The organism is Seonamhaeicola sp. S2-3, assembly GCF_001971785.1.
Lineage (GTDB): Bacteria > Bacteroidota > Bacteroidia > Flavobacteriales > Flavobacteriaceae > Seonamhaeicola.
In genome coordinates this window covers 250344-308014 of record NZ_CP019389.1, presented here as the reverse complement: position 1 = coordinate 308014, position 57671 = coordinate 250344, and the positions used below count along the sequence as shown (strand labels likewise).

Sequence of the window (57671 nt, the reverse complement as noted above, 5' to 3'; positions counted from 1 at the left end):
CATCCTGTAACCACAGAATATACAAAGGCCAAAGAAAATGTATTGTCAACTTTACGGGTGGTTCATAAATTGGGCATACCTGCATTTTGGTTTTGGCCTAATGTTGATGCAGGTGCCGATGGTACATCAAATGGTATTAGGCTATACAGAGAAATTTATAAGCCAGAGAATATTCGTTTTTTTAAAAATATGATTCCTGAAGATTTTCTTAGATTACTAATAAATAGTCAATGTTTAGTAGGAAACTCTAGTGTAGGCATTAGAGAGTGTGCTTATTTAGGGGTGCCTGTTGTTAATATAGGAACGCGCCAACAAGGAAGAACACGTGGTGTTAATGTTTTAGATGTGTCTTATAATGAAGGTGATATTGAATTAGCTATTAAAAATAGAATGGCGCAAAAATCTCTAATACCAAGTGACTCAATTTATGGTAATGGCAATTCAGGAGAAAAAATAGCCAACATTTTAGCAGATGTAGCATTACGTTTTCATAAAACCATATCGTATTAATGAAGATATTAGGACTTATACCAGCACGTGGCGGTTCCAAATCTATTCCAGGAAAGAATATTAAAAAGCTAAAAGGCAAGCCCTTGTTGCAATATACCGTTGAAGCTGCTAAAAACTCTAAAAAATTAGCTCATTTAATTTTAAGTTCTGATGATGATGACATTATTCATGTAGCTAAAGAGTTAAGCTTGGAGGTGCCTTTTGTAAGGCCAAAACACTTAGCGGAAGATGCATCACCAACTTTGGGGTTATTCAGCATGCTTTACAATTTTATAAAGCACAAAACATATTTTTTGATGCTGTTTGCCTACTGCAAGTAACCAGTCCGTTTAAAACAGGAGCTTTTATAGATGAAGCTATTGATACATTTGAGAAGTCTGATTGTGATGCCTTAGTATCGGTTCAAAGCGTGCCAGATGCATACAATCCGCATTGGACTTTTAAAGAAAATAATGAAGGTTACTTAGAATTAGCAACAGGTGATAAAACAATAATTTCTAGACGTCAGGACTTGCCCAAAGTTTATCATAGAGATGGGCTTATTTACATTACAAAAACCGAGGTGTTATTAGAACAACATTCACTTTATGGTACTAAGTTGGCTTATATAAAATCACCTTTAGACTATACTATAAATATTGATACTCTAGATGATTGGAAACAAGCGGAGCTGTTTTTAAATTCTAAAAATACATAGCATGTGTGGTATTGTTGGAGTTATAGGAGAAGATTATTATCAATATCGAATAGATGATATGCTGAGGTCTCAGCATCACCGAGGTCCGGATTTTACAGGTACTTATTTTGACAGTGGATTTGCTGCATTAGGACATAATAGATTGTCTATTATAGATTTAACATCTAATGCTAATCAGCCATTTCAAGATGCATCAGGAAGGTTTACCATTGTTTTTAATGGCGAAATTTATAATTATTTAGAGCTTAAAGATAGGTTAAAAGATGATTATAACTTTCAAACATCATCAGATACCGAAGTATTATTGGCTGTTTTTATCAAACACGGAAAAGCATGTTTAAACATGTTAAATGGTATGTTCTCGTTTGCTATTTGGGATTGTTTAAAAAAAGAGCTTTTTGCAGCAAGAGACCGTTTTGGTATTAAACCATTTTATTATACTAAGCATAATAAAATCTTAGTTTTTTCTAGTGAAATTAAAGCCATACATAAAGCAGGTATTAAAAAAAATCCAAATGAACAGGTATGGTCTGGTTATTTTGTTAATGGTAGTTATGGCTTGCCTAATGAAACTTTTTGGGAATGTATCCATCAATTACCTGCGGGACATTTTTTAGAATATGCTCATGGTATTTTAAAAATTGAACAATGGTATGATTTTGTAAAAGCAGTACACCATCAACCCAAAATAAAAGATTACCAAGAGGCGAAAGCTGTTTATTTAAAGCTGTTAATTGATAGTGTAAACCTTAGGTTTAGAGCCGATGTGCCTATTGGTTTTAATGTTAGCGGCGGGTTAGATAGTTCTGCACTTTTAGCCTTGGCCAATATTTCTCAAAGTGATATTTCTAAAATACAAGCGTTTACGTTTTATACCAATAATAAAAATTATGATGAATTACCATGGGTAGAACAAATTATAGCCGCTTATAAAAATCCTTTAAATAAAGTTTTGTTACAGCCTCATGAAGTAATGACATTATCAGAAGAAATTTCAGATATTCAAGATGAACCTTTTGGCGGCTTACCTACATTGGCCTATTCTAAATTATTTGCTTCGGCATCAAATAAAGGTGTTAAGGTGTTGTTAGATGGTCAGGGAATGGATGAGCAGTTAGCTGGTTATGATTATTATAGAAACGTTTCAAATGCTACCATACAAGGGGTTTCAAAAAGTCCGTTTAGAGCCAATATGCTACATAAATCATTTGTAGAACTTTCTAAAGGCAATACATATCCTAAACCTTTTAATTCATTAGAAAAAAACCTTCAATATAGAGATTTGTTTTACACAAAAATACCTAGAGCTTTACGTTTTAATGATAGAGTTTCTATGGCTTATTCAACCGAGTTAAGGGTTCCTTTTTTAGATTATAGATTGGTAGAATTTGCTTTTTCGTTACCTAAAGAATTCAAACTTAAAAACAATCAAGGAAAACAGCTTTTAAGAGATGTTATTTCAAAATATATAGATAGTAACGTTACTTATACTCCTAAGCGACCTTTACAAACACCACAACGTGAATGGTTGGGTGATGATTTAAAGGAGTTTGTTCAAGAGCGTATTAATAGTATTAAATCTTCAGAATACAAACACTGGTTTAATGAAAAAGCATTAGATTTAGAGTGGCATAGGTATTTAGCAGGTGATAATCAATCTAGTTTTCATATTTGGCAGTTGGTTAACTTCTCATTGTTAATAGTTTCATAGGCCATTTTTGTTTCTAAAAATGGTATCTTTAGCCTTTTAAATTCAATTAAAATTTGAAGAAAAAAAAATCGAAACTAGGATTAGTAATTACTGACGGGGTTGGCTTTAGAAACTTCATTTTAAGTGATTTTTTAGATTATGCAAACCAAACTTTTGATGAGGTGGTTATTTTATCGTGTTTGCCAAAATCAATTTATAAAACACATACTAATTTAAGGGTTATAGAGTTACATGTATTTGAGGAAACTTTTAAAACCTGGTTTTTTAGAAAAGCCAAAGAGATTGCCCACCTTAAATTGAATAAGGAAGGTAACTTTGGGATTTTAGATAATTTAAAAGCCAACCATTCAAAATTAAAAACAACACGAGGGTACGCCACCCGATTTATTTATAAGCTTACCACTTTATTTCATTCAGAAGTTACTATTCAGCAGTTTCAAAAGCTACAAGATTTTACATTTAGGCATCATAGCATAACCAAAGCCTATTCATCAATTTTAGAAAACGAGCAATTTAGCCTATTGTTTTTTACACACCAACGTCCGCCATATATAGCCCCTTTGGTGTACGCCGCCAAAAAGAAACACATAAAAACCGCGGCGTTTATTTTTAGTTGGGATAATTTAGCCTCAAAAGGGCGCATGGCATCAAACTTTGATTATTATTTGGTTTGGAGTGATTTAATGAAACAAGATTTGTTGAGGTTTTATAAATCTGTTAAGGAAGCTACCATTAAAGTAGTAGGAACGCCTCAATTTGTACCTTATGTAATGGATGTGTACAAGATGCAAGCCTCTGAATTTTTTAAGGATTTTGATTTGAATCCGAAATTAAAAACCATTTGTTTTAGTTGCGGCGATATTTCTACCAGTAAAAATGATGCATTGTATATAGAAACCATTGCTAATGCTATTAAAGCAGGAGCTATAGAACCTGTTAATTTAATAGTTAGAACTTCGCCAGCAGAAGACCCTATTCGTTTTAAGGCTATAGTTGAAAAATTTCCATTTATAACATGGCATTTCCCTAAATGGACACAAGTAAGGCCTAATCATCAAGAAGCATGGTCTCAACGTATTCCAACCGTAGATGATGTTAAGCAATTAAGAGCTTTATTAGAATATTCTGATTTAAACATTAACATGCTTTCAACCATGAGTTTAGATTTTATGATGTTTGATAAACCCGTTATTAATCCTGTATTTGGAAATAAAGATAATGGGTTGTATGATGATCAGCGCTTTTTAGGTTATGAGCATATTCAGCATTTAGTTAATAGTAAAGCTACTAGGGTTGTAAAAAATGAAGCGGCATTAATAAAAGCTATTTCAGAGTGTTTATCGGGTAATGGGGGTACAGAAAACCGAAAAGCATTTATTAATCAGCAGGTAGGTATGCCTTTAAAAGCAACTAATAAACAATTGGTTAATAGTTTATTTTCATGGGTTTAAAAACAAAGAAAGTTGCCATAATATGTAATTATAAATTACTGCCCAATAGAGTAGGGGGTATGGATTATTTTTTCTGGGCCTTTGATAAAACCTGTAAAGAGCATAATGTTGAGGTTGATTGGTTTTTTCCTAATACTTCTAAACATGGCGATTATTCAAATTTTAAGATTATTTCTCCAGAGCATGAAACCTCTTTAGAACCCTTTGTGTTACATACCATTGAAGGTTCATATGATGTGATATTTACCCATTTTGTAGAGCTTTGTACCTCATTTTATTGTCAGCTTAAAAAGAAAACAAAAGCTAAAATTATAGCCGTAGATCATAACCCGAGACCACTGCATGGGTATCCTTTAAAAAAACGCATCAAGAAACGTTTAAAAGGGTGGTTGTATTCACGGTGTATAGACCAGTTTATTGGGGTTTCTAAATACACTACCAATGAGATATTTAGAGATTTTGGCAGCCATTTAAAAACGAAAACTTCGGTTATTTATAATGGAATTATTGTTAAAGATATTAAGCCCAATTTAAACCGAAATGTTACATGCCCAAAGTTTATAGTAGCTTCTCATTTAAGAGTTTCTAAAGGTATTCAAGATCTTATAAAAGCAGTTAGCTTATTACCAGAGTCTATAAAAACAAATCTTAAAATTGATGTTTATGGATCGGGACCTTATGAAGCAGCACTTAAAAAGCAAGTAGATGATTTATTGTTAAATGCGGTATTTAGTTTTAAAGGCAGTGTTGCTAATCTTAATGCGGTATATTGTGATTATGACTATATGTTACAGCCCACTCATATGGAGTGTTTTAGTTTATCTATTTTAGAAAGTTTAGCGGCCAATGTACCTGTAATTACAACACCTGCTGGTGGTAATTTAGAAGTGGTTACGCATGGTGTGAATGGTTATATTTTTAAAGCTGAAGCTATTTTAGATTTAAAGGATATTATTGAGGCTGTTTATTTAGGTAAAGAACAGATAGCAATAAATACTAGAACATTAATAGAAACGTCATTTTCTATAGATAATATGGTGACACAATATTTTAAACTTATTTCATGAAAATAGCTTTTTTAACCCCAGAATTTCCGCACCCTAAAACCGGTAAATCTGGAGGGATAGGGACTAGTATTTTTAATTTATCTAAGGCGCTTGTAAGTTTAGGACATCAGGTTTGTGTTGTTGTGTACGGTCAAGACGCGGATGCTTATTTTCAAGATAACAACATTCATTTTTATAAAGTTAAGAATATAAAAGTTAAAGGGGTATCGCTTTTACTTACTCAAAATAAGGTAGCACGTTTATTAAATTCGTTATATGAAAGTGGTAAGATTGATATTGTTGAGGCCCCAGACTGGACAGGGTTTACATCTTTTGTCATGACCAAATGCCCACTAGTTGTTAAACTTCATGGTAGCGATACTTATTTTTGTCATTTAGATAAGCGTCCCGTAAAATTCAAAAATAAGTTTTTAGAAAAACGCGCTTTAAAAAAAGCCGATGGTATTATAAGTGTTAGTGCCTTTACAGGCCATTTAACCAATGAATTATTTGGACTTAACAGGGCGTTTACAGTGATACCTAACAGTATAGATGCCCATGCTTTTACGCCAGAACAACCCAAAAGCAAAACCTTGCGAATTCTTTATTTTGGAACTTTGATAAGAAAAAAAGGGCTTTTTGAGCTTCCAGAAATTTTTAATTTAGTAAATGAAAAGCAAAAAGAAGTTGAATTGGTATTAGTAGGAAAAGATAGTGGCGATGTTAAAACCGGAGCACCTTCTACTTGGGAACTTATAAAACCCCTGTTTAGTAAAGCGGCTATAAAGCAAGTACAATATATGGGGGCTGTTAGCTATTCTGAAATTGAAGCCTTAATAAAAGAAGCCACCGTATGTGTGTTTCCTACGTTTGCTGAAGCTTTACCAGTATCTTGGTTAGAGGCTATGGCTATGGAAAAAGCTATTGTAGCTTCTAATATTGGGTGGGCAAAAGAAATGATAGCGCATGGTAAAGAGGGCTTTTTGGTACACCCTACCAATCATAAAGATTATGCGGCATGTATTTTAGAGTTGTTGGAAAATTTAGAAAAACGGCATCAGTTTGGTGTTGCTGCAAGAGAAAAAGTAAAAGCAAAATTTAGTCACGATTTTGTTGCTAAACAATCGGTGGCATTTTATAAGTCTATAATCGATTGTGTTTAATATAAAATGTTTATTGTGAAAATGGTTGTTTATGATTGTAATGTTTGGGGGCTTCGATGCACTTCGATAGGGCTTCGACAAGCTCAGCCTGACAGGACTTCGATAGGACTTCGATAGGACTTCGACACACTTCGACACACTTCGACACACTTCGACAGGCTCAGTGTGACAAAGCTCAGTGTGACAATGCTCAGTGTGACAAAGGTTGGTGTGAGGGGGCTTCGACAAGCTCAGCCTGACAGGACTTCGATAGGACTTCGATAGGACTTCGACACACTTCGACACACTTCGACAGGCTCAGTGTGACAGTTGGATTTGACGGGGCTTCGATGGGGCTTCGACACACTTCGACAGGACTTCGACAAGCTCAGTCTGACAAAGGTTGGTGTGATGGTGGGAATTTTGTAGGGCAATAAGCATAACATATTAAAAAAAATAATAACATTTGTACGTATTACAATTTTGATGAATTTAAAAGAATATATCACACCTAGCGGTCATGTTTTATTATACCAAGGGCAACCTGATTTAACGTTGCTTAATGAATTGGCCTTAGGCGAAGGTGATGTGTGGCATAGTGCCTTAGACCAAGGGTACAAAAATGCTTTTCCAGAGATTATTTATCAAACGGTGGTGTATTTTTGGTATGCTAATGATTTTGATAATCTAGATAAATGTGTTAGTTGGCGTATTAATCCGCATGCTTTTGCTATACGGAAGCATGTTTGGGATGCATTTGGAGGTTTTGATTTTGATTATGAGACTATTGAAATGTCTGCTCTAGATTTCGGATTTAACACTTTAAGGTATCAAGGGGTTATTCCTTTGTATGTAAAAGGTTTGTTTCCTTCTTCAAATGAAACAGTTCGTTTATCCACAAAAGATATTTATACGTTTTACAAGAAAAACTTTAAAAAAGCACATAGTATTTATATGCTTTTTAGACGTGGTTTTTTGAAACCCAAAGACCTACATGGTTATTTGTTTGCTAATAAACATTATACGTTTAAACATAAAACTTTACAATTAGCACCTAGGGCACTTCAGCCTATAAAGGGAAGTCCAAAAGTAAGTTATATTATTCCCACTATGTTACGTCAGGAGTTTACGCTAAACCTTCTGAACGATTTAGAACATCAAACCTATAAACCTTATGAAGTTATTGTAGTTGATGCTACTCCAAAAGATAAACGTAACGTCTCTTTGTATAATCCTGAAAAGTATTCTTTTAAAGTGGTTTTTAAATGGCAAACCACCAAGGGTAGTTGTAGAGCAAGAAATGAAGCCATAGCTTTATGTACGGGTGATTATATAGTTTTTGGCGATGATGATATTAGAGTGCCGCCAGAATTTATTGAAAACCATATTAAATTATTACAGACTTATAATGCGGAAGCTTGTAACGGACTGGATATTAGAGCCGATCATCAACAGCAAGATTTAAACGATTTAGACGTTAAATTGAAAGCCTTGGGCGCACAACGTTGGAAGGTAGGGGCGAGCCAAAGTTTTAGTAATGCTAATTCATGCGTATCTAAACGGGTTGTAGATATTTTGGTAGGCAACGATATAAATTATGATGGTGGCTATGGCGAAGATGCCGATTTTGGCTTAGAAATAACCAAACTAGGGGTTACCGTTTTACACAATCCTTTTTCGGTAAACCTTCATTTAAAACCACCTGAAGGCGGGTATAGGTTTTGGGGTAAGCAATCTAGTATTAAGGGGAAGCAACGAAAAAAGCAACTTTGGGAGTTAGATACCCCTGTAAAGCGTATTGTGCCCAAACCAAGTCCTACCATTATGTATCAACTATTTAAGCATAATACGCAGCGGCAACGTAAAGAGTATAAAATTAAGTATTTTGTATTCTATTTTACTAAAGCACCCAAAGCCACATTATTATTTAGGTTATTTAGGTTGCCTTTAAGTCTTATTCAGTTCAATAAATCTGTATTTTATGCCAAGAAATTAATGGCTTTAGGTAAGCGCACTCAATGATATGAAATTTTCACTGGTTATTTGTACATATTTGAGACCGCAATCGCTTTTAGAATTACTACATTCTATAAAGGCTCAAACCTTATACCCTAATGAGATTATTATTGTTGATGGCTCTACCAATGATGATACAGGGATTCTTTTAAAAGAACATAGGTTTAAACATCTTAAATACTTTAAAGTTGATGCGGAACACATAGGTTTAACCAAACAACGAAACTTTGGGATTAAAAAGGTTTCAGTTGACTCTGAAGTTATTTGTTTTTTAGATGATGATATTATTTTAAAACCAGATTATTTTGAGGAATTAATTTCAACTTATACAAAAGAACCAGAAGCTTTGGCAGTAGGAGGTTATATAACTAATGAAGTATGTTGGGAGCAATCTGATGAGGCGAACAGTGGTAACTATTTTTATTATGATGGTTGGAAGCGAAAAGAACCCTCTCGTTTTAAATTAAGACGAACATTTGGTTTATTACCAGATGCTAAACCGGGTTATATGCCTACATTTTCTCATGGGCGTTCGGTGAGTTTTTTACCGCCTTCGGGTAAAATTTATCAAGTAGAACAAATTATGGGAGGGGTGTCGTCTTACAAAAAAGAGGTTTTTAAAACTATGCAGTTTTCAACCTATTTTGAAGGTTATGGATTGTATGAAGATGCCGATTTTTCATTGCGATTATCAAAAAAAGGCAATCTTTATGTAAATACTGCCGCACAATTAGCGCATCATCACAATAAATCAGGGAGACCTAATAAACTCAAGTATGGTAAAATGGTGATAAGAAATGGCTGGTATGTTTGGCGGGTTAAATACCCCAAGCCTTCTATTAAGGCTACATTAAAATGGCATGCTACCGCTTTTTTATTAACAATAATTAGAAGTACCAATACATTAACAACAGATTCTATAAAAAGGCAAGAAGCCTTTACCGAAAGTTTAGGCAGGTTTGTAGGTTGGTTGTCTTTAATTTTTAATAAACCCAAAGTAAAGGCATGAAGTTTTTAATCATTACACATGTTCTACATAAAAAAAAGGATGACACCTACTTTGGTTACGCACCTTATGTAAGAGAAATGAATTTGTGGTTAAACCATGTGGATGAGGTTCATGTTGTTGCTCCGTTAATAAGGGGTTCTATTTCTGAAATTGATTTAGCTTATAAACATGCTTCATTACATTTTACAGAGATTCCTCAAATTTCATTTATATCGGCTATAAGTGCATTACGTTCGGTTTTTAAACTTCCAACTATTTTGTATGCTATTTATAAGGCTTGTAAAAAAGCAGACCATATTCATTTACGTTGTCCTGGAAATATTGGTTTATTGGGGTGTTTGGTGCAACTATTTTTCCCAAAGAAGATAAAAACAGCTAAATATGCTGGTAACTGGGACCCCAAAGCCCAACAACCGTTGAGTTATAAATTTCAAAAATGGCTTTTAAGTAATACATTTTTAACCAAGAATATGCAGGTGTTAGTTTATGGGCAGTGGGAACATCAAACTAAAAACATTAAACCGTTTTTTACGGCGTCTTTTTATGAAAATGACATTGAAGATTTAACACCCAAAGATTATACAAAAACACTACACATGGTATTTGTAGGTAGTTTGGTTGCAGGAAAAAAACCGCTTTTTGCTATACAACTTGTAGAGCAACTTATAAAACAAGGAAAACGTGTTTGTTTAAATATGTATGGCGATGGGGTTTTAAGGCAAGCATTACAAGATTACATAAATCATAACAACTTAAAGTCATTTGTATTTTTACACGGCAATCAATCTAAAAACGTTATAAAAAATGCTTTAAAACAGGCACATTTTTCTATATTACCATCAAAATCTGAAGGTTGGCCTAAAGCCATTGCCGAGGCTATGTTTTTTGGCGTTATACCTATTGCAACCAAAGTATCTTGTGTGCCTTATATGTTAGATTTTGGAAATAGAGGTATATTAATTGAACCTGAAGTAGATTTAGCAACACAACATGTTTTAAATCACTTAAAAGATATTGCAGCATTGGAAGCTATGTCTAAATTGGCAGCAACATGGTCTCAAAACTATACTTTAGATTATTTTGATTCTGAGATAAAAAAGCTAATAATTAATTAATGCGTGTCATTCAAATAATAGATTCTTTAGAACCAGGTGGCGCTGAGCGTGTTGCTGTTAATTTTGCTAATGCTTTGGCAGATAAAATAGACCAGTCTTTTTTATGTGCTACTAGAAAAGAAGGGTTACTTAAAGCAAGCTTAAATAGCAATGTTGGTTATTTGTTTTTAAATAAAACAGGCACGTTAGATTTAAAAGCGGTATTTAAGTTACATACATTTTTAAAAAAGCACCAAGTTGATATTATTCATGCCCACTCCAGTTCTTTTTTTATTGCTACTATTATAAAGGTTTTAAATCCTAAATATAGACTTGTATGGCATGATCATTATGGGAATAGAGATCAAGCATCGTGGATAAATAAGTTTGTGCTAAAATTGTGTTCAAGATATTTCTCTGCTATTATAGCAGTTAATCAAAAGTTGAAAAATAGATCTCAAAAAAGCCTCTTGTGTAAACATGTCTACTTTTTGGTAAATTACCCTATAGCTAGCTTAAACTCAGAAGTAACGAAACTTAGAGGTTCTTCTGGTAAGCGAATCGTTTGTGTAGCTAACATGAGACCCGATAAAGATCATGGCACATTAATTAGAGCTTTTAATGAGGTGTTAAAAACGTATCCAGATTGGACGCTTCATTGTGTTGGAAAAGATTTTAATGATGCTTATTCTAAATCTGTTAAACGTTTAATACACAACTTAAAACTAGAACCTCATATTTTTATTTACGGCAGTTGTCCTGATGTTTTTCATATTTTAAGTCAATCTACCATAGGTGTTTTATCATCAAAATCAGAAGGATTACCTTTGGCATTGTTAGAATATGGAATGGCAGGTTTACCAAGTGTAGCCACCAATGTAGGCGATTGTAATTTAGTTATTTCAACAAAAGATACAGGTGTTTTAGTTGAAAAAGAAGATGTAAACGCTTTAAAAGAAGGTTTAATTACGTTTATTGCAAATGAGCGATTGAGACAAGACGTTGGTGAAAATTTTAAAAAAAGCGTTATTCATTCTTTTTCTGAAGAAGCACAAATACATAAACTCATAGAAATTTATAAACTTCACAAGAAATGAAGTTATCAGTCTATTATAAACTTATTATTTTTCATGTATTATTAGGCATTTTAATATTTGCTTTTAAGCCTTTAGCTACGCCATATTTTTTATTTACTACAGTTTTTTTTACCTATAAAATTATAAGAGTTTCTAAAAAAAGAAAGGCATTTTATGTGTTACTAGCTTGTTCTTATGTTGTTGGTATTGAGGTGTTTTTAAGAATGAACGGGGGAACCATATCTTATGAAGCTAGTAAATATTTAGTGATATTGTTTATTTTGTTAGGTATGTTTAGCGTTAGCTTTACAAACAGAGCTTTAATTTATGTACTTTATATATTATTGCTTATACCAGGTATTTATGTGGCTATTGCAGAAATGGGGTTTGAAACCAATATACGTAAAGCCATAGCTTTTAATTTAAGTGGTCCTGTGTGTTTGGGATTGGTGGCTATTTTTTGCTACCGCCGTAACATTACATTCAACCAAATAAAAATTATTCTTTTAGCACTTTTATTACCGCTTATAAGTATGACGGTATTTTTAGTGTTATACACGCCCGATATTGAATCGGTAATAACAGGAACAGCTTCAAACTTTGCGGCTTCTGGTGGTTTTGGCCCAAACCAAGTAGCTACAGTATTAGGTTTGGGGTTGTTTGTTTTGGCAGCTCGTTTTTTTATGTCTAGAGAGCATTTGTATTTACGACTTATAGATTTGGCACTTTTGGCACTTATGGGCTTTAGGGCTATTGTAACTTTTAGTAGAGGAGGGGTTATAACGGCATTGGTTATGATTTTAAGTTTTATAGCTATTTATTATTTAAAAGTTAACAAAAAGAAACGGCTACAAATACAACTGTCTGTGTTTTTGTTTTTAGTAGTAGCACTATTAACTTGGTTTGTAAGTTCTATTCAAACCCATGGTTTTATAGATAAGCGTTATGCTAATCAAGATGCCGCAGGTAGGTCTAAGGGCGATGTTACTACCGGTAGAACCGATTTATTAGCTTTTGAGTTTAAAGAGTTTGTAAATCATCCTTTTTTAGGTATTGGTGTTGGTAAAGTAAAAGAAGTACGGTTTAATGAAACCGGAATAGAAGCGGCCTCACATAATGAAATGAGTAGAATAGTTGCAGAGCATGGCTTGTTTGGGGTTTTTGCATTTCTTATTTTATTAATAGCTCCGTTAGTTGTTAGGTTAAATAACAAGTCTAATATATTTTTCTATTCGTTTTATGCCTTTTGGTTACTAACTATTAATCATTCCGCAATGCGAATAGCAGCTCCGGCATTTGTTTATGGTTTGTGTTTGCTTAATATAACTTATAAAAAACCACAAAAAAGTAAAAACGTGTTGCAACCAAACCGATTAAGTGCTTAATATTATGCCTAATATATAATAAATGAAAAACCTTCTTTACATAGGCAACAAATTACAGGGGCTACATACTACTGTTACTACTATAAGTACTTTAAGTAATAACTTAAAAAAAGCAGGCTATAACGTTATTATAGCATCAGGGAAAAAGAATCAAGCAATCCGTTTGTTAGATATGCTATTTCATATAGTAAAATACAGAAAGCAAGTAGATTATGTTTTAATTGACACCTACAGTACCTTAAACTTTTACTATGCTTATTTGTGTGCTGTGTTTTGTAGATTTTTAAATTTAAAGTATGTGCCTATTTTACATGGCGGTAATTTACCAGAACGTTTAAAAACCTCTCCTAAACTATCAAAAGCCATTTTTAAAAATGCAGCAGTTAATATAGCACCATCACTTTATATAAAATCAATATTTGAAGATTTTGGGTTTGTTAACATTACTTGTATTCCAAATTTTATTGATATTGAAACATATTGTTTTAAAAAGCGGGAATTTAAAAAGGTGAAATTATTATGGGTACGTTCATTTTCAAAAATTTACAATCCTTTGTTAGCTGTAAAAGTTGTTAAGGCTTTAAAAGATGTTAATATAGAAGCAACACTTTGTATGGTTGGCCCTGATAAAGATGGAAGTTTGCAAGCCACTAAAAAGTTAGCTAAAAAATTACATGTTGATGTTAAATTTACAGGTAAATTATCTAAAGAAGCATGGATTACATTATCTAAAGATTATAATATTTTTATAAATACCACTAATTTTGATAATATGCCCGTTAGTGTTATAGAAGCTATGGCTTTGGGGCTTCCGGTAATATCAACTCAAGTGGGAGGTATGCCTTTTTTAATAGAAGATGGTGTTGATGGGATATTAGTAAAATCCAATGATGAAGCTGCATTTGTAAAAGCCATTAAAACGCTTATGTCTCAAGAAGATAAAACTAAAAAAATAGCTGAATTAGCAAGAAAAAAAGTAGAAAATTTTGATTGGGAGGTAGTTAAAAAACAATGGCTTAACGTTTTAAGCTAATATGTGTGTTGTAATAAAATTACTTCTTATCTTTATAACCTCTCATTAGCCGCTAAAATGTCTAAAAACAGTATTCATTTTAATATATCAGAACGTAAAGTATTACTTCGTGTTTTTGATATTGTTTCCGTTTTACTAGTACTGTATTTTGTTGGGAATACCTTTGAGTTTGATTACTTTTCAATTACCAAAAAACATTGGCGTTGGGTTTTTGTTCTTATTCTTTATATCTCCATATTTGGTACTATTTTCGAGTTGTATGATTTACAAAAATCAAGTCAAATAGAAAAAATATCAACCAGTATTGTATTTACCGTATCAGTCACCGTTTTATTCTATTTTTTAACGCCATTTTTAACCCCATTACTACCAGGGAATCGTTTACAAATTGTTTATTTTTATTTTGCTATTCTCTTTGCTTTAGTTTTATGGCGGTTGGCTTACATTACTTTTATTGTTTCTCCAAGGTTTTATAGAAAGGTGATTATTGTTGGAGAGGTTTCTAGTGTTGAAACTATAATTGAAGCTTTTAAACAAGCAGATCCTAATTATCAAATTGTAGGCTTTGTAAATTGTGAAGCTAGTAAAAAGGATAATATAAAGTTTAAAAACATAAAAGAGTATAGCCCTAAGCAGCTAAAAAAAGTAGTTAAAGACGAGCATATATCAGAAATAGTTGTTGCTAGTTATAATGCTGATACCATAACCTATGAAACTTATTATGCGCTTATTTCGCTTTTAGAAGAAGGTATTCCCATTAGAGAATACACACAGGTGTATGAAGATTTAACCCAACGCATTCCTATTCAGTTTGTAGGAAGAGATTTTTATAAATATTTTCCTTTTAGCCGAAGTAATCAAAATAAAATGTATTTATTTTTTCACCGGTTGTCTGATATTTTAATTTCGGCTTTGGGTCTTGTTTTTTGTGCATTATTTACGCCATTTGTATTGTTAGGCAATCTTATTGGTAATAGAGGACCACTGTTGTATACCCAAGAACGTATTGGTAAAAACGGACGCCCGTTTAAAATTATTAAATTTAGAACCATGATTAAAAATGCGGAACAAAATGGTGTTACATGGGCAAAGAAAAAAGATTCTAGAATCACTCTATTTGGAAAGTTTTTAAGGAATACCAGACTAGACGAGATGCCTCAATTTATTAATGTTTTAAAAGGTGATATGAGTTTGATTGGTCCCAGACCAGAGCGTCCGTATTTTGTAAAAGAATTATCAGAAATGCTTCCGTTTTATGAAACTAGACATATAATTAAACCCGGACTAACAGGTTGGGCGCAGGTGAAAACAAGATATGGTTCTTCTTATGACGATAGCTTACTTAAGCTTCAATACGATTTATATTATATAAAACACCGTAGTTTTTTACTTGATATAAATATTCTTATTAAAACCCTAAGTACGGTGATTTTCTTTAGGGGGCAGTAATTTTTAAATTGATTATAGACTATTGATTGTTGAGGGTTGCGTAGTATTTTACTAAGTAAATATACCTAATAAATAAGGCTATTAATAGAGGGATTAAACCAACGGCAAATACCTGAACACCAATAATCCAGTGTAGTGTAAGTAGGCAAAGCATTATTATTAAAAATTTTACATATTTAATAAACCATGTTTTGGGTTTTTTATTTACCAATTGCCCAATCATTAAAATATTTAAAGCGAAAGCCCAAAGCAGATTGTAGTTTTGGTGCGTGCCTGTATGGTCTGTTGCAAACCAGAGTAGTAAAATAAGAATGCCTATAAGGCCTGTAAAGCTAAACAGTGTTATATCTAGCCACTGCGTTTGTTTTTTGTTTTTAAAATCTTTATAAGTAATAAATATAATAACCAAAGCTATCATCCCTAAAACAAAGAGCGGACTGCTAAAAAAATTATTTGAAATATTAGTAGGTCTTTTAGTAAAAATGATATTGCTTTTTTTTACTAATGGTGTACCATCTTTTTTGGTTGCAGCTTCAAAGAATTTATAGATGTTTTCTGGTAAAAACATTTGTTCTTCTGGCGTTGCTTTTCTATCTATTACAGCACCTAATGCCATGTCTATACCCAAACTACCCCATGTGTTTTTATTTACATTGTTGTAAATTAAGCTTCTAAAAGTTTTTGGGGTATACGCTTTTGGTAAATTAAATTTAATGGAATTTTTGGTAGCAATTTTAGTTACATCTTTAATACGTGTAGCACAATTATCAAAAAAGAACTCATACAAATACCCTCGGTTTTCGGGTTTGTAATTATTAATTAAATAGTTGTATAGGTTTTGTTTTTCGCTTTGCGATAAATTTAAAACTTGCTCTTTAACAGTGCGGTTAAAATAAACATATACTTGGTAAAACCTACTAAAGCTGTCTTTACTAAGTAAATAATTTAGTTTGCCACGGGCAAATTTTAGGTAAAAGTTAGGAGCATCAAAATCATACTCGCCATAGCCATAAACCACATCTAATCTGTTATTTGGGTCTTTTATTCTAAAAGCACTATGCCCGAAAGCATCATTTAAAGACGTTCCAGGGCCAACCGTTAAAACACTAATTTCTGCCGTGTTAGAGAGGGTTATTTGTTGCCCATAAATGAAAGAAGAAACTACTAAAAGAAGAAAACGTAATTTTTTTACCATTACCTAAAAATACTAAAATCTAGTTTTAATGAAAATACATTAGAGTACAACGCCACACTTTGGTCGCCAATATCTGTAAACGCATAATCAATTTGAATGCCATTGTATTTAAAACCAACACCAAAACTTGGTTGAAAGGTGAGCTGTTCTGTGTTGTCTATTTGCAGTTCATTTTGAAAATTACCCATGCCAGCACGCAAATACACCATATCAATATATCCAAATTCAAAACCTAAGGCGGGATTTATACTAGCAAAAGATGATGAAATAATATCATTATTTTCTTCAAATCTAACATTTAAATTGGCAGCAGCTAGTAAAGTATAATCATAATGAAAACTAAATAGTTTAGAAATGCCTATTTGCAGTTTAGGAATGGTAATTTCGGTGCTTTCTGGTAATTCTTGGTTTTGCCCTTCAACAGCATCTTTAATGGTTTCAAATTCATCTTCATCAATAGCCCAAGCATTAAACGTGGTTGTAATATCTCTGGCCATAACACCAAATTTCCAGTTGTTGTTGGTTTCAAATTGAATACCCGCATCTAAACCAAAACCCCAAGACGATGCAAAATCACCAATAATTCTTCGAATAACTTTGGCATTAACACCATAGTTTAATCCTTGAACAGGAAGTTTTCTTGCATAAGAAAATGTTAAACCATAGTCTGCAGTAGAAAACAGGCTAATTCTATCATAATTAATATTGCCTTGATCATCAATTAATTGGGTTGTGTTTAAAATATCATCAACAGCAAACCTAATTAGAGATATTGCCATAGCACTATTATTGTCTATAGGCATTGCATAAGCTGCATAATCGTAATTGGCAATATTAGCAAAATAGCTAGAGTGCATAAGCGCTAACTGATTGTCTTCTAAAGCTAAAAGACCCGCAGGATTCCAATACCCAGAATTTACATCGGCGGTGTGCGATGTAACAGCACTACTCATACCTAGAGCAGCAGCATCAACACCAATGTTCATAAACTCATTAGAATATTTTCTAGTAGTTTGACTAAAGGCGGATACTGATATTACACAGAATAAGGCGGTTATATAAGCTTTCAATCGCAAATTTTTTACAAAGATGCACATAATTTATAAACCTATAAACTTGAATTTATATTAGATATTGCTTTAGAGTAAAATTGTTTGTTATTTTTACAGAAATTAAATTTATTACATGAAGCGATATATTCCGAATGCTCTAACCTTACTAAATTTATTTTGTGGGAGTATTGCTGTAGTTTTTGCTGTTAATAACCACTTTGTTACAGCTGCCTTTTTAGTGTTTTTAGGTATATTTTTTGACTTTTTTGATGGTTTTGCAGCAAGAAAACTAAAGGTTGAAAGTGATATAGGTTTACAATTAGATTCTTTAGCCGATGTAGTTACTAGCGGATTGGTGCCAGGAATAATCATGTTTAAGCTTTTAGGCTTAACGCAAACGGGTTGGTTTGATGCTCATCAAAATGGTTTTGAAACAAGCTTATTTGAATTAACAGGAGGTGGTTTTTTACCTTTTATAGGACTTTTAATAACATTAGCATCAGCTTATAGGCTTGCAAAATTTAATGTAGATACCGAGCAACAAACTTTTTTTAAAGGTTTGCCAACCCCAGCCAATACGTTATTAATTGTATCGCTCCCTTTAATTTTAGAGTATCAAAATAACGATGTTATTAATGCTATCATTTTAAATAAATGGTTTTTAATAGCAATGACCATTTTAAGTTGCTGGTTACTAAACTCTGGCATTAAATTATTTGCATTAAAATTTAAAAGTTGGAGCTTTAAAGCAAATGCAACACGCTACATATTTATTATACTTTGCGCTGTATTGTTAATTGTACTATGGTTTGCAGCCATACCATTAATTATACTGTTATATATAATCATGTCTGTTTTAGACAATTTAACCACAAAATAATATTAATACATGGCATCAGGATTTTTTGCGCTATTAGATGATATAGCCACCCTAATGGATGATGTGGTGGTAATGAGTAAGATTTCTACCAAAAAAACAGCTGGAATTTTAGGGGATGATTTAGCTGTAAATGCAGAAAAAGCTACAGGATTTATGTCTTCTAGAGAGCTTCCTGTTTTATGGGCTATAACCAAAGGATCTGCATTAAATAAACTTATTATATTGCCTATTGCCTTTTTACTTAGTGCCTTTGCGCCATGGGCCATAACCTTAGCTTTAACTTTTGGTGCTATTTATTTAGCGTTTGAAGGGGCAGAAAAAATTTATGAGTTTTTTGTGCCACATGCGCCCAAGGCCGATTCTCATAGTGATTTGAATGTAGAACTTACTAAAGAAGAGGCTTTACTTTCTGAAAAGAAGAAAATAAAATCGGCTATTTTTACAGATTTTATTTTATCTGTTGAAATTGTAATCATTGCGCTTGGAACGGTATTAGAAAAACCTATATTATCTCAAATACTAGTAGTTACTATTGTTTGTATAATTGCTACTATTGGAGTTTATGGTATTGTAGCCCTAATAGTTAGAATGGACGATTTTGGTTACAGACTTGTAAAGTTTGGTAAAAGAGAAAAAAGCGTATCAAAATTTATTGGAAATTTTTTAATAAGAGCCTTACCTATTGTTATAAAAAGTTTATCTGTAATAGGTACTATTGCTTTAATACTTGTAGCAGGAGGTATTTTTAATCATAATGTAGATTTTATTCATCATTTAGTAGCGGGCATGTCTATACCAACAATGTTAATAGAGTTTGTTATAGGCTTAATTGTAGGGTTTATTGCTTTAGTAGTGTTTAAAGCTATTAAATTTTTAATTGCAAAGGTTAAAGGACAATAATAAAAGAACAGCATCAATTTAGTAAAAATACTCCTAGAAAAAGAACCTATTCTAAGCTAACAGAAACTAAGGTTAAATTAATTAAACGGAAAATTAATGACCCTAACAGAAGAACCCGTTTAAAAATGATAGCAAAACAGTTTGGTATTTCTGAAATGCAACTTTATAGAATAAAAACAGGAGAAAATTGGGGGTCAGTAACAGAGTATTAAAGATAGAATAGAAACGTTAGTCTCTAATTTTCTTTTTACGCAACTCAAAGTTTTGACCTAAGTACACTTTACGCACCATTTCATCGTTAGCAAGTTCTTCAGGATTACCGTGTTTTAATATACCACCTTCAAACATAAGGTACGTTCTATCTGTAATAGCAAGGGTTTCTTGTACGTTATGGTCTGTAATTAAAATACCAATATTTTTTTTGGTAAGCTGCGCTACAATACGTTGAATATCTTCTACAGCTACGGGATCTACACCAGCAAAAGGTTCATCTAAAAGAATAAAATTAGGGTCTGTTGCCAGAGCGCGAGCAATTTCTGTACGTCTGCGTTCTCCACCAGAAAGTAAATCGCCTCTGTTTTTTCTAATATGCCCTAAACCAAATTCTTCAATTAAAGATTCCATTTTATCATGTTGTTGCTTTTTACTTAATTTGGTAAGCTGAAGCACACTTAAAATATTATCTTCAATGCTAAGTTTTCTAAAAACCGAAGCTTCTTGCGCCAAATACCCAATACCATTTTGAGCACGTTTGTACATAGGGAATTTAGTAATCTCAGTATTATCAAGAAAAATTTGTCCACCATTAGGTTTAATTAACCCAACAATCATATAGAATGATGTTGTTTTACCAGCACCATTAGGTCCTAACAACCCAACTATTTCACCCTGATTTACCTCAAGAGATACGTCTTTTACTACTTTACGTCCGTTGTAGGACTTCATTAAATTTTCGGCTTTTAAAATCATACTTGCAATAACGTAAATTTTAATTAATTATTGGCTAATAACTAAGCATGTTGTTCTTCTTTTCTTATTTGATTTCTAACAACAATTTTAGATATATAGATACTAACTTGATATAAAATTAAAATAGGAATAGCTACAATGACCTGACTAGCAATATCTGGAGGTGTAATAATTGCAGATAAAATTAGCACAATTACCAGTGCATACTTTCTGTATTTTTTTAGAATTTGAGGAGTAACCAAACCAATTTTAGTTAGAAAATAAATGATGATAGGCAGCTCAAAAATGAGTCCGGAAGCCAAAGCAGAAGAACGCACAAGAGCAATGTAAGAGCTAATATCAATTTGGTTGTCAACGGTTTCAGAAACACTATAATTAGCTAAAAAGTTTATAGATAAAGGTGTTACAATATAATACCCAAATAATACTCCAAGAAAAAACAGTGCCGATGAAATTATGATAAACCCTTTAGCGTGTCTTCTTTCATTTTCATGTAAACCTGGGCTTATAAAGCTCCATAATTGATAAATTACATAGGGGAAAGCAATTATAAAACCACCCAAAATTGCGGTCCAAATATCTGCAGAAAACTGCCCCGCCATGGTTCTGTTTTGAATAATCATAGGTACTTCATCATTACAAAATGTAGTATCTACCCCAATAAATGTAGCTGCTTTACACAAAAAATCATAAGTAGGGAAACTCATGTTTAATGGCGCAAAAATAATTTCATCAAAAATAAAGCGGCTAAAAATAAAAGCTAGTGTAGCAACAATAACTACCGCTAAACAAATTCTAATTAAATGCCATCTTAAATCTTCGAGATGATCTAGAAAAGACATCTCATTTACATTTTTCTTTGCCATTATAAAATGCCTTCTTTAATTAAATCGTGTAAATGAACAACCCCAGCATATTTACCGTTTTCTTCAACTAAAAGTTGAGAAATGCCATTGGTTTCCATAATATCTAGGGCATCAACAGCCATGGTTTCTGCTTTTACACGTTTTGGGTTAGCACTCATGATATCTTTTGCTGTTAAGGTTGAAAAATTATCAACTTTACTAAGCATTCTTCTTAAATCACCATCGGTTATAATTCCAATAATTCCATCATTTTCAACTACAGCCGTAACTCCTAACATTTTTTCAGTTATTTCAACAATAACATCTTTAATACTGGTATTAGGTTGCACTTTTGGTTTTTCATTAATAGATGAAATATCATGCACTCTTAAGTAAAGTTTTTTACCTAAGGAACCACCAGGATGGTATTTTGCAAAATCATTACTAGAAAATCCGCGCATTTTTAATAAACAAATGGCAAGCGCATCACCAACAACTAATTGAGCTGTGGTGCTAGTTGTAGGTGCTAAATTGTTTGGACAAGCTTCTTTTTCAACAAAAGCATTTAAAACAAAATCAACCTGTTGCGCTAAAAAAGAGTCTTTATTCCCAGTTATAGCAATCATTTTGTTTTTAGCATTTTTAATTAGTGGTACTAAAACCTTAATTTCTGGTGTATTACCACTTTTAGAAATGCAGATTACCACATCATCTTCTAAAATTAAACCTAAATCGCCATGAATAGCATCGGCAGCATGCATAAATACAGCAGGTGTACCCGTAGAATTTAAGGTAGCTACTATTTTGTTTGCAATAATGGCACTTTTACCAACACCGGTAATTATAACGCGTCCTTTAGAGTTGTAAATAAGTTTAACAGCTTCAGCAAAATCATTGGTAATTAGGTTAGAAAGATTAAAAATGGCTTTACTTTCTGCCTCTATAGTTTGTTTAGCAATTTGTATAATAGAATTCTCGCTATTCAAAATTTATATATTTTTAGTTGATGCTTTTAAAGATTTTATTATCTTTAATCTTATTCAAATCCAAATTTTATTGTAATTTGGATTTTCGTTACAAAACTAACGAAAAAAAATATGAGGGTTCTTCAAAATATGCTAATAAAATTATTCGTATTAATTTTGAATTTTTAGTGTATTTTTAAGTAGGTTAACTAATTATTTAATTTATCCATGTTAATAGCTAAAAGTGACTTGCACTCCGCTCTTAAAAAATATTTTGGATTTAATAAATTCAAAGGATTGCAAGAAGACGTTGTAGAAAGTATTTTATCGGGCAATCATACGTTTGTAATAATGCCAACAGGTGGTGGTAAATCGCTATGTTATCAATTACCAGCTTTAATGCAAGAAGGTACAGCCATTGTAGTTTCTCCATTAATAGCATTAATGAAAAATCAGGTTGATGCTATAAGAGGTGTTTCTAATGAAGAAGGTATTGCTCATGTATTAAATTCATCGTTAAACAAAACAGAGGTTAAGCGTGTTAAGGAAGACATTGTAAATGGCGTTACTAAATTATTATACGTAGCACCAGAATCTTTAACCAAAGATGAGAATGTAGATTTTTTAAAAAGCGTAAAAGTATCTTTTATGGCTATAGATGAAGCGCACTGTATTAGTGAGTGGGGGCATGATTTTAGGCCAGAATACAGAAATTTACGTCATATAATTGGTAGAATAGGAGATAATATTCCTATTATAGGTTTAACCGCTACCGCTACACCAAAAGTACAAGAAGATATTATAAAAAACCTTGGTATTACTGGTGCCAAAACATTTAAAGCCTCATTTAACAGACCTAATTTGTATTATGAGGTAAGGCCAAAAACCAAAAATGTAGATGCCGATATTATTAGGTTTATTAAGCAAAACGAAGGGAAATCTGGTATTGTTTACTGTTTAAGTAGAAAACGTGTAGAAGAATTAGCCCAAGTATTACAAGTTAATGGTATAAAAGCCGTACCCTATCATGCCGGTTTAGATGCTAAAACCAGATCTAGCCATCAAGATAAATTCTTAATGGAAGATATTGATGTGGTTGTGGCAACCATTGCTTTTGGTATGGGAATAGACAAACCAGATGTTAGGTTTGTAATTCATCATGATATTCCTAAAAGTATAGAAAGTTATTATCAAGAAACTGGAAGAGCTGGTAGAGATGGAGGCGAAGGGCATTGTTTAGCATTTTACTCTTATAAGGATATAGAGAAACTAGAGAAGTTTATGTCTGGTAAGCCCGTAGCCGAACAAGAAATAGGTCATGCGCTGTTACAAGAAGTGGTGGCTTTTGCAGAAACTTCTATTTCTAGAAGAAAATTTATTCTACATTATTTTGGTGAAGAGTTTGACAACGAAACTGGTGAAGGTGGCGATATGGATGATAATGTTAGGCACCCTAAAAAGAAACACGAAGCCAAAGAAGATGTTGTTGTTTTATTAGAAACCATTAAAGATACCAATCAAAAGTATAAATCTAAAGACTTAGTTAGTGTTATTATAGGAAAAGAAAATGCTCTAATAAACTCACATAAAACCAACGAGCAGCCGTTTTTTGGTAGGGGAAAAGATAAAGATAGAAAATATTGGATGGCACTATTAAGGCAAGTGCTAGTAGCAGGTTATCTTAAAAAAGATATAGAAACATACGGTGTTATTAAGTTACAAGATGCAGGAAAAGCATTTATAGAAAACCCCGTGTCTTTTATGATGACCGAAGATCATGTTTTTGAAGGCGAGCAGGAAGACGGTACCATTGTTACAGCAGCAAAAGGGAGTGGAGCTGTAGCAGATGAAACCCTCATGAACATGCTTAAAGAACTCAGAAAGAAGAATGCTAAAAAGCTAGGAGTGCCACCTTTTGTGATTTTTCAAGACCCTTCACTAGAAGATATGGCGCTTAAATATCCAATTTCATTGTCAGAACTAGGAAACGTTCATGGTGTTGGTGAAGGTAAAGCAAGAAAATATGGTAAAGATTTTGTAGAACTTATTGCCAAATATGTTGAAGAAAATGATATTGTGCGTCCAGATGATTTAGTAGTTAAATCTACAGGAAGTAATTCTACAAATAAATTATATATTATTCAAAGTATTGATAGAAAACTGCCATTAGACGATATAGCTTCTGCCAAAGGCTTAGAAATGAGTGATTTTATTAAGCAAATGGAAGCCATTGTTTATTCTGGTACAAAGTTGAATATTGATTATTGGATTGATGAAATTTTAGACGAAGATCAGCAAGAAGAAATTCATGAATATTTTATGGAGTCTGAATCTGATGCCATTAAAGATGCTATTGAAGAATTTGATGGCGATTATGACGATGAAGAACTGCGTTTATACCGTATAAAATTTATTAGTGAAGTAGCTAACTAGTTAAATATTTTTTCGGGTAAGGCTTTCGGGTAGTGGCTACCTCCTACGTTGGTGAGGTTTAGTAAATCTGTACTGAGCGTAGTCGCAATTAATTATACACGTTCTTGTGCTTTCGTTATTTATAATTTAATCATTTTGAGTTTCCTTAAGAATTTTATCAATCAATTGGTCTAATTCTATAAACAGATTTTTGTTATCTACCATCCAGTATAAAAAATTGTCAGTAAGATTTTCGAATTCAATTTCTTTAAAAATTTGAAGTTTATCCACCTTCAGGTTTGATTTTTCTTTCCAATTTAATGGACCATAGGTATCGATATCTTTATAGGAATATTTTTTTGATAAGTATGGAGAAATATGGTTATCAGATATTGAAGTAAATCTTGTTGTTCTATCTGTCAACGCCTTCATCGTTCGTCCCCAATTATATATTAAATTAACTAATTCCTTATTTTGGAGCAAATCCAAACGTCCTGATTGTATGAGCCCAGAAATGGTGTTTTCAGAGGGTCTGAATATAGGAGGGTCAAAGGCAATAAAAAGTAAACTGTCGATATTTTGCTTTTTAAGATAATCTTCGTCTTTACCCATAATGTTCATTAATTGTTTAAGGGCTGCCTCACATAATTCAGCTTCCTCAATTCTTCTTTTTATAATCGTTTTGTTTTGCAAATATTCAGTATGAATGTTCTTTACAAAGGTTTGTTCTTCAAGCTTCTGGATTCGTTCTTGGTTCCAATTATTGATTGACAATGCAATCAAAATTCCAATAACAACTAGTACAATTTCTCCAATGGCATAAATTAGATATTTACTGAATTTGTTTTCAGAGAGTAGTTTCTGTCTAATTTTTCTAAAGAATTTTATCATTGGTTAATTTTTGGTTGGTTTGTTTAACTTAAAGGATATACGTTGTTTTAATGACTTATATCCAACGTTAAACAAAGTTCGGCAATTTTTCTCACAAAGTCAATAGGATTTACCATTGCATTAAAAGTATTAAAACCAATTAAAATCCATGAAATCAAGCTGTAAAAATTACCATGCTTTCCCTATCTTTGCACTTTCTTAAAAATTAGAACAATGCAAGACGGATTATACGCAAAATTCAACACCACAAAAGGCGAAATTTTAGTTGCTTTAGAATACAAAAAAACGCCTGGTACCGTAGGTAACTTTGTAGCTTTAGCAGAAGGTAATTTAGAGAATGCTGTTAAACCTCAAGGTACGCCTTATTATGATGGATTAAAATTCCACAGGGTAATTCCAGATTTTATGATTCAAGGTGGCTGCCCACAGGGTACAGGTACAGGAAATCCAGGTTACCAGTTTGATGACGAATTTCACCCAGATTTAAAGCATGATGGCCCCGGTGTACTTTCTATGGCCAATGCAGGACCCGGTACTAATGGTAGTCAGTTTTTTATAACACACGTTGAAACCCCTTGGTTAGACAATAACCACACCGTTTTTGGTAAAGTTACAGAAGGACAAGACGTGGTAGATGCTATTGCTCAAGGCGATACTATTGAGACTTTAGAAATTCTTAGAGTAGGAGCAGAAGCAGAAGCTTTTAATGCTGTAGAAGCTTTTAGAACTTTTGAAGGTGCTAGAGAAAAACGAGAAGCAGAAGCAAAAGCAAAAGCAGAGACCGAATTAGATAAACTTGCAGCAGGTTTTGAAAAGACCGAAAGTGGTTTGAGATACCAAATTATTCAAAAAGGAGATGGAGCAAAACCAGAAAAAGGTAAAACCGTTTCTGTTCATTATAAAGGACAATTAGCTGATGGTACTGTTTTCGATTCTTCTTACAAGAGAAATCAGCCTATAGATTTTCCAATTGGCGTAGGGCAAGTAATTCCTGGTTGGGATGAAGGTATTCAATTATTAAATGTAGGTGATAAAGCCCGTTTAGTAATTCCTAGTCATTTAGGATATGGCAGTAGAGGCGCTGGTGGTGTTATTCCTCCAAACGCTACACTAATTTTTGATGTAGAATTAATGAATGTAAAATAAGAAGCATTATTTTTTTTAATATAAGAAAAGCATTTCGTAAGAAGTGCTTTTCTTTTTGTTTAGAGGAAATTCTACAGTGTTCATCGAGTTTTTTTTACATATATAAAAAACTATCCTAACTTTAAGTAATAATGATTAGTGTTAAAAAAACAGTTTTTTATGCCGAAGTTTTAAAGGAATTAAATTATCCTTATGCTACTGTGTTTATTTTTAAAGGTTTTATTGTTGTTGAAGTTAATGAAGGTATTGAATATACATGGGACAACCACGGAAAACCAATAGCAGATGATGTTGCCTGTTATTTAGGAACCGATGGAAAAGATTTAATTTATATTTCTAATAGAATTCACTCTTACTCTGTTGTTGCTCAAGATTGGTTAAAGTTTTTTAGAAGCAATTATAAGTTAAAAGAATATTACGTTGTAAGCGCTACTCCTAAAGGAAAATTCAATTTAATATTTGAAAATTTATTCTTTTATAAAAAAATTAAAAATTTTACTTCATTAAAGGAAGCCATTGAATTAGCAAAAAGTTCGGCAGTTAAAGTATTTTAAATTTGAATTATCCTTATTTTAGGAGGGTATAAAATTTATATTTATGGATGCTGCAACGTTACAACAATTAAAATACCCTATTGGACAGTTTGAATGTCCTGATACCATCACAAAAAAACATATAGATGATTGGATTTCGGTTTTAGAAAAATTTCCAATTACATTTGAAGCCTTAGTAAAACATTTAACAAAAGAACAGTTAGATACTCAATATAGGCCAGAAGGGTGGACCATTAGGCAGGTAGTGCATCATGTGGCAGATAGTATTCATCATAGTTATACGCGTTTTAAATGGGCTTTAACCGAAGATAAACCAGTAATAAAACCCTATAATGAAGCAGATTGGGCTGCTTTAAATGATAGTAAAACGGCACCAATACAAATGTCTTTGGAGCATATCAAGGCCATTCACTACAAACTCGTTTATTTGTTAAAAGGATTATCTCAAGAAGCGTTAAATAAAATTTTTATTCATCCAGACAGCAACTCAGAAGTATTACTATCTTACAATATAGGTTTTTACGCGTGGCATAGTAATCACCATTATGCACATATAGAAAATTTGCTTAAACGTAAAGGTTGGATGTAAATGGTTAGAAGTTTTAAAACTGAAGATACACAGCAACTCCTTGATATTTATAACTACTATGTAGTAAATTCTGTTGCTACGTTTGATACAGAACCTGTTGCTTTTGAGGTGTATTCTGAAAAATTGCATAGAATAAATAAAGCATACCCTTTGATAGTTTTTGAAGAAGATAACACTATATTAGGTTTTGCTTACGGAAGTAAGTTTAGACCCAAACCAGCCTATAACGGAACGGTAGAAGCTACCGTTTATGTAAAGCATACAGCACACGGAAAACAAATAGGAACCATACTTTACACAAAGTTATTAAGCCTATTAAAACAACAAAATTTTCATTCTGTAATGGGAGTTTTAACCATTCCCAATGATGCTAGTGTTAAGCTTCATGAAAAATTTGGTTTTAAACAAGTTGCCGAATTAAAAGAAGTAGGATTTAAGTTTGGTAAATGGCAAAATGTGGGCTTTTGGCAACTAAATTTTAATTAGTTTTCCATTTAATATTACATCCAAGACTAGGTTTTTGTAAAGCTGTATTTTCTTTATTTTCTATTAAACAGTCTAAAGCATGCCTTAAGTCTTTACCATTTAAAGGCTTCCCGTTTTCGGGTCTAGAGTCATCTAATTGGCCTCTGTAAACCAATTTTAAATGGTTATCAAAAACATAAAAATCTGGCGTACAGGCAGCGTCATAAGCTTTTGCAATTTCTTGAGACTCATCATATAAATAAGGAAACGGATAGCCTTCTTTTTTTGCATGAATTTTCATGTTTTCTGGACTATCTTGTGGGTAGTTTACAACGTCGTTACTAGAAATTGCAACAAAACCAATTCCCTTTTTTGTATAGGCATTAGCTATAGCAACAATTTCAGAATTCACATGAATAACAAAAGGGCAGTGGTTACAAATAAACATAATTACAGTACCTTTTTCACCTTTAACATCGTTTAATCCAATTGTTGCATTAGATATGGTGTCAGGTAATGAAAAATTAGGAGCTGAGGTTCCTAACGGAAGCATATTTGAAGGTGTTCTTGCCATAAAAAAATGATTTTATTTCAAAGTTCGTGATTATTTGTATTTTTAAAAAATGAATAAGACAATAACTTTTGAAGATTTTACCAAAGTAGATTTAAGAGTAGGAACCATTATTGAGGTTAATGATTTTCCTGAAGCTAAAAAACCAGCTTACCAATTAATAATAGATTTTGGAGCTTTAGGCATTAAAAAATCTTCTGCTCAAATTACTTCACTATATAAAAAAGAAGATTTGTTACAAAGGCAAATTGTAGCTGTAGTAAACTTACCTAAAAAGCAAATAGCCAAATTTATGAGTGAATGTTTGGTTTTAGGAGCTGTTAAAGATAAAGATGTCATGCTTTTAAACCCAGAGAGTAAAGTGGTTAACGGCAGCACGGTATCTTAAAGTATGCAAGAACTAGACTCTGTAAAAATTAACTTTGATAGCGGTGGGCTGTGGGTGCTAAATATAGCATTAGCAGTGGTGATGTTTGGGGTAGCTTTAGGAATTACACTAAGCGATTTTAAAAATTTATTGAAGCAACCCAAATTGGTTTTTGTTGGTGTATTGTCTCAGTTTATATTGCTGCCTTTTGTAACATTTTTATTAGTTAGCTTTATTAAACCACAACCAAGTATTGCTTTAGGTATGATGATGGTGGCTGCTTGTCCTGGTGGTAATATTTCTAATTTTATGACGCATTTGGCAAAAGGCAATACGGCACTGTCTATTAGTTTAACCGCATTTGCAACATTTTTTGCCATTGTTATGACACCGTTCAATTTTCAGTTTTACGGAGGTTTGTATCAACCTACAACACAATTATTAAAAGAGGTAGCGTTAAACCCTTTAGAATTAGTGAAATTGGTGACTTTAATTCTTGGGATTCCTCTGGTTTTAGGTATGGTATTAAGGCATTTTAAAGCACAATTGGCATTAAAGATTTCAAAAATTTTAAGGCCATTGTCAATATTTATTTTTGCAGCTATAGTAGTTATTGCATTTTCAAACAATATTGATATTTTTAACAGCTACATACATCATGTACTGGTTATAGGTATTTCACATAATATATTAGCTATTTTATTGGGGCTTGCCGTAGCTATACTATTTAAGTTATCTTTTAAAAATAGAAAAACCATAGCCATAGAAACAGGTATTCAAAATTCCGGATTGGGCTTATTACTTATTTTTACATTTTTTAATGGCTTAGGAGGCATGGCAATTTTAGCTGCTTTTTGGGGAATTTGGCATATTATTTCGGGGTTAACACTAGCTTTTTATTGGTCTTCTAAAGGTAATTAAGCAATACAATTTGAAAAAAATTTGGTTATATAGCGTACGCATGTATTTAAGGTTAGGAATGTTTTTCTACTTTAAAAAAGTACTAGTTCATGGTATTAACAATATACCAAAAGATAAACCCGTTTTACTTTTAGGAAATCACCAGAATGCGCTTTTAGACCCTTTGTTAATTGCCGTTTACGCTAATAGGTTTTCTTTTTTTCTTACTAGAGCTGCCGTTTTTAAAAAAACGCTTATAAGTAAAATTTTAAAGAGTTTACAAATGCTTCCGGTGTATAGAATTAGAGACGGATGGCATAGTTTAACAAATAACAATGCCATTTTTGAAACATGCTCTAAGTTGTTGTACCAAAACGAGGCAATTGTAATTTTTCCTGAAGGCAACCATAATTTAGAAAGACGCGTAAGGCCGCTTAGCAAGGGCTTTACTAGAATAGTTTTTGATACTTTAGAAAAATATCCGAATATAGATTTACAATTAGTCCCGATTGGATTCAATTATCAAGATGCTCTAAATTTTCCTGATAGCACCTCTTTAATTTTTGGGAAACCTATAGCAGCAAAAGAATTTATTTCAAAAAATAGACATGATAATGTTAATGCTCTAAAAGAGGCTGTTTATTCAGAATTAAAGAAACTAACTACTCATATTCCACAGGAACATTATGAGGATGTTTTAAACAAGTTAAAGGCTTTGCATGTTGATTTTTTAAAGCCAAAAGAAGTAAATAAGTGTATTGAAAGTGGTTTTATAAGCTGTAACAAAAAAGAAACATCTAAAGTTAGTGGTTTAAAAAGTATCTTCAAATTATTGCTTATAATTAATTTAATAGTGCCTTACACTATTTGGAAATTAGCTGTTCAGTCAAAAATTACAGAGTTAGAGTTTGTGTCTACCTTCAGGTTTGTGATTGCAATAACCTTAGTTCCTTTTTGGGTTTTAATAATATCTGTTGTATTGCTATTAAATTTTGGATGGTTTGTAGGTTAATTTATTTTGTTTCAAGTTTAGTTTTAGCACTTTTAGCAACTAAGCTATAACAAAAAAATGCAACATTGTAACGGTTTTTTATGAATGGAATTATCCTGTCTTGAAATAGTTTTAAAACAAGAGAGTATTATAAACTAAAAATCCTGAACAATAAACTTATATTGTTCAGGATTAATAAATTATTTTTAATCCTTTAATAACTTGTATCAGTTATTTAGGACTTAGGCATTGTCTTTATTTCTGTACGATACTTTTATTTTTTTTTTCAAGTACACTAGCTTTACTAGAATCTACCACCAAACCTTTAATTTTTAAAGCAACAGTAGGTGTTTTAGCATTAGAAATTACTGTAATAGTTTTTCTAATAGGACTCACTCTGTTAGTGTCATATTTTACCTTAATTTCTCCTGTTTTACCAGGCATAATAGGGTCTTTTGGTTTAGAAGGAATAGTACATCCACAAGATGATTTAACATTAGAAATTATAAGTGGGGCATTTCCAGTATTCGTAAATTCAAAAACCCTTACACCATCAGATCCTTTTTCAATAGTTCCATAGTCTATCGTTTCAGTTTTAAACTTTATTTCTGCCTGTTTTTCTTGAGCAGTAATAGAGAAACTGATTAAACCGATAAATAAAATTGTAATTAAATGTTTCATTACTTTTACTTTTTTAATTCTTTGTAAACATAGGTACTTTTTCTATAATCAGCAAAAAAAATAGATGAAATACACTTATGTTGACATATTTAACTTGGTTAAAGGTACATATTACTTTTCTTAGATTACTTTAAAAAATCGTTAAAATTATTAGTCTTTCAAAAGCGCATAATAGTTTTTACAGAAAAAGAAATATAAGTACTTTTGCCAATTATTATTCAAAAACTATTCCAAACATGAGTATTCCATCAAAATACGATGCACAACAGGTAGAAAATAAGTGGTACGACTACTGGATGAAACATAATTATTTTCATTCTACACCAGATGATAGAGAGCCGTACACTATTGTTATTCCGCCACCAAATGTCACAGGAGTACTGCACATGGGGCATATGTTGAATAATACTATTCAAGATGTATTAATTCGTCGTGCACGATTACAAGGTAAAAATGCATGTTGGGTACCGGGTACAGACCATGCATCTATTGCAACCGAAGCTAAGGTAGTTGCAAAACTTAAAGAACAAGGCATAGATAAAAACGATTTAACTAGAGATGAGTTTTTAAAACACGCTTGGGATTGGACGCATGAATACGGTGGTGTAATCTTAGAACAATTAAAAAAACTAGGTTGTTCTTGCGATTGGGATCGTACCAAATTTACTATGGACGACGATATGAGCGAAGCCGTAATAAAAGTGTTTGTTGATTTATATAACAAAGGTTTAATTTACCGCGGTTACCGTATGGTGAATTGGGATCCGGAAGCAAAAACAACACTTTCAGATGAAGAAGTTGAATATGTAGATAAGCAAGGTAAATTATATCATATAAAATATCAAATTGAAGGTAGCAATGAGACGTTAACTATTGCTACAACACGTCCTGAAACTATTTTAGGAGATTCGGCAATTTGTATAAATCCTGAAGACGAACGTCACTTTAATTTAAAAGGAAAAAAAGCCATTGTACCAATTTGTAATCGCGTTATTCCTATTATTGAAGATGATTATGTAGATATAGAATTTGGAACAGGTTGCTTAAAAGTAACACCGGCTCATGATGAAAACGATAAGGTTTTAGGCGATAAGCACAACCTTGAAGTGATTGATATTTTTAATGAAGATGCTACTTTAAATAGCTACGGTTTACATTACGAAGGAAAAGATCGTTTTGTAGTTAGAAAAGAAATTGTAAAAGAACTTGAAAGCTTAGGTTTAATAGAAAAAATAGAAGACCACAACAACCGTGTTGGTATTTCTGAGCGCACAAAAGCCATTATTGAACCTCGATTAAGCGACCAATGGTTCTTAAAAATGGAAGGATTGGTAAAACCTGCTATTGAAGCCGTTTTAGGTGATGATGCCGATATTAAATTATTCCCTAAAAAGTTTGAAAACACCTATCGTCACTGGATGGAAAACATCCGCGATTGGAATATTTCACGTCAGTTACTTTGGGGACAACAAATTCCTGCTTATTACTATGGCGATGGAAAAGAAGATTTTGTAGTTGCCGAAACTATTGAAGACGCTGTAAAGTTAGCTCAAGAAAAGACTAGCAATAAACATCTAACAGTCAACGACTTACGTCAAGAAACCGATGCGTTAGATACCTGGTTTTCATCTTGGTTATGGCCAATGTCGGTTTTCGATGGTATTCGTAACCCAGAAAACGAAGATATAAAATACTATTACCCAACAAACGACTTGGTAACGGGGCCAGATATTTTATTCTTTTGGGTTGCCCGAATGATTATTGCTGGTTACGAGTATCAAGGAGAAATGCCTTTTAAAAATGTTTATTTAACAGGTTTGGTACGCGATAAACAACGTCGTAAAATGAGTAAATCTTTAGGGAATTCACCAGACGCCTTAAAACTAATTGAAGAATACAGTGCCGATGGTGTTCGAGTTGGGTTACTGTTAAGTAGTGCTGCCGGAAACGATTTGTTGTTTGATGAAGCATTGTGCCAACAAGGAAAAGGTTTTGGTAACAAAATTTGGAATGCCTACCGTTTGGTTGATGGTTGGAAAGTTTCCGAAACTATTGCGCAACCAGAAGCAAGCAAAATAGCGATTGAGTGGTACGAATCTAAATTTCAAAAAGTATTAATTGAGATAGAAGATCACTTTAGTAAATACCGTTTAAGCGATGCGCTAATGGCTATTTACAAGTTAATTTACGACGATTTTTGTGGTTGGTTGCTAGAAATGGTAAAACCAGCTTATCAACAGCCAATTGACGCGAAAACATACAATGCTATTATTTCAATTTTTGAAGATAATTTAAAAATTGTACATCCGTTTATGCCATTTTTAACTGAAGATCTATGGCATTACATAAAAGAGCGTACACCCGAAGAAGCTTTAATTGTAGCTAGTTGGCCAACAACTAAACCAATCAACGAAACCTTAATTTCTGAATTTGATTTTGCTTCGGAAGTAATCTCAGGTATTCGTACTATTAGAAAGGAAAAGAATATATCCTTTAAAGATGCGATTGGTTTTTCTGTAATAAATAACGAAAAATCATCGACTACATTTGATGCTATTATTACAAAAATGGGGAATCTAGAAGCTATTGAGTATGTAGATGAAGCAGTAGAAGGCGCTTTAACCTTTAGAGTAAAATCTAACGAGTATTTTGTGCCAATGGTTGGTGCTATTGATGTTGAAGCCGAAATTAAAAAACTAACCGAAGAGTTAAATTATACAGAAGGTTTCTTAAAATCGGTACAGAAAAAACTATCAAACGAGCGTTTTGTAAACAACGCACCAGAACAAGTTGTTGCTAGTGAGAAAAAGAAAGAAGCAGATGCTTTAGCTAAAATAGAAACTTTAAAAGCTAGTTTAGCTAGTTTGGGATAAGATTAAAAACCTAAAAAGAGATTATTATTCTCTGTATAAAAAGTATTTATTAACTAGTTCTATATACTTTATTTTAGCTTCATCTTGAGAGATGTCTTTTGCTTGAAATAAAGCGTTTGTTTTAAAAGCATTTATTAAAGCTTCTCTGCTTTTTGGTCTGCCGTAATCATTTGTAGCCTTTTTGTAATAGGCGTAAAGTTTCAATAGGGTGTCGGCAGGAAAAGGCTCTTTATGAGCATTAACTCTAGCCACAGCTTCTTTAAATTCTATGTCTAATTCTTCACTACTCATTACATTTCAGCAATAATGGTTTCGCCACCGCGAACTTTTTGATTTAATTCAACTTTTAAATTAGTATCCAAAGGTAAAAATAAATCTACTCTAGACCCAAATTTAATAAAACCAGCATCATCACCCTGTTTAGCAGTTTCATTTACTTTAGCATAATTAACAATGCGTTTTGCTAAGGCACCAGCAATTTGTCTATACAATACTTTTCCGTAGGTATCATTCTCAACAACAATAGAGGTTCGTTCATTTTCTTCACTTGCTTTAGGATGCCATGCAACTAAATACTTACCAGGGTGGTATTTGCTAAAAATAATCTTACCGCTAATAGGATAACGTGTTACATGAACGTTTATTGGAGACATAAATACGCTTACCTGAAGGCGTTTTTCTTTAAAATATTCTTTTTCAAAAACCTCTTCAATAACTACTACTTTACCATCAACCGGAGCAATAACTTGTTTGTTGTTAATAACCGTTTTTCGTTTAGGATTTCTAAAAAATTGAAGTATTAGTAATAATAAAACTAAAAAGGCTATCATTAGTAATGTGCGCAACCAATAGATAGAAATAAAGCTATCAATTAATAAAAATGATGCCGCAACAATAACAAATGTTATAATAATTATTTTATGGCCTTCTTTATGAAACATACTGTAAAAGTCTTAAAAATGAATAAATAAATGGTGCCGCAAATATGATACTATCTAATCGGTCTAACAAACCACCATGACCAGGCATAATTACACCGCTATCTTTAACACCTGCTTGTCTTTTAAATTTAGATTCTATTAAATCTCCTATGGTACCAAATACACTAATAATTATACTTAAAATTAACCAATTACTAAAGTTTAAAGTTTCTGTAAAGTTAGCAATAAAATAGCTTGCTACGCATGAAAAGAATAAGCCTCCTAAAAAACCTTCAACTGTTTTTTTGGGTGAAATTTTTGCAAACAGTTTTTGTTTACCAAAGTTTTTACCAACTAAATAGGCAAAAGAATCGTTTACCCATATGAGGATAAAGGCTCCAAGTAATATTGTAGAATTGTAACTATTTTGATAGTTGGCAATTAAAATTATAAAAACAAAAGCACTGGATAAATAAAAGGTTGTTAACAAAAATTTTTTTGATGCAAATAAGGGGATGGTTTTTTCTGAAAACAAATCTTTAATTAGAAAGAGTTCAACAAAAATGGTTATTACCATAAGTATTTGAGTAGCTTCATCTAAACCTAAATGGGTGTTTAATACTAGTTTCCAATAGACGAAAATAAAGTAGAGAACCACATAAAAAATATACGGAAAGATGCTTTTTAATTGAATAAGCTTTTTAAATTCTGCTAAACAAATAAAACCAAACACAAAAAAAAGAATGATTAAGGCATGTTCATTTTGAAAACAACCTATTAGTAGTGAAATGTAAAGAAGGCCAGAGAGACCTCTTATTAGAATTTCCTTCATTCTATAAATCTTCTAAAAGTAGTAAGTATAGATCTTTAGCACTGCTACCATAACTTAAAAAGTCTTTTTCATCTCCAGATTTAAAGTGTTTAATGGTAGTAATATTGGTAGGGATTTTTTGTTTGTTTTTAGATTTTATACCACGTAATCCTTCACCAATATTTTCAACTATTTGGCTAGTGGTTGCAAAAACTACAAAATTAATAGGGAGTTCTGGTAGTTTTTTTTCGAAAATTTGTTTTGATGATATTAATAACGACCCATCATTAGCAATTAAATTTTCACAGGTAGTAAAGAAAAAAGTAGATTCGCTAATATTTAGAGTAGGGTTTAAGTCAGAATTTTTGAATTTGTCCTTTAAATTGTCATCTAAAAGCAACACTTTTTTATCATGCCATTTATTTTCTTCTATAATATTGTCTAGATTTTGATAGATTTCATTTAAGTTTTCACAATAGAGAAATTTACCACCATTAGCCTTAAAGTTTATTGTAAACCTTTCATCTATAGGTAGTTTAATTTCTGGCATATATTTGCCTCTTTCTTCAGATTTTAATTCCTCTTTTGCACTTTCAGATTTGGAACCAAAAATTTTTCTAAAAAGACTCATGGAGTGACTGCTATTAACCTATTTTTTGTTGTTTACCAAATATAAAAAATCTTAAATTAAACTTAAGTTTAATTTAAGATTTTTATTAAAAGCTTAACGAAATAAGCTGAATTCAATTTATTTTTCAGAGTTTTCTGTACTTTCAGAGTCCTTTAGTTCTTCCTTTGTACTCGCTTCTGTTTCTTTTTGGTCTTCTATTTTTTCTTTATCAAAAGCACGTTTACCAAAAATTCTTTCTAAATTATCTTTAAAAATAACTTCTTTATCAAGTAATTCCTCAGCAAGTTCGGTAAGCTTATCTTTGTTTTCTTCTAAAAGTTTAACAGCTCTTCTGTATTGCTCTTCTATAATATCTGAAATTTCTTTATCAATTAACTCAGCAGTTTGTTCGCTGTATGGTTTGGTAAACCCATATTCATTTTGGCCTGAAGAGTCATAATAGGTAAGATTACCAATTTTATCACTAAGTCCGTAAATAGTTACCATGGCTCTAGCTTGTTTGGTAACTTTTTCTAAATCGCTTAATGCTCCAGTTGAAATTTCATTAAAAATAACCTGTTCTGCAGCTCTTCCTCCTAAGGCGGCACACATTTCATCTAACATTTGTTCTGGGCGAACAATTAGTCTCTCTTCTGGTAAATACCAAGCAGCTCCTAAAGAACGTCCACGTGGCACTATGGTTACTTTTACAAGTGGCGCAGCGTGTTCTAACATCCAACTTACCACGGCATGACCTGCTTCGTGAAAAGCAACTGCTCTTTTTTCACTAGGAGTAATAATTTTATTTTTCTTTTCTAATCCACCAATAATTCTATCTACAGCATCAAGAAAATCTTGTTTATCAACTTCTTTTTTACCGTTTCTAGCAGCAATTAAAGCGGCTTCGTTACAAACGTTAGCAATGTCTGCTCCAGAGAATCCTGGTGTTTGTTTAGAAAGAAAATCGGTGTCTAAATCTTTCGCTTTTTTAAGAGGCCTTAAATGCACCTCAAAAATTTCTTTACGTTCTCTAATATCTGGTAAATCAACATAAATTTGTCGGTCAAATCTACCAGCACGCATTAAGGCTTTATCTAAAATATCGGCTCTATTGGTTGCGGCAAGTACTATAACATTTGTATTAGTACCAAAGCCATCCATTTCTGTAAGAAGTTGATTTAGTGTGTTTTCTCGTTCATCGTTACTCCCAGACATGGCATTTTTACCTCTTGCTCTACCAATAGCATCAATTTCATCAATAAAAATGATTGAAGGCGATTTTTCTTTAGCTTGCTTAAATAAGTCGCGTACACGAGAGGCACCAACCCCAACAAACATTTCTACAAAATCTGAACCAGACAGCGAGAAGAAAGGTACTTTAGCTTCGCCAGCAACAGCTTTAGCTAATAAGGTTTTACCAGTTCCTGGAGGGCCAACAAGTAATGCGCCTTTTGGGATTTTCCCTCCAAGTGTGGTGTATTTTTCGGGGAATTTTAAAAAGTCTACAATTTCTTGAACTTCTTCTTTAGCACCTTCTAGACCAGCAACATCTTTAAAAGAGGTTTTAACTTCTGTATTCTGATCAAATAATTTTGCTTTAGATTTTCCTATGTTGAAAATTTGCCCACCAGCAGCACCACCGGCACCTCCAGACATTCTTCTCATTATAAAAATCCATACTCCAATTAATAAGATAAAAGGGAGGATACCAATTAAAAGGTTTCCAATAGTATCGGTTTCTGTATCGTATTCAACTATAGGTTTAGTATCTAAATTATCTATGATACTATTTAGTTTATTTTCAAAATTCTGAAGGTCTCCAAATTCAAATTCATAGTTTGGTATACGACCAACAGTTGGAATAAACGTGTGTTGTTTAGAATTTTTGTGTTCATCTTTAGCTTCTGCCTCTGTGGTTAAATAAACTCTAGCAACTCTTGTGTTTTTTATAATATCAATTTTTTCAACATCACCATCAGCTAAAAATTTAAAGAAATCTGATGTTGTAGTTTTAGACCCTCCACTATTACTACTGCTTCCAAATAATTGAAATCCTAAAAATAGGGCAATTAAAATGCCGTAAATCCAATACGGGCTAAATTTTGGTTTTTTGTCTTTTATGTTTTTTTTATCGTTTGCCATGTAATTTTCTTAATAACTAGTTTCTATTATTGTTGTTTTTGCATCGCCCCAAAGACTTTCAATGTCATAATATTCTCTAACATGTTTTTGAAATACATGTACAACAACATTAACATAATCTATTAAAACCCATTCAGCATTATCTTCGCCTTCAGTATGCCAGGGTCTGTCTTTAAGTTCTTTGCTTACTTTTTTTTGTACGGAGTTAACTATGGCGTTTACTTGTGTGTTAGAGTTTCCTTCACATATAATGAAGTAGTCACAAACGGTGTTTTCAATATCTCTTAAATCTAAAATATTTATTTCTTGACCTTTAACATCTTCAATGCCACTAATTATTACAGATATTAACTGGTCTGCACTTATTTTTTCTTTCGCCATTAATTTTATTTAATTTGTGCAAAGTTATTATTTTTTTAGTTCTTTACACTTTAAAATAATTATAAGATTTTAAAGACTAACAATAACCTTTATATGCATATAATCAAACTTAATGCCACTGATTCTACAAATAGTTATTTACGTAGGTACGTTGCAGAGAATAAAGTTGAAGATTATACCATTGTTGTAGCAAAAGAGCAGACACAGGGTAGAGGGCAAATGGGTACTGTTTGGGCTTCTGATGCTTGTAAAAATCTTACTTTCAGTGTGTTTAAGGATTTGAGTGGGCATGTTGTAGAGTTTCCTTATTATATAAGTATGGCCATTTCTTTAGCTATTTTAAAAGCTTTAAAATCATTAAATATTCCTAATTTAAGTATTAAATGGCCTAACGACATTTTGTCAGCAGATAAGAAAGTTTGTGGGATTTTAATTGAAAATGTCATAAAAAATAAATTAGAATCTACAATTATAGGTATAGGGGTTAATGTAAACCAAACTAAGTTTGATGGTTTGCCTAAAGCTACATCTTTAAAAAATATAACAGGAGTTCATTTTGATTTAGATGAAGTGTTATTTAGGATTATAACCTATACAAAAGAATATTCAACATTACTTCAAGCGGGAAAATACGAAGCGGTAAAGAAAGAATATGAATCTAATTTGTTTAGAAAAGACAAGCCTTCAACTTTTAAAGATGCAGAAGGTTCTTTATTCTCTGGTTTTGTTAAAGGTGTTACTAAATACGGAAAGTTAATGGTTATTTTAGAAGATGAAATTTTAAAAAAGTTTGATCTTAAAGAAATTACAATGCTTTATTAAATAGCTTTAGGAATACTAGTAGCTAATGTTTCAATAAATTTGGTAATGGGGCTTTTAATCATCATAGCCATCATGGGGTTAAAATCTCCGGCAAATTGTAATTGTACTTCGCTTGAGGCATCCCCTGTTTTAACAATATTTCCAGTTAATGAAAAATCTATTTTACCACTAGCAGCACCTAAAACAATTTTGTTAGGAGCTTCAACAGCTTTCTTTTCTAAAACTATTTCTGGCATTCCTTTTAATGCAAAAACAAATTTATCTTCTCCTAAAACTTCAAATTTACTAATGTTTTCTGGCATTAAGCTTTTAAAATTTTTAACATCGGCTAAAAATTCAAAGACTTCTTCTGGAGATTTTTCAACGTTTATTTTTGGAGATTCTAAATTCATAATACTGAGGCGTTATAGTTTGTTAATTTGTTAAGTTGGTTGTTTAAAACATTTTACAAAAGAGTAAAATCAAATACCATTCCATTCACTTGGGTTGGTATTCCATTCAGATAAAGTTTTTAATTGATCTTCAGAGATATACTTTGTTTCTAAGGCTTGTTCTAAAAGGCTTTCGTAATTACCTAAGGTTTGTAGTTTTACGTTAGCTTCTTCAAAATTTTTGGTAGCAACATCAAAGCCATAAGTAAAAATAGCAATCATACCTTTAACATTAATACCAGCATCTCTTAAAGCTTTAACGGCATTTAAACTGCTTTTTCCGGTGCTTATTAAATCTTCTACAACTACTACGTTTTGTCCTTTTTCTATAAAACCTTCAATTTGATTTTTCCTGCCATGACCTTTAGCGTCTGGCCTTACATAAATAAAAGGTAAACCTAAATATTCTGCAACCAACATACCAATACCAATAGCTCCTGTGGCTACACCAGCAATAGCATCGGGTTTTCCATATTGTTTTTCAATTTGTTTACCCATAGTTTCTCTAACGTAGTTACGAATGGGAGGAAACGAAAGGATAATTCTATTATCACAATAAATAGGCGATTTCCAGCCAGAAGCCCAAGTAAAAGGTTCTTTTGGGCTAAGTTTAATGGCATTAACTTGCAATAAAACTTCGGCCGTTTTTTTAGCGGTATTTTTATTAAAAATCATGTTGACAAAAATAAGGATAAATTTAATTTTATGTTAAAGAAGCGTTATTAATAAAAATATTTTTTTTAACAATTGTTGGTTTGTATCTAAAAGTGATATTTTTACCATGCCTTAAAAATGTAAATACAAAGTATGCATAAAATTTTTGTTGGAGATAAACCTATAATTTTAACCACTAAGGTTGAACAAGAAACTAACTTTAAAAATTATTTACTTGATACTGTAAATATTGGTAAAGTTATTAAAGAACTTAAAAATTCATCATTGAATGAAGTTAGGCTTATTCATAAAAATGAAGATAAACTTTTAAGTAAATTTTTAAAAAAACTACCTAATGTAATAGCAGGTGGAGGTAAGGTTTACAACCAAAAGGGCGAAGTATTATTTATTTATAGGAATGATAAATGGGACTTACCAAAAGGAAAGGCCGAAAAAAAAGAAACCATTGAAGAAACCTCCATTAGAGAAGTTGAAGAAGAAACAGGTGTTGAAGGATTAAAAATAACAAAACCACTAAAAACTACTTACCATATTTTTAAGCGTAATGGTCGTCATAAAATAAAAATAACTTACTGGTTTGAGATGAAAACTAACTTTAATGGTAAATTATATCCGCAAGAAAAAGAAGGAATTACCAAGGTGGAATGGCTAAACAAAAAACAAGCTTTAAAAGCCCTTAAAAACTCTTATGCTAACATAAGAGAATTGGTTTAATTTTTAAACTAACATAAACTTTTTTATAATCTGAAAAATTAAAAATAAAATAACTATTTTAGCTAATAAGCTTATAGTTTAAAATTGCTAAAAGATTACTTTTTTTTGAAGTGTTTGTAATTTTTTAAATCTCTCTAAATTAGGATTTTATATGAAAAGTTATGAGCTATCTTTTGGCATAATAAACATTATTAAAAATAACTTAGCAGAAGTTATTGTTAACGAAGGCGTGGTGATGGATGAACTTATTATAGATGAGTACCATGATTTTTTGCTAACCAATTTAGAAGCGCCATTCTCATTACTAATAAACAAAAAGCATTCTTATACATACACTTTTGAGGCTCAAAAAACAATAGCCCATTTAGATCAAATAAACAAAATGGCAGTTCTTTTTACAACCTCGGGAGCCTATATGTCTACCAAAACATTAATGAGTGTAAATACTGGTATTGATAGTAAAATTAGAATGTTTCAAAATAGAGATGAGGCCTTAAATTGGCTAACTAATGTTTTAACAAAGACTCAAACGTTTTAGTATTCTTGTTTGTTGAATTATAGTAAATTACTTGCTTCTTCTTTTTTTACCATTAAATTTGCACCTTCAAAAAAAGAGAGTCATGACGGAATTTATTCAAAAGCGTGCTAAAAATGCTAAAAATGATATTTTAAGTGGGGCAACAGTAGCATTAGCATTAGTGCCAGAAGCCGTAGCTTTTGCTTTTGTAGCTGGTGTAGATCCGCTAGTTGGATTATATGCAGCCTTTATGGTTGGGCTAATAACTTCAATTTTTGGTGGACGACCAGGTATGATTAGTGGAGCTACTGGAGCCTTGGCTGTTGTAATGGTGAGTTTGGTAGCAGAAGGTAACGCTATGGGGGCACCAGATGAAAATTTAGGACTTTACTACTTATTTGCTACTGTTATTTTAATGGGGGTAATACAAATGTTAGCAGGGGTTTTAAAACTTGGTAAGTTTGTTAGACTCATTCCTCATCCAGTAATGATGGGCTTTGTAAACGGTTTAGCTATTGTTATTTTTATGGCACAGTTAAAAATGTTTAGAGATGCAGACGGCGTGTATTTTACTGGTTCAGAATTATGGACAATGATTGGTCTTGTGGCATTAACAATGGGTATTATGTTTGCTTTACCTAAGTTTAAATTAACCAAAAAGTTACCAGAAGCTCTTATTGGTATTATAGTAGTTTCACTAATTGTAGTTTTTGGAAATTTAGATGTTGCTACCGTTGGTAGTTTTATTAGAGATGGTGGTGGAGAAGGTTTAAAAGGAGGTTTACCGCAATTTCAAGCAGATATATTTAGTAAAGTGCCTTTTAATTGGCAAACCATTAAATTTATTGGTCCGTATGCCGTAATATTAGCAGCTATTGGGTTAATAGAATCTTTAATGACACTTAATTTGGTTGACGAATTAACCGAAACCAGAGGTAATGCTAATAGAGAATGTATGGCTCAAGGTGGTGCCAATATAGTTACCGGATTTTTTGGTGGTATGGGTGGTTGCGCTATGATTGGGCAATCTATAATCAATATTAAAGGTGGTGGTCGTGGTAGGCTATCAGGTATTACTGCTGCTGTTTTATTGTTAGTTTTTATACTGTTTGCATCTACTTATATAGAACAAATTCCTATTGCAGCTTTGGTAGGTGTTATGTTTATGGTTGTAGTTGGTACCTTTGCGTGGAGTAGCTTTAGAATTCTTAGAAAAATACCAATAAGTGATGCCATTGTTTTAATAACGGTATCATTAATTACTGTTTGGAAAGATTTAGCGGTAGCTGTAATAGCAGGAGTTATAATTAGTGCATTGGTGTTTTCTTGGGAAAATGCCAAACGTATTAGAGCTAGAAAACGTATTAAGGATGATGGTACAAAAACTTATGAGATTTGGGGACCACTTTTCTTTGGATCTATTAAGGCCTTTAATGAGAAATTTGACGTTAAGAATGATCCTGAAAAGGTAGAAATAGATTTTGTTGAGTCTAGAGTTAGTGATCATTCTGCTATTGAAGCTATTTACAATATAGTAAACAAATATGAAGCCGAAGGGAAATCAATAAAACTAAAACATTTAAGTGAAGATTGTAAGCTGTTACTTTATAAATCGAGTCCTAAATTTAGAGAAGTTATCATAGAGGATATTGATGACCCAAGGTATCATTTAGCTGAAAATCCAGAGGCGTTTACCAAAGGACTATCAGAGTATAATTTTTAAAAATTGTTTATTTTATTCTAACGCTACTAGGTACTAACTTGGTATAATCGCCTTTGTTTCTTATTACATCACGCACAATAGATGATGCTATATAAGAAGTACGAGCAGCTGTTAATAAGAAAACGGTTTCAATTTCAGATAAACTTCTGTTGGTATGAGCAATGGCTTTTTCAAATTCAAAATCGGCAGGATTTCGTAAACCACGTAAAATAAATTCAGCATCAATTTCTTTGCAGAAATCAACGGTTAACCCTTTGTAAGTCATTACTTTTACTTTGGGTTCATCGGCAAAGGCTTCTTCAATAAAAGTTTTTCGTTGTTCAAGAGAGAACATATATTTTTTATCGGCATTTACACCAATGGCAACAATAATTTCATCAAAAAGGGTAACTCCTCTTTTTATAATATCATAATGTCCTAAAGTTAATGGGTCAAAAGACCCTGGGAAAATGGCTCGTTTCATTTTATAAAAATAACTTTTTTATTTCAAAGCTTCTTCAATAGCATTGTCAAATAAATTTTCTAAAGAAATTCCTGCGGCAGCGGCTTGTTGCGGCAATATACTTTCTTTGGTTAGTCCAGGTACAGTATTAATTTCTAATAGATGCGGTTCACCATCTTTAAAAATATATTCACTTCTAGAAAAGCCTGTCATTTTTAAAGTTTCATAAACTTTTTTAGCTATAGTATTAACTTTATTTTCTTGTTCTTTACTAAGTCTTGCGGGGGTGATTTCTTGTGATTTTCCTAAGTATTTTGCTTCGTAATCAAAAAAATCATTTTCAGAAACAATTTCTGTTATGGGTAATACCTTTGTTTTGCCTTTATAGGTTATAACGCCAACAGAAACTTCGGTTCCATCTAAAAATTGCTCAATAATAATTTCGTCATCTTCTTTAAAAGCAACATCAATAGCTTTTTGTAAATCTTCTTGTTTGTGTACTTTGGTTACACCAAAGCTACTACCAGCTTTATTAGCTTTTACAAAACAGGGTAAGCCTACTTTTTTAACTATGGCAGCTTCATCAATAGTATCACCTAAATTTAAATAGTAGGATGCCGCAGTTTTTATACCGTAGGGTTTTAAAACACTTAAACAATCGCGTTTATTAAAAGTAACCGAGGCTTGATACATAGGGCAGCTAGTGTGTGGAATACCTAATAATTCAAAATAGGCTTGCATATAACCATCTTCACCAGGCGCACCATGAATGGCATTAAAAACACAGTCAAACGTAATTGTTTTATCTTCTGTTTTAACCGAAAAATCGTTTTTATCAACTGGAAATTCAGCATCATTTTCATCAACATACACCCATTTGTCTTTAAAAATATGAATACGATATGCGGTATATTTTTGCGGGTTTAAGGTTTCAAAAACTACATTTCCGCTTTTAAGAGAAATTTGATATTCGCTAGAATAGCCTCCCATAATAATGGCTATATGTTTCTTCATTAAATTAAAATTATGTTTTAGTATTCATCTAAAACTTACAATAATTTCGTATTTATTATAAGTTAAGCTAAAATATCATATATATTGCAAAAGAAAAAGCAGTTCTGTTTTTATATATTTGCGGTATTCAAAATTCAATACATGAGCATTGTTAAATTCTTAGTAAGTAAAACATTTTTAAAGCAAATTTTATTGGCTATTGTAGCAGTAGTTGTACTGTGTTTTATAATGTTGTGGTGGTTAAAAGGCTATACACATCATGGTGATTTTGAAACGGTTCCAGATTTAAAAGGAAAATCTATTAGTGTAGCTCAATTAGAGTTAAGTGAGAATAATTTAGTTATGCAAATTCAAGATTCTGCTAACTATAACCCTAATTACCCTAAATTTTCGGTAATAGAGCAAGAACCTGCTGCAGGAACACAAGTAAAAGAAAACAGAAAAATATATTTAACGCTTAACCCATCTGGTTACAGAAAAGTTGAAGTGCCAGATTTAAGAGAACGTACCTTTAGGCAAGCAAAACCAAATTTAGAAGCTTTAGAGTTTAAAGTTGGAAAAATTACTTATGAAGATAATATTGGTAAAGATTTGGTATTGAAAATGTATCACAAAGGAAAACTTATAAAACCTGGTGATAAACTTGCAAAAACTTCTGTAATAGATTTAGTGCTTGGTAACGGGAAACGCCCGTAAATAATTAGTTTTAACGTATTTAATGGAAAACCTTAAGCCACAGTTGCCCGAAGAGGATAACCTCTATGAACATTATACTTTTACAGTTAAAGAAGGGCAAACTCCATTGCGTATAGATAAATACGTAATGAATTTTGTTGAAAATGCCACAAGAAACAAAATACAAACGGCAGCAAAAAATGGAAGTATTTACGTTAATGGTACCCCAGTTAAACCAAGTTATAAAGTAAAACCTAACGACCAAATAAGGGTTCTTTTTACACACCCTACTTACGAAAATTTATTGGTAGGAGAAGATATTCCGTTAGATATTGTTTATGAAGATAATGAGTTGCTTGTAGTTAATAAACCAGCAGGTATGGTGGTGCATCCCGGTCACGGAAATTATTCTGGCACCTTAATAAACGCTTTAATTTATAGGTTTGATAACTTACCAAACAATTCTAGTGAACGTCCCGGATTGGTACATAGAATTGATAAAGATACTAGCGGACTTTTAGTTGTTGCGAAAACCGAAGAAGCCATGACTCATTTATCTTTACAGTTTGCTGAAAAAACTAGCGAGCGCGAATACGTAGCGTTAGTTTGGGGAAATGTAGAAGCAGATGAAGGTACCGTAGAAGGCAATATTGGGAGACACCCAAAGAACCGATTACAGAACACGGTATTTCTTGGTGATGATGCCGAAAAAGGTAAACCAGCGGTTACCCATTACAAAGTTTTAGAGCGTTTGGGCTATGTTACCTTGGTGTCTTGTAAGTTAGAAACAGGGCGTACCCATCAAATACGCGTACACATGAAACATATTGGGCACACGCTGTTTAACGATGAACGCTATGGTGGCGAAAAAATATTAAAGGGTACCACCTTTACCAAATACAAACAGTTTGTAGATAACTGTTTTAAAATACTGCCAAGACAAGCGTTACATGCAAAAACACTAGGTTTTGTGCATCCCAAAACAGGTGAGTTTATGCAATTTACTTCAGAAATTCCAGACGATATGCAACAGTGTATTGAAAAATGGCGAGGATACTCAAAGCATATTGAGGGGCTTTAGAGTTTTTAGGGGGGTAATGGTCTTGTATACAATATAGCTTTTGAGTTAGCTTTAATTTTTTTTAATACCGAAATAGAAAACCATGAGGTTTTTTTGTACGTGGGAGAATCAGCTTTAATTGATTAACTAAAAATTAGTTTTATTATTTCCATTTTCTTTAATAAACTTTATGCTTAAATTCCACCATTCTCTACCTTTTTCAACTTTTCTTAAGTCATCTTCTGAAATTTTAAACTCTTGGTCAAATTTTGGGTGGGTTACTCTATTTCTTATTTCAATAGATTCTTTAAAATCAGACCATCCATTTGAAAATAAGTTTTCAGTTATATTAAATTCCTCACAATAAGTTTTTAAAACGAACTTGACCATATTTGCAAAAGGTGTTTGATTAGGTCTTTTATTTATTTTTCCACTTTGGTTTATTTTGGCAGACTCATCCATTAAAGAATAAAATTTATGCAGATCAAATGACTCTCCATATTGTGCTTTACTCCAAATTCTATCAGCAATAGATTCTCTTAGATTTGCAATTATAATTTCGTATAGACAAAAAAGTGATCGAATATAATTTCTCTTATTTAATTCTGAGTCTTTTTTTTCAAGTCGTAAAAAATTTTCTTTAGCATCACTTTCAAATTCTTTTACAAGTTCGTTTCGTAATTCCCAAAAATTTTCACTCATATCCTGTCTTGTTCTTATAATGTTTTATAACTTTTTTCAACTTGTTTCAACCACAGAACATTCATCATTCTTAAATGATTTATATCCTATACTAAACAAAAATAGCTAATTTTTCGTACAAAATCAATAATGTTTATTACTTTCAAAAGTCTATTAGTAATTGTAACTTTGATAAGTAAAAATCTTATTTATGAAATTAGTAATATCTCCTGCTAAGTCGCTAAATTTTGAAAGCGAGTTACCAACAAATATATATACCGAAGCCTGTTTTTTAAAAGAAGCCGAACGTATAAACAAACTGCTTAAAAAGAAATCTGCAAAAAGTTTATCAAAACTGATGAATATTTCTGATGCGTTAGGCCAATTAAATTATGAACGCAATCAAGAATGGAGTTTGCCATTTACACCAAAGAACGCAAGACCTGCTGTATATGCCTTTAGTGGCGATGTTTACAAAGGGTTAGATGCTTATACCATTCCAGAGGATAAACTTAAAAAACTGCAAGATACAGTTCGTATTATTTCTGGTTTATACGGTTTATTAAAACCAACCGATTTAATACAACCTTACAGGTTAGAAATGGGAACTAAATTCCCCGTAGGGAAAAATAAAAACCTATATGAATTCTGGAAAAAAACAATAACTACAGCCTTAAATGATGAGTTAGAAGATGGTGAGTTATTTTTAAACCTTGCCAGTAATGAATACTTTAAAGCTATTGATGTAAAAGCCTTAAAGGTACCCGTTGTAACGGCTAATTTTAAAGATTTTAAAAATGGTAAGTATAAAGTAATTTCGTTTTTTGCAAAAGCAGCACGTGGTATGATGGCACGCTATATAATAGATACTAACGCTAATACTGTAGAAGATTTAAAAGGCTTTAATTATGAAGGCTATGGTTTTAGCGAAGATATGTCAACCAACACAGAGTTAGTTTTTATTAGATAGTCTATTAGCTATATGGTTTACTATTTAATTTTAGCGCTTCAAGCATATTGTATTTATCACATGATTAAATACAGAAACCCTTACTATTGGGTGTTTTTAATTCTGTTTTTACCAGTAGTAGGTTCTATAATTTATTTAATAACACAGGTTTATAATAAACGTGATGCTGAAAAACTTACAAGTGAGATTACCAATATTATAAACCCAACTAAAAAAATTAAAGATTTACAAAAAAAGTTAGAGTTTTCAGAAACTTATCAAAACAGAGTAAATTTAGCCGATGCTTATTTAGAAATAGGAGACTACCAAAAAGCCATAATGTATTACAAAGATGCTTTAGAAGGTAATTTTCAAAATGATTATTATGTTATTAATAACATGGTTGAAGCGTTTTACAAACTTAAAGATTACAAAAACGTTTTAAAATATGCCGAAAGCATTAAAGAACACAAAGAATTTAATAAATCTAGAATTCAATTTTTATATGGCTTATCCTTAGAGAAAGAAGGCAAACTTGATGAGGCAGAAGCAAATTTAAAATGTATTGATATAAGGTTTTCGTTTTATAATGAGCGTCTTATTTATGCAAAGTTTTTATTAAACAGAAATAAATACCAAGAAGCCAAAGAAATTTTAAATGCTTTAATATTTGAGGGACAACAAATGACCAAACCTCACAAGCGTATTTACCACAGTACCATAACAGAGGCAGAACGTATTTTAAAAGAGTTAAAAAACCCAACTACTTAGGTTGGGCTTTATTATCTACACTTATTTTAGTTTCAACAGAAGTTTTCTTTTTTACCCTTGGGCGTCTTACACCAAAAGTACCTCTGTAAATTTTACCGCGCTTAGTTTTTTTATCTCCTTTTCCCATATTATTTGTAATTTTTTGTTTCTTTCAAAATAATAAAAATTTAAAAATGAGTCAAGAGAAATGAGTTAGCATTTTATCTGTATCTAATTGAATAGTCTAAAAAACAAAAAACCACCTTAAATTTAAGATGGTTTTGTTAAAAGCGATATTTAAAAATTTAAGATTTTGTAGCCTTTACAGAAATTTTAAGCTCAATGTCATCGTTAATAAATTTATCACCTAAATCATCAAAAAACGATTTAGAACCATACTTAACATTCCATTTAGAGCGGTCTATAGTAAAAGTTTCACTTGTTAAACTAAGAGTACCGTTTTCATTAGAAATACTCACAGGAAAAGTAACATTGTTGGTAGCATCTTTTAAAGTTAAGTTACCAGAAAGCATGGTTTTACCATCGGCTTCTTCTAAACCAGTAATTTCAAAAGAGGCATTAGGGTAGGTTTCGGTATCAAAAAAATCGGCACTTTTTAAATGTCCGGTAAGTTTAGCATTCCCTTTTTCTTCAGCAGGAATATCTAAAACAACAATAGAATTCATGTCTATTTTAAAAGAGCCACCAACAATTTTATTATCAGCAACATCAAAAGCCCCTTCAGTTATGCTAATAGTACCATTATGCTTACCAGTTGGCTTAAAACCTGTCCACTCAATACTAGATTCTGCAACATTAGCAGTATACTTTTCTGTAGCTATTTCAACTACCTTAGTTTCTTGTGCAGCTTTAGTTTCAGCTTCTTTGGCTTTGTCTTTACAACTAAAGGTTAAGGTTGCCAAAATGCAAATAGATAAAAGACTTTTTTTCATAAAAATTTTATTTAGTGATTTAGGTGTAAAGTTACTTAATTGAACTCACAAAAAAAATATAAAAATAATTAGTGACATTTTGACATTTTTATAATAATGGCAGTACTTTTGCCAACCAAATATTATGTAATTGTATAATGTAAATGTTACTATGAGTAAAAAGAAAAAAAATACAGATATAGAACAAGAACAAGTAGAAGCAACTCAAACCGAAACTGTTGAAGTTAAAGAAAAAGAAGAAACATCTGCAGAAGAACAAACGGTAGAAGAGCAAACAATTGAAGAAAAACTACAAGAAGAAGTGAAACAGGAAAAAGATAAATTTTTGCGTTTGTTTGCAGAGTTTGAAAACTATAAAAAGCGTACTTCTAAAGAACGTTTAGATTTGTTTAAAACCGCAAATGAAGAAGTAATGGTAGCTTTGTTACCAATTATAGACGATTTTGAGCGTGCTTTAACACATATTGAAGAAGATAAAGAAGCCGAAGAACTACGCAAAGGAGTAGTGCTTATTTATCAAAAAATGTTATCAACCTTAGAACAAAAAGGACTAGCACCAATAAAAGTTGAAAAAGGAGACGATTTTAATGCCGATGACCATGAGGCGGTAACTCAAATTCCAGCACCGTCAGATGACCTTAAAGGTAAAATTATTGATGTTGTTGAAAAAGGTTATAAATTAGGCGACAAAGTAATACGTTTCCCAAAAGTTGTTATTGGGCAATAAAAATAAAACATGGCAAAAAGAGATTATTACGAAGTATTAGGAGTTAGCAAAGGAGCCAGTGCTTCAGAAATTAAAAAGGCATATCGGAAAAAAGCGATAGAGTTTCATCCCGATAAAAATCCAGATGATAAGGAAGCCGAAGCAAAATTTAAAGAAGCAGCTGAAGCCTATGAAGTATTAAGTGACCCTGATAAAAAAGCTAGATATGATCAGTTTGGTCATCAAGCCTTTGAAAATGGCGGAGGCTTTGGTGGCGGTGGCATGAATATGGATGACATATTTAGTCAGTTTGGTGATATATTTGGCGGCGCCTTTGGTGGTGGTTTCTCTGGTTTTGGTGGCGGTGGCGGCCAACGTAGGGTAAAAGGAAGTAACCTACGCATACGTGTTAAGTTAACTCTTGAAGAAATTGCTAACGGCGTTGAAAAGAAAATAAAAGTTAAGCGTAAAGTTAAAGCTGCAGGAACCACTTATAAAACATGCTCAACTTGTGGAGGTACAGGGCAAGTTACTCGTATTGCCAATACTATTTTAGGTAGAATGCAAACCTCTTCAACATGTAATGTTTGTGGGGGTACTGGTCAAGTTATTGATAAAAAACCAGCCGATGCCGATGCTCAAGGATTAAAAGTTGTTGAAGAAACCGTATCTATAAAAATACCAGCAGGTGTGGTTGATGGTATGCAACTTAAAGTATCTGGAAAAGGAAACGAAGCTCCAGGTAACGGAATTGCTGGCGATATTTTAGTGGTTATTGAAGAAGAAGCACACCATAAATTACAACGCGAAGGTGATAATTTACATTACGATTTGTATGTAAGTTACCCCGATGCAGTTTTAGGAACTTCAAAAGAAATAGATACGGTTACTGGTAAAGTGCGTATTAAAATAGAACCAGGAGTACAAAGTGGTAAAATATTACGCTTACGCGGAAAAGGAATACCAAGTATAAATGGTTACGGAAAAGGAGATTTGTTGGTGCATGTTAACGTTTGGACACCAAAAACACTTAACAAGCAACAAAGAGAGTTTTTTGAAAGTATGAGAAATGACGAGCATTTTGATCCAAAACCACAAAGCTCAGATAAATCATTCTTTGAAAAAGTAAAAGATATGTTCTCTTAAAACTTTAAGTTTTAAGGTAAAAACAAACAATTTTTAGTCCTTAATTGTAATCGAAAAATTGCAAGTTATAAGCTAGATTTGTTAATAATATAGAAAAAAAAACTATATTTGAAGTATCACTAAATTTTTAGTGGTAATTTTTCTTTTTCATAGCAATTTTTTTCCCATCCTTAAATATTGTTTTAAGGGTGGGTTTTGTTTTTATACCCATTCAAAAAATAATTAATAATTATTTACTAAAACTCTCAGTTAAACATTTAATATATTTACAACCTATTCAAGACTGTTAAAAAAATATGAGCAACTTATTAGAAGTTCATGAGGTTTCTAAAAATTTCGGAGATTTTAAAGCACTCAACAATGTATCAATCAATGTCCCTAAAGGAAGCATTTTTGGGCTTTTAGGGCCTAATGGGGCTGGTAAAACAACTTTAATTAGGGTCATTAATCAAATTACTATGCCAGATTCTGGTACCGTGCATTTAGATGGCGATTTACTAAACCCTTCACATATAAAAGAAATAGGGTATTTACCAGAAGAACGTGGTTTATACAAATCTATGAAAGTTGGAGAGCAAGCTTTGTATTTAGCCCAATTAAAAGGCCTAAGTAAAGCCGAAGCTAAACAACGTTTAAAATATTGGTTTGACCGTTTAGAAATAGGCGATTGGTGGAACAAGAAAATACAAGAACTTTCAAAAGGGATGGCTCAAAAAATTCAGTTTGTAGTTACCGTATTGCACAATCCTAAATTGTTAATTTTTGATGAACCTTTTTCGGGTTTTGACCCTATAAATGCCAATTTAATTAAAGACGAAATTTTACGCTTACGTGAAGAAGGCGCAACAGTAATATTTTCAACACATAGAATGGAATCTGTTGAAGAATTATGTGATGATATTGCTTTAATTCATAAATCAAATAAAATTCTTGAGGGCAAACTAATCGATATAAAAAGACAATATAAAACCAATACTTTTGAAGTAGGTTTAGAGGCTGAAAATAAAATCTTATTAAAAGAAAGTTTAACCGAAAAATTCACAGTGTCTGAAGCCAATTTTAAATCCTTAAATAACGATTTAAAGTTAAATATTAAACTTAAAAATGGAGAATCGGCGCAAGATCTTATAGCATTTTTAAATCAAAAAGCACAAATTAATCACTTTGTAGAAGTAATACCTAGTGCCAACGATATATTTATTCAAACTGTACAGAATAACTAATTATGAATCATCTTTCACTTATCATTAAACGTGAATATTTAACTAAGGTTAAAAATAAATCATTTATAGTAATGACTATTTTAAGCCCTATCATTATGATAGCGCTTATAGCAGTAGTAGCCTATTTATCAAATTTAAATAATGAAAAGGTAAGGGTTATTTCTGTGTTAGATGAATCTGGTTTGGTAAAAGATATTTTTAAAAACACAGAGCATACAACTTATGATATACTAGAAAACGTATCGTTAGATGTAGCAAAAAATATAGTAAATGAAACCTCAAGTTATGGGTTGCTTCATGTTGAAAAATTTACAGAATTAGATTCTGTTTCAAAACACATTAAATTTTATTCTGAAGAATCTCCTTCATTAACAGTAATTTCAGATTTAGAAGGTAAACTAGAAAGCGCATTTACCAATTTAAAAATGAAGGAAGCTAATATTGATGTTTCTAAAATAGAAGCATCTCAAGTGCACATAAACATAGGACAGGAGAATTTTTCTGGCGAAGAATCTTCCAAAATTGATAGTGTAGTAAAGCTAATTTTTGGTTGTGCAGCTGGTTATTTATTATTCATGTTTATCATTATTTATGGTAATATGATAATGCGTAGTGTTATAGAAGAAAAAACCAGTAGAATTATAGAAGTAATTATATCATCTGTAAAACCAGTACAATTAATGTTAGGTAAAATTATAGGTACTTCTTTGGCAGGTATAACGCAGTTTGTTGTTTGGGTTATTTTTGGAGGACTTTTAATGACCATTGTTTCTCTAGTATTAGGAATAAGTTTATTTGATTCTTCAGTGCCACAACAAGAACTCATAGAAATGGCATCACAAAGTCAAGGGATAGAGTTTTACTTTGAATCTTTTAAACAAGCTTTAAGAAATATGCCATTAATGAATTTAATTGGGGCTTTTATATTTTTCTTTATTGGTGGGTATTTGTTGTATAGTTCGTTATATGCTGCTATTGGTGCCGCAGTAGATAATGAAACCGATACTCAACAATTTATGCTACCTATTTTAATGCCATTAATTTTAGCAGTTTATATCGGGATTTTTACTGTTATAGAAGATCCGCACGGAACAGTTTCAACAGTATTTTCATATATTCCATTAACATCGCCTGTTGTTATGCTTATGAGAATACCGTTTGGGGTACCTATTTGGCAACAGTTACTTTCTTTGTTAATTTTAATTGGTACATTTATGTCTACCGTTTGGTTTGCAGCTAAAATTTATAGAGTTGGCATTTTAATGTATGGTAAAAAACCATCCTATAAAGAATTGATAAAATGGATTAAATATTAATATATGGAGAATTTAAAAGCCTTTCTTAATGAGTCTATAAGTATTACAGATAAAATAAGCATTTCAGTAAAAGGTATTATCCTTGTTGTTTTAGTAATTTTTATAACCTCTGTTTTACTTAATTTGGCAAGAAAGTTGCTTACCAGAAAACTCCCAACAGATGATAAAGATAAGTTTAAAGTACTTTTTGGCTACGGAAAATGGCTTGTATATCTTATTATATTGCTTATAACTTTTAATGCTATAGGGGTTAATGTAACCGCAATTTTTGCAGCATCTGCTGCCTTACTTATAGGTGTTGGTTTAGCGTTACAAACATTATTTCAAGATATAATTGCTGGGGTTTTAATTCTTTTAGATCAAACTATTCATGTAGGAGATATTATTGAAATAGATGGAAAAGTAGGAAGAGTAGATGAAGTAAAATTAAGAACCACAAGAGCCGTAACTATAGATAATAAAGTGCTAATAATACCGCATCATTTATACCTAACTAATAGTCTGTATAATTGGACACAAAATGGTACAATAACCAGAGAAAGTATAACTGTAGGGGTAGCTTACGGAAGTGATGTAGAGTTGGTTAAAAAGTTGTTGATAGAAGCAGCAAATAATCATCCTGATATTTTAAAACAACCAGAACCACTGGTATTATTTAATAACTTTGGTGATAGTGCATTAGAGTTTAAATTAATTTTCACATTAAGTGATAGTTTTCAAGGAGGAATACCTAAAAGCGATTTGCGTTTTGAAATAGATAGAGTTTTTAGAGAAAACAATATTTCTATACCATTCCCGCAAAGAGATGTTCATATTATTCAGAAATAAATAATTAAATATGCGTAAAATACTAGTAATTGAAGATGAAGCAGCCATTAGAAGAGTACTTGTAAAAATACTTTCAGAAGAAAGTGATACCTATCAAGTAGACGAAGCTGAAGATGGTTTAGCCGGAATTGAAAAAATAAAAAAAGACGATTTCGATTTAATTCTTTGCGATATAAAAATGCCAAAAATGGATGGTGTTGAAGTATTAGAAGCTGTAAAAAAAATAAAACCAGAAATTCCTATAGTCATGATTTCGGGTCACGGAGATTTAGATACAGCAGTAAACACCATGCGTTTAGGGGCTTATGATTATATTTCTAAACCACCAGATTTAAATAGATTACTAAATACAGTTAGAAACGCCTTAGACAGAAAAGAACTTGTTGTAGAAAACAAAATTCTTAAGAAAAAGGTTAGTAAAAAGTACGAAATGGTGGGTGAAAGTGAAGCTATTTCTCAAATAAAAGAAATAATTGAAAAAGTAGCCCCTACAGATGCTAGAGTTTTAATTACTGGCCCTAACGGAACTGGAAAAGAAATTGTAGCGCATTGGTTACATGAAAAAAGCGAACGTTCTAAAGGTAACATGATAGAGGTAAATTGTGCTGCTATACCAAGTGAACTAATTGAAAGTGAGCTTTTTGGTCATGTAAAAGGTGCTTTTACCAGTGCTAATAAAGATAGAGCCGGAAAATTTGAAGCAGCCAATGGTGGTACCATTTTTCTTGATGAAATAGGTGATATGAGTTTATCTGCTCAAGCTAAAGTTTTAAGGGCGCTTCAAGAAAATAAAATACAACGAGTTGGAAGTGATAAGGATATAAAGGTAAATGTGAGAGTAATTGCTGCTACCAATAAAAATTTAAAAAAAGAAATTGAAAACGGTAAATTCCGTGAAGATTTATATCATAGACTAGCAGTTATACTCATAAAAGTGCCTGCTTTAAATGATAGGCGAGAAGATATTCCGCTATTGGTAAATCATTTTGCAGCTAAAATAGCCAATGAGCAAGGAACCGCTAAAAAATCGTTTTCTGATAAAGCCATAAAATTACTTCAAGATTATGACTGGACGGGTAATATTAGAGAATTACGAAATGTAGTAGAACGATTAATTATACTTGGCGGAACAGAAGTTAGTGAGCAAGATGTTAAACTATTTGCTTCAAAATAAAAGAAAGGCTCTGTAATAAATCAGAGCTTTTTTTATTACATATTATTTAACTCAGCTAAATAAGAATTTGTAGCTTCTTTAATGTGGGTTAAAAAGTAATCTGTTATTTCTTCTTTATTCTTAGCTAAGAGTTCATCTTCACT

At 32.0% G+C, this 57671-nt stretch carries 61 protein-coding genes and 1 pseudogene (2 of these 62 cut by a window edge); 40 read left to right on the top strand and 22 right to left on the bottom strand.

All coding sequences use genetic code 11. From position 1 onward, the window contains the following. From neuC to BWZ22_RS01435, 14 genes are all read left to right on the top strand, one after another. On the top strand, positions 1 to 510 hold the end of the coding sequence (neuC, locus tag BWZ22_RS01495) for a UDP-N-acetylglucosamine 2-epimerase (protein WP_076697568.1). It extends 651 nt beyond the left edge of the window; only the last 510 of its 1161 coding nucleotides appear in the window; its start codon lies beyond the left edge, outside the window; the stop codon is at positions 508 to 510. Then, entirely contained in the window at positions 510 to 830 is a 321-nt protein-coding gene (locus BWZ22_RS17035; protein WP_371326811.1) for a cytidylyltransferase domain-containing protein, read from the top strand. Before neuC ends, BWZ22_RS17035 begins: the two co-directional genes overlap by 1 nt. Positions 831 to 919: 89 nt before the next feature. Then, on the top strand, positions 920 to 1207 hold the full coding sequence (locus BWZ22_RS17030; protein ID WP_371326810.1) for a hypothetical protein: 288 nt from the start codon (positions 920 to 922) through the stop codon (positions 1205 to 1207). A 1-nt stretch (position 1208) separates the two neighbouring features. Further along, on the top strand, positions 1209 to 2918 hold the full coding sequence (gene asnB / locus BWZ22_RS01485; RefSeq protein ID WP_076697566.1) for an asparagine synthase (glutamine-hydrolyzing): 1710 nt from the start codon (positions 1209 to 1211) through the stop codon (positions 2916 to 2918). A 53-nt stretch (positions 2919 to 2971) separates the two neighbouring features. Continuing rightward, a complete protein-coding gene (locus BWZ22_RS01480; protein WP_076697564.1) occupies positions 2972 to 4369 on the top strand; it encodes a hypothetical protein in 1398 nt (465 codons plus the stop codon). Next, positions 4360 to 5436, top strand: a complete 1077-nt coding sequence (locus tag BWZ22_RS01475; RefSeq protein ID WP_076697562.1) for a glycosyltransferase family 4 protein — start codon at positions 4360 to 4362, stop codon at positions 5434 to 5436. The genes BWZ22_RS01480 and BWZ22_RS01475 overlap by 10 nt, the downstream gene beginning before the upstream one ends. Beyond that, entirely contained in the window at positions 5433 to 6578 is a 1146-nt protein-coding gene (locus tag BWZ22_RS01470; protein WP_076697559.1) for a glycosyltransferase family 4 protein, read from the top strand. Before BWZ22_RS01475 ends, BWZ22_RS01470 begins: the two co-directional genes overlap by 4 nt. 465 nt (positions 6579 to 7043) lie before the next feature. Beyond that, a complete protein-coding gene (locus BWZ22_RS01465; protein ID WP_076697557.1) occupies positions 7044 to 8579 on the top strand; it encodes a glycosyltransferase family 2 protein in 1536 nt (511 codons plus the stop codon). Between the two features lies 1 nt (position 8580). Further along, a complete protein-coding gene (locus BWZ22_RS01460) occupies positions 8581 to 9582 on the top strand; it encodes a glycosyltransferase family 2 protein (protein ID WP_076697555.1) in 1002 nt (333 codons plus the stop codon). Further along, positions 9579 to 10697, top strand: a complete 1119-nt coding sequence (locus BWZ22_RS01455; RefSeq protein WP_076697553.1) for a glycosyltransferase — start codon at positions 9579 to 9581, stop codon at positions 10695 to 10697. Before BWZ22_RS01460 ends, BWZ22_RS01455 begins: the two co-directional genes overlap by 4 nt. Then, a complete protein-coding gene (locus BWZ22_RS01450; protein WP_076697551.1) occupies positions 10697 to 11773 on the top strand; it encodes a glycosyltransferase in 1077 nt (358 codons plus the stop codon). The genes BWZ22_RS01455 and BWZ22_RS01450 overlap by 1 nt, the downstream gene beginning before the upstream one ends. Continuing rightward, positions 11770 to 13137, top strand: coding sequence for an O-antigen ligase (locus tag BWZ22_RS01445; protein ID WP_076697548.1), 1368 nt, complete (start codon positions 11770 to 11772; stop codon positions 13135 to 13137). The genes BWZ22_RS01450 and BWZ22_RS01445 overlap by 4 nt, the downstream gene beginning before the upstream one ends. A 22-nt stretch (positions 13138 to 13159) precedes the next feature. After that, positions 13160 to 14170 (top strand): glycosyltransferase family 4 protein, encoded by a 1011-nt coding sequence (locus tag BWZ22_RS01440; RefSeq protein WP_076697546.1) that lies wholly within the window; start codon positions 13160 to 13162, stop codon positions 14168 to 14170. 57 nt (positions 14171 to 14227) lie between these two features. Beyond that, complete coding sequence (locus BWZ22_RS01435; protein ID WP_076697544.1) at positions 14228 to 15619, top strand: sugar transferase; 1392 nt, start codon at positions 14228 to 14230, stop codon at positions 15617 to 15619. Between the two features lie 19 nt (positions 15620 to 15638). Here BWZ22_RS01435 and BWZ22_RS01430 read toward each other — a convergent pair whose 3' ends face one another. Together BWZ22_RS01430 and BWZ22_RS01425 are read right to left on the bottom strand one after the other, a co-directional pair. Continuing rightward, on the bottom strand, positions 15639 to 16814 hold the full coding sequence (locus BWZ22_RS01430) for a DUF4105 domain-containing protein (protein ID WP_076697541.1): 1176 nt from the start codon (positions 16812 to 16814) through the stop codon (positions 15639 to 15641). After that, entirely contained in the window at positions 16814 to 17884 is a 1071-nt protein-coding gene (locus BWZ22_RS01425; protein WP_076697538.1) for a PorV/PorQ family protein, read from the bottom strand. Before BWZ22_RS01425 ends, BWZ22_RS01430 begins: the two co-directional genes overlap by 1 nt. A 115-nt stretch (positions 17885 to 17999) precedes the next feature. Here BWZ22_RS01425 and BWZ22_RS01420 point away from each other — a divergent pair, with 115 nt between their 5' ends. The 3 genes and pseudogenes from BWZ22_RS01420 to BWZ22_RS16825 form a co-directional block, all read left to right on the top strand. Next, positions 18000 to 18746, top strand: coding sequence for a phosphatidylcholine/phosphatidylserine synthase (locus BWZ22_RS01420; protein WP_076697535.1), 747 nt, complete (start codon positions 18000 to 18002; stop codon positions 18744 to 18746). Between the two features lie 9 nt (positions 18747 to 18755). Further along, on the top strand, positions 18756 to 19646 hold the full coding sequence (locus tag BWZ22_RS01415; RefSeq protein WP_076697532.1) for a DUF808 domain-containing protein: 891 nt from the start codon (positions 18756 to 18758) through the stop codon (positions 19644 to 19646). Positions 19647 to 19648: 2 nt separating this feature from the next. Then, positions 19649 to 19858: pseudogene (locus BWZ22_RS16825) on the top strand (HNH endonuclease); the annotation flags it as partial. 16 nt (positions 19859 to 19874) lie between these two features. Here the strand turns inward: BWZ22_RS16825 and lptB are convergent. The 3 genes from lptB to BWZ22_RS01395 are packed head-to-tail and all read right to left on the bottom strand — an operon-like array spanning position 19875 to position 22446. After that, a complete protein-coding gene (gene lptB / locus BWZ22_RS01405) occupies positions 19875 to 20615 on the bottom strand; it encodes an LPS export ABC transporter ATP-binding protein (protein ID WP_076697529.1) in 741 nt (246 codons plus the stop codon). A gap of 41 nt (positions 20616 to 20656) precedes the next feature. After that, positions 20657 to 21481 (bottom strand): twin-arginine translocase subunit TatC, encoded by an 825-nt coding sequence (gene tatC / locus BWZ22_RS01400; RefSeq protein ID WP_076697526.1) that lies wholly within the window; start codon positions 21479 to 21481, stop codon positions 20657 to 20659. Continuing rightward, the gene (locus tag BWZ22_RS01395; protein WP_076697523.1) at positions 21481 to 22446 is read right to left on the bottom strand and encodes an SIS domain-containing protein; all 966 of its coding nucleotides are present in this window, start codon (positions 22444 to 22446) and stop codon (positions 21481 to 21483) included. Before BWZ22_RS01395 ends, tatC begins: the two co-directional genes overlap by 1 nt. A 207-nt stretch (positions 22447 to 22653) precedes the next feature. Here BWZ22_RS01395 and recQ point away from each other — a divergent pair, with 207 nt between their 5' ends. Further along, a complete protein-coding gene (gene recQ / locus BWZ22_RS01390; protein ID WP_076697521.1) occupies positions 22654 to 24858 on the top strand; it encodes a DNA helicase RecQ in 2205 nt (734 codons plus the stop codon). 126 nt (positions 24859 to 24984) lie between these two features. Here the strand turns inward: recQ and BWZ22_RS01385 are convergent, their stop codons facing one another. Next, positions 24985 to 25728 carry a DUF6090 family protein gene (locus BWZ22_RS01385; protein ID WP_076697520.1) on the bottom strand — a complete coding sequence of 248 codons (744 nt, stop codon included), beginning with the start codon at positions 25726 to 25728 and terminating at the stop codon, positions 24985 to 24987. 213 nt (positions 25729 to 25941) lie between these two features. On the opposite strand from BWZ22_RS01385, the gene BWZ22_RS01380 reads away from it, so the two are divergent. From BWZ22_RS01380 to BWZ22_RS01365, 4 genes are all read left to right on the top strand, one after another. Next, entirely contained in the window at positions 25942 to 26874 is a 933-nt protein-coding gene (locus BWZ22_RS01380) for a peptidylprolyl isomerase (protein ID WP_076697518.1), read from the top strand. Between the two features lie 131 nt (positions 26875 to 27005). Then, a complete protein-coding gene (locus tag BWZ22_RS01375) occupies positions 27006 to 27428 on the top strand; it encodes a hypothetical protein (RefSeq protein ID WP_076697515.1) in 423 nt (140 codons plus the stop codon). Between the two features lie 43 nt (positions 27429 to 27471). Beyond that, positions 27472 to 28017, top strand: coding sequence for a YfiT family bacillithiol transferase (locus tag BWZ22_RS01370; protein WP_076697512.1), 546 nt, complete (start codon positions 27472 to 27474; stop codon positions 28015 to 28017). Beyond that, positions 28018 to 28503, top strand: coding sequence for a GNAT family N-acetyltransferase (locus tag BWZ22_RS01365; RefSeq protein WP_076697509.1), 486 nt, complete (start codon positions 28018 to 28020; stop codon positions 28501 to 28503). On the opposite strand, the gene BWZ22_RS01360 is transcribed toward BWZ22_RS01365, so the two are convergent. Beyond that, positions 28496 to 29056 carry a thioredoxin family protein gene (locus BWZ22_RS01360; protein ID WP_076697506.1) on the bottom strand — a complete coding sequence of 187 codons (561 nt, stop codon included), beginning with the start codon at positions 29054 to 29056 and terminating at the stop codon, positions 28496 to 28498. The genes BWZ22_RS01365 and BWZ22_RS01360 overlap by 8 nt on opposite strands. Before the next feature lie 49 nt (positions 29057 to 29105). Between BWZ22_RS01360 and BWZ22_RS01355 the strand changes: the two genes are divergently transcribed. The 3 genes from BWZ22_RS01355 to BWZ22_RS01345 are packed head-to-tail and all read left to right on the top strand — an operon-like array spanning position 29106 to position 31332. Then, entirely contained in the window at positions 29106 to 29441 is a 336-nt protein-coding gene (locus tag BWZ22_RS01355; RefSeq protein WP_076697503.1) for a tRNA-binding protein, read from the top strand. Between the two features lie 3 nt (positions 29442 to 29444). Next, positions 29445 to 30341, top strand: a complete 897-nt coding sequence (locus BWZ22_RS01350; RefSeq protein ID WP_076697500.1) for a bile acid:sodium symporter family protein — start codon at positions 29445 to 29447, stop codon at positions 30339 to 30341. A 10-nt stretch (positions 30342 to 30351) separates the two neighbouring features. Continuing rightward, a complete protein-coding gene (locus BWZ22_RS01345) occupies positions 30352 to 31332 on the top strand; it encodes a lysophospholipid acyltransferase family protein (protein ID WP_232225208.1) in 981 nt (326 codons plus the stop codon). A gap of 234 nt (positions 31333 to 31566) precedes the next feature. On the opposite strand, the gene BWZ22_RS01340 is transcribed toward BWZ22_RS01345, so the two are convergent. Next, positions 31567 to 31992 (bottom strand): DUF1573 domain-containing protein, encoded by a 426-nt coding sequence (locus BWZ22_RS01340; RefSeq protein ID WP_076697497.1) that lies wholly within the window; start codon positions 31990 to 31992, stop codon positions 31567 to 31569. A 236-nt stretch (positions 31993 to 32228) separates the two neighbouring features. Here BWZ22_RS01340 and BWZ22_RS01335 point away from each other — a divergent pair, with 236 nt between their 5' ends. Then, positions 32229 to 34865: a valine--tRNA ligase gene (locus BWZ22_RS01335; RefSeq protein WP_076697494.1), complete on the top strand. Its 2637-nt coding sequence runs from the start codon at positions 32229 to 32231 to the stop codon at positions 34863 to 34865. A gap of 24 nt (positions 34866 to 34889) precedes the next feature. Here BWZ22_RS01335 and BWZ22_RS01330 read toward each other — a convergent pair whose 3' ends face one another. From BWZ22_RS01330 to rsfS, 6 genes are all read right to left on the bottom strand, one after another. Next, complete coding sequence (locus BWZ22_RS01330; protein ID WP_076697492.1) at positions 34890 to 35156, bottom strand: acyl-CoA-binding protein; 267 nt, start codon at positions 35154 to 35156, stop codon at positions 34890 to 34892. Further along, positions 35156 to 35806 carry a phosphatidylserine decarboxylase family protein gene (locus BWZ22_RS01325; RefSeq protein WP_076697489.1) on the bottom strand — a complete coding sequence of 217 codons (651 nt, stop codon included), beginning with the start codon at positions 35804 to 35806 and terminating at the stop codon, positions 35156 to 35158. The genes BWZ22_RS01330 and BWZ22_RS01325 overlap by 1 nt, the downstream gene beginning before the upstream one ends. Beyond that, positions 35796 to 36617, bottom strand: a complete 822-nt coding sequence (locus BWZ22_RS01320) for a phosphatidate cytidylyltransferase (RefSeq protein ID WP_076697486.1) — start codon at positions 36615 to 36617, stop codon at positions 35796 to 35798. Before BWZ22_RS01320 ends, BWZ22_RS01325 begins: the two co-directional genes overlap by 11 nt. A gap of 1 nt (position 36618) precedes the next feature. Continuing rightward, complete coding sequence (locus BWZ22_RS01315; protein WP_076697483.1) at positions 36619 to 37227, bottom strand: LUD domain-containing protein; 609 nt, start codon at positions 37225 to 37227, stop codon at positions 36619 to 36621. A gap of 117 nt (positions 37228 to 37344) precedes the next feature. After that, entirely contained in the window at positions 37345 to 39348 is a 2004-nt protein-coding gene (gene ftsH / locus BWZ22_RS01310; protein ID WP_076697480.1) for an ATP-dependent zinc metalloprotease FtsH, read from the bottom strand. A 9-nt stretch (positions 39349 to 39357) separates the two neighbouring features. Next, positions 39358 to 39729 (bottom strand): ribosome silencing factor, encoded by a 372-nt coding sequence (rsfS, locus tag BWZ22_RS01305; RefSeq protein ID WP_076697477.1) that lies wholly within the window; start codon positions 39727 to 39729, stop codon positions 39358 to 39360. A 93-nt stretch (positions 39730 to 39822) separates the two neighbouring features. Between rsfS and BWZ22_RS01300 the strand changes: the two genes are divergently transcribed. Continuing rightward, on the top strand, positions 39823 to 40551 hold the full coding sequence (locus tag BWZ22_RS01300) for a biotin--[acetyl-CoA-carboxylase] ligase (protein WP_076697474.1): 729 nt from the start codon (positions 39823 to 39825) through the stop codon (positions 40549 to 40551). On the opposite strand, the gene BWZ22_RS01295 is transcribed toward BWZ22_RS01300, so the two are convergent. Next, on the bottom strand, positions 40548 to 40943 hold the full coding sequence (locus BWZ22_RS01295) for an SRPBCC family protein (protein ID WP_076697471.1): 396 nt from the start codon (positions 40941 to 40943) through the stop codon (positions 40548 to 40550). The genes BWZ22_RS01300 and BWZ22_RS01295 overlap by 4 nt on opposite strands. 69 nt (positions 40944 to 41012) lie before the next feature. Next, positions 41013 to 41657, bottom strand: a complete 645-nt coding sequence (gene pyrE / locus BWZ22_RS01290) for an orotate phosphoribosyltransferase (protein WP_076697468.1) — start codon at positions 41655 to 41657, stop codon at positions 41013 to 41015. A gap of 132 nt (positions 41658 to 41789) precedes the next feature. Here pyrE and BWZ22_RS01285 point away from each other — a divergent pair, with 132 nt between their 5' ends. The 3 genes from BWZ22_RS01285 to BWZ22_RS01275 all read left to right on the top strand — a co-directional run bounded on the left by BWZ22_RS01285 (position 41790) and on the right by BWZ22_RS01275 (position 44611). After that, on the top strand, positions 41790 to 42371 hold the full coding sequence (locus BWZ22_RS01285; protein WP_076697465.1) for an NUDIX hydrolase: 582 nt from the start codon (positions 41790 to 41792) through the stop codon (positions 42369 to 42371). Positions 42372 to 42522: 151 nt separating this feature from the next. Continuing rightward, positions 42523 to 42909, top strand: a complete 387-nt coding sequence (locus tag BWZ22_RS01280; RefSeq protein WP_076697463.1) for a hypothetical protein — start codon at positions 42523 to 42525, stop codon at positions 42907 to 42909. A gap of 82 nt (positions 42910 to 42991) precedes the next feature. Next, positions 42992 to 44611 carry a SulP family inorganic anion transporter gene (locus BWZ22_RS01275; protein WP_076697460.1) on the top strand — a complete coding sequence of 540 codons (1620 nt, stop codon included), beginning with the start codon at positions 42992 to 42994 and terminating at the stop codon, positions 44609 to 44611. A 7-nt stretch (positions 44612 to 44618) separates the two neighbouring features. Here BWZ22_RS01275 and coaD read toward each other — a convergent pair whose 3' ends face one another. Next, positions 44619 to 45074 (bottom strand): pantetheine-phosphate adenylyltransferase, encoded by a 456-nt coding sequence (coaD, locus tag BWZ22_RS01270; protein WP_076697457.1) that lies wholly within the window; start codon positions 45072 to 45074, stop codon positions 44619 to 44621. A gap of 18 nt (positions 45075 to 45092) precedes the next feature. Next, entirely contained in the window at positions 45093 to 46067 is a 975-nt protein-coding gene (locus BWZ22_RS01265) for a D-alanine--D-alanine ligase (protein ID WP_076697454.1), read from the bottom strand. Positions 46068 to 46208: 141 nt separating this feature from the next. Here BWZ22_RS01265 and BWZ22_RS01260 point away from each other — a divergent pair, with 141 nt between their 5' ends. Together BWZ22_RS01260 and BWZ22_RS01255 are read left to right on the top strand one after the other, a co-directional pair. Next, a complete protein-coding gene (locus BWZ22_RS01260; RefSeq protein ID WP_076697451.1) occupies positions 46209 to 46763 on the top strand; it encodes a PASTA domain-containing protein in 555 nt (184 codons plus the stop codon). A gap of 22 nt (positions 46764 to 46785) precedes the next feature. Further along, a complete protein-coding gene (locus BWZ22_RS01255; RefSeq protein WP_076697448.1) occupies positions 46786 to 47823 on the top strand; it encodes an RluA family pseudouridine synthase in 1038 nt (345 codons plus the stop codon). Between the two features lie 126 nt (positions 47824 to 47949). On the opposite strand, the gene BWZ22_RS01250 is transcribed toward BWZ22_RS01255, so the two are convergent. Next, complete coding sequence (locus tag BWZ22_RS01250) at positions 47950 to 48504, bottom strand: hypothetical protein (RefSeq protein WP_076697445.1); 555 nt, start codon at positions 48502 to 48504, stop codon at positions 47950 to 47952. A 190-nt stretch (positions 48505 to 48694) separates the two neighbouring features. Here BWZ22_RS01250 and yaaA point away from each other — a divergent pair, with 190 nt between their 5' ends. Further along, positions 48695 to 49453, top strand: a complete 759-nt coding sequence (gene yaaA / locus BWZ22_RS01245; protein WP_076697442.1) for a peroxide stress protein YaaA — start codon at positions 48695 to 48697, stop codon at positions 49451 to 49453. Between the two features lie 60 nt (positions 49454 to 49513). Next, the gene (locus BWZ22_RS01240; RefSeq protein WP_198027635.1) at positions 49514 to 50203 is read left to right on the top strand and encodes a hypothetical protein; all 690 of its coding nucleotides are present in this window, start codon (positions 49514 to 49516) and stop codon (positions 50201 to 50203) included. On the opposite strand, the gene BWZ22_RS01235 is transcribed toward BWZ22_RS01240, so the two are convergent. Together BWZ22_RS01235 and BWZ22_RS01230 are read right to left on the bottom strand one after the other, a co-directional pair. Further along, the gene (locus BWZ22_RS01235) at positions 50196 to 50330 is read right to left on the bottom strand and encodes a 30S ribosomal protein THX (RefSeq protein WP_076697437.1); all 135 of its coding nucleotides are present in this window, start codon (positions 50328 to 50330) and stop codon (positions 50196 to 50198) included. The genes BWZ22_RS01240 and BWZ22_RS01235 overlap by 8 nt on opposite strands. Before the next feature lie 157 nt (positions 50331 to 50487). Further along, positions 50488 to 51135 carry a YceI family protein gene (locus tag BWZ22_RS01230; RefSeq protein WP_076697434.1) on the bottom strand — a complete coding sequence of 216 codons (648 nt, stop codon included), beginning with the start codon at positions 51133 to 51135 and terminating at the stop codon, positions 50488 to 50490. 151 nt (positions 51136 to 51286) lie between these two features. Between BWZ22_RS01230 and BWZ22_RS01225 the strand changes: the two genes are divergently transcribed. The 6 genes from BWZ22_RS01225 (at position 51287) to BWZ22_RS01200 (ending at position 57528) form a co-directional block, all read left to right on the top strand. Further along, positions 51287 to 51862, top strand: a complete 576-nt coding sequence (locus BWZ22_RS01225) for a nucleotide exchange factor GrpE (protein WP_076702208.1) — start codon at positions 51287 to 51289, stop codon at positions 51860 to 51862. Between the two features lie 9 nt (positions 51863 to 51871). After that, positions 51872 to 52987: a molecular chaperone DnaJ gene (gene dnaJ / locus BWZ22_RS01220; RefSeq protein ID WP_076697431.1), complete on the top strand. Its 1116-nt coding sequence runs from the start codon at positions 51872 to 51874 to the stop codon at positions 52985 to 52987. Positions 52988 to 53283: 296 nt separating this feature from the next. Continuing rightward, positions 53284 to 54210 carry an ABC transporter ATP-binding protein gene (locus BWZ22_RS01215; RefSeq protein WP_076697428.1) on the top strand — a complete coding sequence of 309 codons (927 nt, stop codon included), beginning with the start codon at positions 53284 to 53286 and terminating at the stop codon, positions 54208 to 54210. 2 nt (positions 54211 to 54212) lie between these two features. After that, a complete protein-coding gene (locus tag BWZ22_RS16550) occupies positions 54213 to 55526 on the top strand; it encodes an ABC transporter permease (protein WP_076697425.1) in 1314 nt (437 codons plus the stop codon). 3 nt (positions 55527 to 55529) lie between these two features. Then, the gene (locus BWZ22_RS16545; protein WP_076697422.1) at positions 55530 to 56354 is read left to right on the top strand and encodes a mechanosensitive ion channel family protein; all 825 of its coding nucleotides are present in this window, start codon (positions 55530 to 55532) and stop codon (positions 56352 to 56354) included. A 10-nt stretch (positions 56355 to 56364) separates the two neighbouring features. Continuing rightward, on the top strand, positions 56365 to 57528 hold the full coding sequence (locus BWZ22_RS01200; protein WP_076697419.1) for a sigma-54 dependent transcriptional regulator: 1164 nt from the start codon (positions 56365 to 56367) through the stop codon (positions 57526 to 57528). A 35-nt stretch (positions 57529 to 57563) separates the two neighbouring features. On the opposite strand, the gene BWZ22_RS01195 is transcribed toward BWZ22_RS01200, so the two are convergent. After that, on the bottom strand, positions 57564 to 57671 hold the 3' end of the coding sequence (locus tag BWZ22_RS01195) for a hypothetical protein (RefSeq protein ID WP_076697416.1). Its footprint extends 159 nt past the window's final position; only the last 108 of its 267 coding nucleotides appear in the window; the start codon falls outside the window, past its right edge — the gene reads right to left on this strand; the stop codon is at positions 57564 to 57566.

Bases quoted from the DNA above. Each gene is read 5' to 3' on its own strand.
- BWZ22_RS17035 (WP_371326811.1), top strand. From the start codon at position 510: ATGAAGATATTAGGACTTATACCAGCACGTGGCGGTTCCAAATCTATT.
- asnB (WP_076697566.1), top strand. From the start codon at position 1,209: ATGTGTGGTATTGTTGGAGTTATAGGAGAAGATTATTATCAATATCGA.
- BWZ22_RS01475 (WP_076697562.1), top strand. From the start codon at position 4,360: ATGGGTTTAAAAACAAAGAAAGTTGCCATAATATGTAATTATAAATTA.
- BWZ22_RS01470 (WP_076697559.1), top strand. From the start codon at position 5,433: ATGAAAATAGCTTTTTTAACCCCAGAATTTCCGCACCCTAAAACCGGT.
- BWZ22_RS01465 (WP_076697557.1), top strand. From the start codon at position 7,044: ATGAATTTAAAAGAATATATCACACCTAGCGGTCATGTTTTATTATAC.
- BWZ22_RS01460 (WP_076697555.1), top strand. From the start codon at position 8,581: ATGAAATTTTCACTGGTTATTTGTACATATTTGAGACCGCAATCGCTT.
- BWZ22_RS01455 (WP_076697553.1), top strand. From the start codon at position 9,579: ATGAAGTTTTTAATCATTACACATGTTCTACATAAAAAAAAGGATGAC.
- BWZ22_RS01450 (WP_076697551.1), top strand. From the start codon at position 10,697: ATGCGTGTCATTCAAATAATAGATTCTTTAGAACCAGGTGGCGCTGAG.
- BWZ22_RS01445 (WP_076697548.1), top strand. From the start codon at position 11,770: ATGAAGTTATCAGTCTATTATAAACTTATTATTTTTCATGTATTATTA.
- BWZ22_RS01440 (WP_076697546.1), top strand. From the start codon at position 13,160: ATGAAAAACCTTCTTTACATAGGCAACAAATTACAGGGGCTACATACT.
- BWZ22_RS01435 (WP_076697544.1), top strand. From the start codon at position 14,228: ATGTCTAAAAACAGTATTCATTTTAATATATCAGAACGTAAAGTATTA.
- BWZ22_RS01430 (WP_076697541.1), bottom strand. From the start codon at position 16,814: ATGGTAAAAAAATTACGTTTTCTTCTTTTAGTAGTTTCTTCTTTCATT.
- BWZ22_RS01420 (WP_076697535.1), top strand. From the start codon at position 18,000: ATGAAGCGATATATTCCGAATGCTCTAACCTTACTAAATTTATTTTGT.
- BWZ22_RS01415 (WP_076697532.1), top strand. From the start codon at position 18,756: ATGGCATCAGGATTTTTTGCGCTATTAGATGATATAGCCACCCTAATG.
- lptB (WP_076697529.1), bottom strand. From the start codon at position 20,615: ATGATTTTAAAAGCCGAAAATTTAATGAAGTCCTACAACGGACGTAAA.
- tatC (WP_076697526.1), bottom strand. From the start codon at position 21,481: ATGGCAAAGAAAAATGTAAATGAGATGTCTTTTCTAGATCATCTCGAA.
- recQ (WP_076697521.1), top strand. From the start codon at position 22,654: ATGTTAATAGCTAAAAGTGACTTGCACTCCGCTCTTAAAAAATATTTT.
- BWZ22_RS01385 (WP_076697520.1), bottom strand. From the start codon at position 25,728: ATGATAAAATTCTTTAGAAAAATTAGACAGAAACTACTCTCTGAAAAC.
- BWZ22_RS01380 (WP_076697518.1), top strand. From the start codon at position 25,942: ATGCAAGACGGATTATACGCAAAATTCAACACCACAAAAGGCGAAATT.
- BWZ22_RS01375 (WP_076697515.1), top strand. From the start codon at position 27,006: ATGATTAGTGTTAAAAAAACAGTTTTTTATGCCGAAGTTTTAAAGGAA.
- BWZ22_RS01370 (WP_076697512.1), top strand. From the start codon at position 27,472: ATGGATGCTGCAACGTTACAACAATTAAAATACCCTATTGGACAGTTT.
- BWZ22_RS01365 (WP_076697509.1), top strand. From the start codon at position 28,018: ATGGTTAGAAGTTTTAAAACTGAAGATACACAGCAACTCCTTGATATT.
- BWZ22_RS01360 (WP_076697506.1), bottom strand. From the start codon at position 29,056: ATGGCAAGAACACCTTCAAATATGCTTCCGTTAGGAACCTCAGCTCCT.
- BWZ22_RS01355 (WP_076697503.1), top strand. From the start codon at position 29,106: ATGAATAAGACAATAACTTTTGAAGATTTTACCAAAGTAGATTTAAGA.
- BWZ22_RS01350 (WP_076697500.1), top strand. From the start codon at position 29,445: ATGCAAGAACTAGACTCTGTAAAAATTAACTTTGATAGCGGTGGGCTG.
- BWZ22_RS01340 (WP_076697497.1), bottom strand. From the start codon at position 31,992: ATGAAACATTTAATTACAATTTTATTTATCGGTTTAATCAGTTTCTCT.
- BWZ22_RS01335 (WP_076697494.1), top strand. From the start codon at position 32,229: ATGAGTATTCCATCAAAATACGATGCACAACAGGTAGAAAATAAGTGG.
- BWZ22_RS01330 (WP_076697492.1), bottom strand. From the start codon at position 35,156: ATGAGTAGTGAAGAATTAGACATAGAATTTAAAGAAGCTGTGGCTAGA.
- BWZ22_RS01325 (WP_076697489.1), bottom strand. From the start codon at position 35,806: ATGTTTCATAAAGAAGGCCATAAAATAATTATTATAACATTTGTTATT.
- BWZ22_RS01320 (WP_076697486.1), bottom strand. From the start codon at position 36,617: ATGAAGGAAATTCTAATAAGAGGTCTCTCTGGCCTTCTTTACATTTCA.
- BWZ22_RS01315 (WP_076697483.1), bottom strand. From the start codon at position 37,227: ATGAGTCTTTTTAGAAAAATTTTTGGTTCCAAATCTGAAAGTGCAAAA.
- ftsH (WP_076697480.1), bottom strand. From the start codon at position 39,348: ATGGCAAACGATAAAAAAAACATAAAAGACAAAAAACCAAAATTTAGC.
- rsfS (WP_076697477.1), bottom strand. From the start codon at position 39,729: ATGGCGAAAGAAAAAATAAGTGCAGACCAGTTAATATCTGTAATAATT.
- BWZ22_RS01300 (WP_076697474.1), top strand. From the start codon at position 39,823: ATGCATATAATCAAACTTAATGCCACTGATTCTACAAATAGTTATTTA.
- BWZ22_RS01295 (WP_076697471.1), bottom strand. From the start codon at position 40,943: ATGAATTTAGAATCTCCAAAAATAAACGTTGAAAAATCTCCAGAAGAA.
- pyrE (WP_076697468.1), bottom strand. From the start codon at position 41,657: ATGATTTTTAATAAAAATACCGCTAAAAAAACGGCCGAAGTTTTATTG.
- BWZ22_RS01285 (WP_076697465.1), top strand. From the start codon at position 41,790: ATGCATAAAATTTTTGTTGGAGATAAACCTATAATTTTAACCACTAAG.
- BWZ22_RS01280 (WP_076697463.1), top strand. From the start codon at position 42,523: ATGAAAAGTTATGAGCTATCTTTTGGCATAATAAACATTATTAAAAAT.
- BWZ22_RS01275 (WP_076697460.1), top strand. From the start codon at position 42,992: ATGACGGAATTTATTCAAAAGCGTGCTAAAAATGCTAAAAATGATATT.
- coaD (WP_076697457.1), bottom strand. From the start codon at position 45,074: ATGAAACGAGCCATTTTCCCAGGGTCTTTTGACCCATTAACTTTAGGA.
- BWZ22_RS01265 (WP_076697454.1), bottom strand. From the start codon at position 46,067: ATGAAGAAACATATAGCCATTATTATGGGAGGCTATTCTAGCGAATAT.
- BWZ22_RS01260 (WP_076697451.1), top strand. From the start codon at position 46,209: ATGAGCATTGTTAAATTCTTAGTAAGTAAAACATTTTTAAAGCAAATT.
- BWZ22_RS01255 (WP_076697448.1), top strand. From the start codon at position 46,786: ATGGAAAACCTTAAGCCACAGTTGCCCGAAGAGGATAACCTCTATGAA.
- BWZ22_RS01250 (WP_076697445.1), bottom strand. From the start codon at position 48,504: ATGAGTGAAAATTTTTGGGAATTACGAAACGAACTTGTAAAAGAATTT.
- yaaA (WP_076697442.1), top strand. From the start codon at position 48,695: ATGAAATTAGTAATATCTCCTGCTAAGTCGCTAAATTTTGAAAGCGAG.
- BWZ22_RS01240 (WP_198027635.1), top strand. From the start codon at position 49,514: ATGATTAAATACAGAAACCCTTACTATTGGGTGTTTTTAATTCTGTTT.
- BWZ22_RS01235 (WP_076697437.1), bottom strand. From the start codon at position 50,330: ATGGGAAAAGGAGATAAAAAAACTAAGCGCGGTAAAATTTACAGAGGT.
- BWZ22_RS01230 (WP_076697434.1), bottom strand. From the start codon at position 51,135: ATGAAAAAAAGTCTTTTATCTATTTGCATTTTGGCAACCTTAACCTTT.
- BWZ22_RS01225 (WP_076702208.1), top strand. From the start codon at position 51,287: ATGAGTAAAAAGAAAAAAAATACAGATATAGAACAAGAACAAGTAGAA.
- dnaJ (WP_076697431.1), top strand. From the start codon at position 51,872: ATGGCAAAAAGAGATTATTACGAAGTATTAGGAGTTAGCAAAGGAGCC.
- BWZ22_RS01215 (WP_076697428.1), top strand. From the start codon at position 53,284: ATGAGCAACTTATTAGAAGTTCATGAGGTTTCTAAAAATTTCGGAGAT.
- BWZ22_RS16550 (WP_076697425.1), top strand. From the start codon at position 54,213: ATGAATCATCTTTCACTTATCATTAAACGTGAATATTTAACTAAGGTT.
- BWZ22_RS16545 (WP_076697422.1), top strand. From the start codon at position 55,530: ATGGAGAATTTAAAAGCCTTTCTTAATGAGTCTATAAGTATTACAGAT.
- BWZ22_RS01200 (WP_076697419.1), top strand. From the start codon at position 56,365: ATGCGTAAAATACTAGTAATTGAAGATGAAGCAGCCATTAGAAGAGTA.